At 63.8% G+C, this 57671-nt stretch carries 48 protein-coding genes, 1 tRNA gene and 1 pseudogene (1 of these 50 running past the window's edge); 17 read left to right on the top strand and 33 right to left on the bottom strand.

The features are described from left to right. From C1D09_RS28905 to C1D09_RS28865, 9 genes are all read left to right on the top strand, one after another. Window positions 1-92, top strand: partial view of an aldehyde dehydrogenase family protein gene (locus C1D09_RS28905; RefSeq protein WP_143977401.1) — the 3' end only. It extends 1297 nt beyond the left edge of the window; 92 of the gene's 1389 nt are visible here — the last part of the coding sequence; the start codon falls outside the window, past its left edge; it ends in the stop codon at window positions 90-92. Window positions 93-109: 17 nt separating this feature from the next. Beyond that, window positions 110-1282, top strand: coding sequence for an iron-containing alcohol dehydrogenase (locus C1D09_RS28900; protein ID WP_143977400.1), 1173 nt, complete (start codon window positions 110-112; stop codon window positions 1280-1282). A gap of 242 nt (window positions 1283-1524) precedes the next feature. Further along, window positions 1525-2631 (top strand): ABC transporter substrate-binding protein, encoded by a 1107-nt coding sequence (locus C1D09_RS28895; protein WP_143977399.1) that lies wholly within the window; start codon window positions 1525-1527, stop codon window positions 2629-2631. Window positions 2632-2695: 64 nt separating this feature from the next. Then, window positions 2696-3613, top strand: coding sequence for an ABC transporter permease (locus C1D09_RS28890; RefSeq protein ID WP_019861091.1), 918 nt, complete (start codon window positions 2696-2698; stop codon window positions 3611-3613). Next, the gene (locus tag C1D09_RS28885; RefSeq protein ID WP_027043159.1) at window positions 3610-4401 is read left to right on the top strand and encodes an ABC transporter permease; all 792 of its coding nucleotides are present in this window, start codon (window positions 3610-3612) and stop codon (window positions 4399-4401) included. Before C1D09_RS28890 ends, C1D09_RS28885 begins: the two co-directional genes overlap by 4 nt. Window positions 4402-4416: 15 nt before the next feature. Further along, window positions 4417-5481 (top strand): ABC transporter ATP-binding protein, encoded by a 1065-nt coding sequence (locus C1D09_RS28880; RefSeq protein WP_143977398.1) that lies wholly within the window; start codon window positions 4417-4419, stop codon window positions 5479-5481. A 218-nt stretch (window positions 5482-5699) separates the two neighbouring features. Then, a complete protein-coding gene (locus C1D09_RS28875; protein WP_143977397.1) occupies window positions 5700-7253 on the top strand; it encodes a cation:proton antiporter in 1554 nt (517 codons plus the stop codon). Between the two features lie 305 nt (window positions 7254-7558). Next, window positions 7559-8467, top strand: coding sequence for an endonuclease/exonuclease/phosphatase family protein (locus C1D09_RS28870; protein WP_143977396.1), 909 nt, complete (start codon window positions 7559-7561; stop codon window positions 8465-8467). Between the two features lie 7 nt (window positions 8468-8474). Beyond that, window positions 8475-9320, top strand: a complete 846-nt coding sequence (locus C1D09_RS28865; RefSeq protein WP_143977395.1) for an EamA family transporter — start codon at window positions 8475-8477, stop codon at window positions 9318-9320. 7 nt (window positions 9321-9327) lie between these two features. Here C1D09_RS28865 and C1D09_RS28860 read toward each other — a convergent pair whose 3' ends face one another. The 14 genes from C1D09_RS28860 to C1D09_RS28795 form a co-directional block, all read right to left on the bottom strand. After that, window positions 9328-10545, bottom strand: a complete 1218-nt coding sequence (locus C1D09_RS28860; protein WP_167514797.1) for an MFS transporter — start codon at window positions 10543-10545, stop codon at window positions 9328-9330. Between the two features lie 90 nt (window positions 10546-10635). Then, the gene (locus C1D09_RS28855) at window positions 10636-10953 is read right to left on the bottom strand and encodes a Dabb family protein (RefSeq protein WP_143977393.1); all 318 of its coding nucleotides are present in this window, start codon (window positions 10951-10953) and stop codon (window positions 10636-10638) included. A gap of 13 nt (window positions 10954-10966) precedes the next feature. Beyond that, window positions 10967-12595 carry a GMC family oxidoreductase gene (locus tag C1D09_RS28850; protein WP_143977392.1) on the bottom strand — a complete coding sequence of 543 codons (1629 nt, stop codon included), beginning with the start codon at window positions 12593-12595 and terminating at the stop codon, window positions 10967-10969. 11 nt (window positions 12596-12606) lie between these two features. Further along, window positions 12607-13368 (bottom strand): 3-ketoacyl-ACP reductase, encoded by a 762-nt coding sequence (locus C1D09_RS28845; RefSeq protein WP_143977391.1) that lies wholly within the window; start codon window positions 13366-13368, stop codon window positions 12607-12609. Beyond that, window positions 13365-14867, bottom strand: coding sequence for an FAD-dependent oxidoreductase (locus C1D09_RS28840; RefSeq protein WP_143977390.1), 1503 nt, complete (start codon window positions 14865-14867; stop codon window positions 13365-13367). The genes C1D09_RS28845 and C1D09_RS28840 overlap by 4 nt, the downstream gene beginning before the upstream one ends. A 5-nt stretch (window positions 14868-14872) precedes the next feature. Next, on the bottom strand, window positions 14873-15988 hold the full coding sequence (locus C1D09_RS28835) for an ABC transporter ATP-binding protein (RefSeq protein ID WP_143977389.1): 1116 nt from the start codon (window positions 15986-15988) through the stop codon (window positions 14873-14875). A 20-nt stretch (window positions 15989-16008) separates the two neighbouring features. Next, on the bottom strand, window positions 16009-16953 hold the full coding sequence (locus C1D09_RS28830) for a carbohydrate ABC transporter permease (protein WP_143977388.1): 945 nt from the start codon (window positions 16951-16953) through the stop codon (window positions 16009-16011). Further along, the gene (locus tag C1D09_RS28825) at window positions 16950-17900 is read right to left on the bottom strand and encodes a carbohydrate ABC transporter permease (RefSeq protein ID WP_143977387.1); all 951 of its coding nucleotides are present in this window, start codon (window positions 17898-17900) and stop codon (window positions 16950-16952) included. The genes C1D09_RS28830 and C1D09_RS28825 overlap by 4 nt, the downstream gene beginning before the upstream one ends. A 152-nt stretch (window positions 17901-18052) precedes the next feature. Beyond that, window positions 18053-19306, bottom strand: a complete 1254-nt coding sequence (locus C1D09_RS28820) for an ABC transporter substrate-binding protein (RefSeq protein ID WP_064992087.1) — start codon at window positions 19304-19306, stop codon at window positions 18053-18055. A gap of 58 nt (window positions 19307-19364) precedes the next feature. Further along, a complete protein-coding gene (locus C1D09_RS28815; RefSeq protein WP_143977386.1) occupies window positions 19365-20876 on the bottom strand; it encodes an aldehyde dehydrogenase family protein in 1512 nt (503 codons plus the stop codon). 14 nt (window positions 20877-20890) lie between these two features. Beyond that, window positions 20891-21667, bottom strand: a complete 777-nt coding sequence (locus C1D09_RS28810) for an enoyl-CoA hydratase/isomerase family protein (protein WP_143977385.1) — start codon at window positions 21665-21667, stop codon at window positions 20891-20893. Next, the gene (locus C1D09_RS28805) at window positions 21660-23261 is read right to left on the bottom strand and encodes an acyl CoA:acetate/3-ketoacid CoA transferase (RefSeq protein WP_143977384.1); all 1602 of its coding nucleotides are present in this window, start codon (window positions 23259-23261) and stop codon (window positions 21660-21662) included. Before C1D09_RS28805 ends, C1D09_RS28810 begins: the two co-directional genes overlap by 8 nt. Next, on the bottom strand, window positions 23258-24274 hold the full coding sequence (locus C1D09_RS28800; protein ID WP_143977383.1) for a Gfo/Idh/MocA family protein: 1017 nt from the start codon (window positions 24272-24274) through the stop codon (window positions 23258-23260). Before C1D09_RS28800 ends, C1D09_RS28805 begins: the two co-directional genes overlap by 4 nt. Then, a complete protein-coding gene (locus C1D09_RS28795) occupies window positions 24271-25329 on the bottom strand; it encodes a LacI family DNA-binding transcriptional regulator (protein ID WP_143977408.1) in 1059 nt (352 codons plus the stop codon). Before C1D09_RS28795 ends, C1D09_RS28800 begins: the two co-directional genes overlap by 4 nt. A gap of 242 nt (window positions 25330-25571) precedes the next feature. Here C1D09_RS28795 and C1D09_RS28790 point away from each other — a divergent pair, with 242 nt between their 5' ends. Next, window positions 25572-26726, top strand: a complete 1155-nt coding sequence (locus C1D09_RS28790) for a dihydrodipicolinate synthase family protein (protein ID WP_143977382.1) — start codon at window positions 25572-25574, stop codon at window positions 26724-26726. A 346-nt stretch (window positions 26727-27072) separates the two neighbouring features. Here the strand turns inward: C1D09_RS28790 and C1D09_RS28785 are convergent. Further along, window positions 27073-27147: transfer RNA gene (locus C1D09_RS28785), tRNA-Val, on the bottom strand. Between the two features lie 116 nt (window positions 27148-27263). After that, the gene (cpdR, locus tag C1D09_RS28780; RefSeq protein WP_006199474.1) at window positions 27264-27626 is read right to left on the bottom strand and encodes a cell cycle two-component system response regulator CpdR; all 363 of its coding nucleotides are present in this window, start codon (window positions 27624-27626) and stop codon (window positions 27264-27266) included. 163 nt (window positions 27627-27789) lie between these two features. Between cpdR and C1D09_RS28775 the strand changes: the two genes are divergently transcribed. Next, window positions 27790-28731, top strand: a complete 942-nt coding sequence (locus C1D09_RS28775; RefSeq protein ID WP_143977381.1) for an N-formylglutamate amidohydrolase — start codon at window positions 27790-27792, stop codon at window positions 28729-28731. Between the two features lie 314 nt (window positions 28732-29045). After that, complete coding sequence (gene hisN / locus C1D09_RS28770) at window positions 29046-29819, top strand: histidinol-phosphatase (RefSeq protein ID WP_143977380.1); 774 nt, start codon at window positions 29046-29048, stop codon at window positions 29817-29819. A 29-nt stretch (window positions 29820-29848) separates the two neighbouring features. On the opposite strand, the gene C1D09_RS28765 is transcribed toward hisN, so the two are convergent. The 4 genes from C1D09_RS28765 to C1D09_RS28755 all read right to left on the bottom strand — a co-directional run bounded on the left by C1D09_RS28765 (window position 29849) and on the right by C1D09_RS28755 (window position 32332). Then, window positions 29849-30679, bottom strand: coding sequence for a helix-turn-helix transcriptional regulator (locus C1D09_RS28765; protein WP_143977379.1), 831 nt, complete (start codon window positions 30677-30679; stop codon window positions 29849-29851). 106 nt (window positions 30680-30785) lie between these two features. Further along, window positions 30786-31031 (bottom strand): DUF1127 domain-containing protein, encoded by a 246-nt coding sequence (locus C1D09_RS28760; RefSeq protein WP_143977378.1) that lies wholly within the window; start codon window positions 31029-31031, stop codon window positions 30786-30788. A gap of 3 nt (window positions 31032-31034) precedes the next feature. Continuing rightward, complete coding sequence (locus C1D09_RS33340; protein WP_164987199.1) at window positions 31035-31190, bottom strand: hypothetical protein; 156 nt, start codon at window positions 31188-31190, stop codon at window positions 31035-31037. Window positions 31191-31354: 164 nt separating this feature from the next. Beyond that, window positions 31355-32332, bottom strand: a complete 978-nt coding sequence (locus tag C1D09_RS28755) for an alpha/beta fold hydrolase (protein ID WP_143977377.1) — start codon at window positions 32330-32332, stop codon at window positions 31355-31357. 480 nt (window positions 32333-32812) lie between these two features. Here C1D09_RS28755 and C1D09_RS28750 point away from each other — a divergent pair, with 480 nt between their 5' ends. After that, entirely contained in the window at window positions 32813-33280 is a 468-nt protein-coding gene (locus C1D09_RS28750) for an Hsp20 family protein (RefSeq protein ID WP_143977376.1), read from the top strand. 81 nt (window positions 33281-33361) lie between these two features. Here the strand turns inward: C1D09_RS28750 and C1D09_RS28745 are convergent, their stop codons facing one another. Both C1D09_RS28745 and C1D09_RS28740 read right to left on the bottom strand, forming a co-directional pair. After that, entirely contained in the window at window positions 33362-34414 is a 1053-nt protein-coding gene (locus C1D09_RS28745) for a threonine aldolase family protein (RefSeq protein ID WP_143977375.1), read from the bottom strand. 261 nt (window positions 34415-34675) lie between these two features. After that, window positions 34676-34918: a hypothetical protein gene (locus tag C1D09_RS28740; protein WP_143977374.1), complete on the bottom strand. Its 243-nt coding sequence runs from the start codon at window positions 34916-34918 to the stop codon at window positions 34676-34678. On the opposite strand from C1D09_RS28740, the gene gltB reads away from it, so the two are divergent. Together gltB and C1D09_RS28730 are read left to right on the top strand one after the other, a co-directional pair. After that, a complete protein-coding gene (gene gltB, locus C1D09_RS28735) occupies window positions 34908-39653 on the top strand; it encodes a glutamate synthase large subunit (RefSeq protein ID WP_143977373.1) in 4746 nt (1581 codons plus the stop codon). The two genes, C1D09_RS28740 and gltB, sit on opposite strands and share 11 nt — an antisense overlap. A 142-nt stretch (window positions 39654-39795) precedes the next feature. Continuing rightward, window positions 39796-41250 (top strand): glutamate synthase subunit beta, encoded by a 1455-nt coding sequence (locus C1D09_RS28730; RefSeq protein ID WP_143977372.1) that lies wholly within the window; start codon window positions 39796-39798, stop codon window positions 41248-41250. Between the two features lie 31 nt (window positions 41251-41281). Here the strand turns inward: C1D09_RS28730 and C1D09_RS28725 are convergent, their stop codons facing one another. Both C1D09_RS28725 and C1D09_RS28720 read right to left on the bottom strand, forming a co-directional pair. Further along, window positions 41282-42514, bottom strand: a complete 1233-nt coding sequence (locus C1D09_RS28725) for an SGNH/GDSL hydrolase family protein (RefSeq protein ID WP_143977371.1) — start codon at window positions 42512-42514, stop codon at window positions 41282-41284. A 124-nt stretch (window positions 42515-42638) separates the two neighbouring features. Next, window positions 42639-43862: a lytic murein transglycosylase gene (locus C1D09_RS28720; protein ID WP_143977370.1), complete on the bottom strand. Its 1224-nt coding sequence runs from the start codon at window positions 43860-43862 to the stop codon at window positions 42639-42641. Between the two features lie 211 nt (window positions 43863-44073). Here C1D09_RS28720 and galU point away from each other — a divergent pair, with 211 nt between their 5' ends. Beyond that, window positions 44074-44979, top strand: coding sequence for a UTP--glucose-1-phosphate uridylyltransferase GalU (gene galU / locus C1D09_RS28715; protein WP_143977369.1), 906 nt, complete (start codon window positions 44074-44076; stop codon window positions 44977-44979). A 52-nt stretch (window positions 44980-45031) separates the two neighbouring features. Here the strand turns inward: galU and C1D09_RS28710 are convergent, their stop codons facing one another. Continuing rightward, the gene (locus C1D09_RS28710) at window positions 45032-46819 is read right to left on the bottom strand and encodes an outer membrane beta-barrel protein (protein WP_167514796.1); all 1788 of its coding nucleotides are present in this window, start codon (window positions 46817-46819) and stop codon (window positions 45032-45034) included. Between the two features lie 208 nt (window positions 46820-47027). Here C1D09_RS28710 and C1D09_RS28705 point away from each other — a divergent pair, with 208 nt between their 5' ends. Next, complete coding sequence (locus C1D09_RS28705) at window positions 47028-48029, top strand: KpsF/GutQ family sugar-phosphate isomerase (RefSeq protein WP_143977367.1); 1002 nt, start codon at window positions 47028-47030, stop codon at window positions 48027-48029. 247 nt (window positions 48030-48276) lie between these two features. On the opposite strand, the gene C1D09_RS28700 is transcribed toward C1D09_RS28705, so the two are convergent. The 8 genes and pseudogenes from C1D09_RS28700 to C1D09_RS28665 form a co-directional block, all read right to left on the bottom strand. Continuing rightward, window positions 48277-48741 (bottom strand): NfeD family protein, encoded by a 465-nt coding sequence (locus C1D09_RS28700; protein ID WP_143977366.1) that lies wholly within the window; start codon window positions 48739-48741, stop codon window positions 48277-48279. A 20-nt stretch (window positions 48742-48761) separates the two neighbouring features. Further along, entirely contained in the window at window positions 48762-49712 is a 951-nt protein-coding gene (locus C1D09_RS28695; RefSeq protein ID WP_019861051.1) for an SPFH domain-containing protein, read from the bottom strand. Between the two features lie 121 nt (window positions 49713-49833). Then, window positions 49834-51045, bottom strand: a complete 1212-nt coding sequence (locus C1D09_RS28690; protein ID WP_143977365.1) for an NAD(P)/FAD-dependent oxidoreductase — start codon at window positions 51043-51045, stop codon at window positions 49834-49836. Between the two features lie 131 nt (window positions 51046-51176). Beyond that, the gene (gene hemH / locus C1D09_RS28685; protein ID WP_143977364.1) at window positions 51177-52241 is read right to left on the bottom strand and encodes a ferrochelatase; all 1065 of its coding nucleotides are present in this window, start codon (window positions 52239-52241) and stop codon (window positions 51177-51179) included. 143 nt (window positions 52242-52384) lie between these two features. After that, window positions 52385-54516: pseudogene (locus C1D09_RS28680) on the bottom strand (5'-nucleotidase C-terminal domain-containing protein). A gap of 190 nt (window positions 54517-54706) precedes the next feature. Continuing rightward, on the bottom strand, window positions 54707-55084 hold the full coding sequence (gene omp10 / locus C1D09_RS28675; protein WP_143977363.1) for an outer membrane lipoprotein Omp10: 378 nt from the start codon (window positions 55082-55084) through the stop codon (window positions 54707-54709). A 127-nt stretch (window positions 55085-55211) separates the two neighbouring features. Then, entirely contained in the window at window positions 55212-56657 is a 1446-nt protein-coding gene (locus C1D09_RS28670) for a homospermidine synthase (RefSeq protein ID WP_143977362.1), read from the bottom strand. 131 nt (window positions 56658-56788) lie between these two features. After that, a partial coding sequence (locus tag C1D09_RS28665) for a heme-dependent oxidative N-demethylase family protein (protein ID WP_143977361.1) occupies window positions 56789-57671 on the bottom strand: 883 nt, incomplete at its 5' end.

Raw genomic sequence — 57671 nt, 5'->3', positions numbered from 1 at the left:
TCAAGGACACGGGCAAGGGCGCGGGGCTGTCGGCCATCGGCTACGACAATCTGACCCGGCCGAAATCCTTCCACCTGCGCGAAGCCATCTGATTTATCGAAAGACCAAAATGTCCAAGCTCATATCCAAATGGAACTACCCCACCACCGTCCGCTTCGGCGTCGGGCGCATCAAGGAACTGCCCGAGGTGCTCGCGGCTACCGGTATCAAGCGGCCGCTTTTCGTCACCGATCCGGGCCTGGCGAAACTGCCGGTCGTCGCTTCGACGCTGAAGATCCTCGATGACGCGAAGGTGCCTTACGGTGTGTTTTCCGAGGTGAAGCCGAACCCGGTCGAATCCAATCTTACCGCCGGCATCGCCGTGTTCAAGAAGGGCAAGCACGACGGCGTCATCGCCTTCGGCGGCGGCTCGGCGCTCGATCTCGGCAAGCTGATCGCCTTCCAGGCCGGCCAGACGCGGCCGGTGTGGGATTTCGAGGACGTCGGCGACTGGTGGACGCGCGCCAATTCGGATGCAATCGCCCCGATCATCGCGGTGCCGACCACGGCCGGCACCGGCTCGGAGGTCGGCCGCGCCGGCGTCATCACCAATGAGGAGACCCACACCAAGAAGGTCATCTTCCATCCGAAGCTTCTGCCGGCGATCGTCATCGCCGATCCGGAACTGTCGGTCGGCATGCCCGCCTTCATCACCGCCGGCACCGGCATGGATGCGCTCGCCCACTGCCTTGAGGCCTATTGCGCGCCCGGTTACCATCCAATGGCCGACGGCATCGCGGTGGAAGGCATCCGGCTGGTGTTCGAGAACCTGCCGAAGGCATATGCCAACGGCAAGGACCTGGTGGCGCGTGCGCATATGATGAGCGCGGCCGCCATGGGTGCCGCCGCTTTCCAGAAGGGGCTGGGTGCCATCCACTCGCTGTCGCACCCGATCGGCGCGCTCTACGACACCCATCACGGCATGACCAATGCGGTGTTCATGCCCTATGTGCTGGCCTTCAACCGCGACTCCATCGAGGAGCGCATTGCACGGCTCGCGGCCTATTGCGGCATCAAAGGCGGCTTTGATGGCTTCGCCAAGGCGATCATCAAGCTGCGCAAGGAGTTGAAGGTGCCGCACGCGCTGCCGGGCCTGATCAAGGGGCTCGACATGGACAAGAAGCGCAAGGCGCTGATCGCCGACATGGCGGTGGTCGATCCGACGGCCGGCGGCAACCCGGTCAAGCTGACCAAGAAGGCGGCGCTGGCGCTGCTGGAAAACGCTATAGCCGGCACGATCTGACGGCCTCGCTGTCGCCGGAAATTGATCTGGAAAATTGGGCAAACCAAGGGGGAGAGGATGAAATGCAAGGCGGAAAGTGATTAGCCGGAAAAATAAGTGATGGCTAATTGCTACAGCCCGTTAAAAAGAGTTAACTTTTTCCGCTGCCGGCCAATGGTTTCATAAAGCTTTCATCTGGCTGTCACACGAAAACGATACCGCATCGCAGGCGTCCAACGGCGTCAGTTCAACGGAGAGAACACATGTTCAAATTCACGGGGAAAGTGCTTTCCCTTTCGGCCGCGACCCTGATGGTGTCGTCGGTGATTTCGTCCGCGGCTTCGCTGGATGATCTCGTCAAGGCCGCGAAGGCTGAAGGCCAGCTCACCACCATCGCGCTGCCGCACGACTGGTGCGGTTACGGCGACGTCATCGCCGGCTTCAAGGCGAAGTATCCGGAGATCACCATCAACGAGCTCAACCCCGATGCCGGCTCCGGCGACGAGGTCGAGGCGATCAAGGCCAACAAGGACAACAAGGGGCCGCAGGCTCCCGACGTCATTGACGTCGGCCTGTCCTTCGGCCCCACCGCCAAGGCCGACGGCCTGCTGATGCCCTACAAGGTGTCGAGCTGGGACTCGATCCCGGACAGCGCCAAGGATGCCGATGGCGCCTGGTACGGCGACTATTACGGCGTTCTGTCGTTCATGGTGAACAAGGACCTGATCAAGGAATCGCCGAAGGACTGGGCCGATCTCCTGAAGCCTGAATTCGCCAACGCCGTCGCCGTCGCCGGTGATCCGCGTGCTTCGAACCAGGCCATCCAGGCGGTGTACGCCTCCGGTCTGTCGACGGGCGCCGCTGCAGGTGAAGCCGCCGGCAAGGCTGGCCTCGACTTCTTCAAGAAGCTCAACGCCGCCGGTAACTTCGTCCCGGTCGTCGGCAAGCCGGCAACGCTCGCCCAGGGCCAGACGCCGATCCTGATCAACTGGGATTACAACGCGCTTGCTGGCCGCGACACGCTGAAGGGCAACCCGCCCGTCGACGTCATCGTGCCGAAGACCGGTGTCGTCGCCGGCGTCTACGTGCAGGCGATCAGCGCCTTCGCGCCGCACCCGAACGCAGCCAAGCTGTGGATGGAGTATCTCTATTCCGACGAAGGCCAGATCGGTTGGCTGAAGGGCTATTGCCACCCGATCCGCTTTAACGATCTCGCCAAGAACGGCAAGATCCCGGCTGACGTGCTGGCCAAGCTGCCACCGGCGGAGTCCTATGCCGCCGCCGCGTTCCCGACGCTCGACGAGCAGGGCAAGGCCAAGGAAGCCATCAGCAAGAACTGGGACGCCGTTGTCGGCGCCAACGTCAAGTAGCACTTGAAATCCACCGGGCGGCCGCGAGGCCGCCCGGCCTTTCCTCGAAGACGGTAGCCGGCGCATGACCGATCTGACGCTTTCAAATCGAACGATTGCCTCCAAGCCCGCGCCGCCCAACGAGGCGACCGCATTCCGCCTGCCGACGCAATGGATCGGCGTGGCGCCCTTCTTCATCTTCGCGCTGATGTTCCTGATCCTGCCCACGATCTATCTCGTGATCGGGGCTTTCCAGAACAGTGATGGTCAGCTTACGTTCGACAACATCCTGCAGCTGGTCAGCGATCCGTCGATCAGCAGTTCCTATTGGGTGTCGATCAAGATCAGTTTCTGGTCGGCCATCATCGGGGCCTTTGCCGGGCTGGCAATAGCCATCGCCATCGTGCGCGGGGGACTGCCAAGCTGGACGCGCTCCGCGACCCTGACCTTCTCCGGAGTGGCCTCGAATTTCGCCGGCCTGCCGCTGGCCTTCGCCTTCCTGGCCACGCTCGGCCGCGTCGGCATCGTCACGACGCTTCTGCGTGACGTCCTCAACATCAACATCTACGCGATGGGCTTCAATTTCCTCACCACATCGGGTCTGATCGCGGTCTATCTGTTCTTCCAGATCCCGCTGATGGTGGTCATCATCGTGCCGGCCATTGATGGTTTGAAGAAGGAATGGGGCGAGGCCGCCGCCACGCTCGGCGCCACGCAGGCGCAGTATTGGCGCATGGTGGTCATCCCGGTGATATGGCCGAGCTTCCTCGGTACCGTCATTCTTCTCTTCGCCAATGCCTTTGGCGCCATTGCCACGGCCTACGCGTTTGCCGGCCCGGCGCTCAACATCGTGCCCATCAAGCTCTACTCGCAGATCAATGGCGACGTGTTGCACAATCCGCAGCTCGGCTACGCCATCGCCTTCGGCATGATCGTCATCACGGGCCTGGCCAATGTCTTCTACATCTGGTTCCGGACTCGCTCCGAAAGGTGGCTGAAATGAAGTCGGGAAAATTCTGGGCCTGGGTCGTCTTCATCGTCGGTGCGGCGTATTTCTTCATTCCGCTGATGGCGACGGTCGAATTCTCGCTCCGCATGCGCCGCGGCGTCCATTCCTTCGATGCCTATCAGATCGTGCTGGGCGACGCGCGCTTCCAGTCGACCTTCCTGTATTCGGTGGTCGCCGCGATCTTCACCATCATCCTTGGTGTGCTGATCGTTGTGCCGGCGGCATACTGGATCCGGCTGCGTCTGCCGCAGCTCAGGCCGATCGTCGAATTCATCACGCTCTTGCCGCTGGTCATTCCGGCCATCGTCATCGTCTTCGGCTATATCAGGATGTACGGCTCGAATTCGCCGCTGCCGTTCCTTGGCAGCAACATGGGCGCCAATGCCTTGCTGGTCATCGGCTACGCAACGCTGGCGCTGCCCTACATGTATCGTGCCGTCGATACCGGGCTGCGTACCATCGACGTGCGGACCTTGACGGAAGCAGCGCAGATCCTGGGCGCCGGCTGGGGCACGATCATCGGCCGCGTCATCCTGCCCAATGTGCTGATCGCCGTGCTGTCGGGCGCCTTCCTGACCTTCGCCATCGTCATTGGCGAGTTCACCATGGCCAGCCTGCTCAACCGCCCGGCCTTTGGGCCGTACCTGCAGAACATCGGTGCGAACCGCGCCTATGAACCGGCAGCCCTTGCCATCATCGCCTTCGCCATTACCTGGGGCTGTATGTCGCTCATCCAGATCCTGTCCCGGTTCGCGCCGAAGTCGTCGAACCGCCCGAATTGACCTGAGAGAAAAGCCATGGCCGAGCCATTCCTGTCCATCCAGCACGTGCGAAAGTCCTACGGTTCCAACACCGTGGTCCAGGACTTCAGCCTCGATGTCGAGCCGGGCGAGTTCGTCTCGTTCCTCGGACCGTCCGGTTGCGGCAAGACCACCGTCCTGCGCATGGTTGCCGGCTTCGAGGATCCGTCGGCCGGCAAGATCGTCGTCGCCGGAAAGGACATTACGCGGCTGAAGCCCAACCAGCGCAATGTCGGCATGGTCTTCCAGGCCTACGCGCTGTTTCCCAACCTCACCGTGGCGCAGAACATAGCCTTCGGGCTGAAGGTTGCCGGCATGAACAAGGCCGATGCCGACAAGCGCGTCGCCGAGATGCTTGACATGATCAAGCTGCCGCAGATGGCCGACCGCTATCCCTATCAGCTCTCGGGCGGCCAGCAGCAGCGCATCGCGCTGGCGCGTGCCATCGCGCCGAAGCCGAAGCTGCTTTTGCTCGATGAGCCGCTGTCGGCGCTCGACGCCAAGGTACGCGTGTCGCTGCGTGAGGAAATCCGCTCGATTCAGAAGAAGCTCGGCATCACCACGATCTTTGTCACGCATGACCAGGAAGAGGCGCTGTCGATCTCCGACCGCATCGCCGTCATGTATGGCGGCAAGGCCGAGCAGGTCGCCACGCCGTTCGAGATCTACAACCGGCCGGCGACAAAGTTCGTCGCCAATTTCGTCGGCACGCTCAACGTGCTCGAGGGCAAGGTCACCGATGCCGCGGCCGGCACGGTTCAGGTCAACACGCAGGAAGTCTCGCTCAAGGGCAAGCTCAACGGCTCGAAATCCGGTGACACGCTGTCGCTGGCGCTGCGGCCCGAAGCGATCTCGCTCGACCGCCAACCCGGCCACGACACGAGCCTGTCGGGTGAAATCGCCGAAGTGCATTTCCTCGGCTCGGTCATCCGGGTGCGCGTCGGCATCGGCGGCAACACAGTGTCGCTCGACACATTCAACAATTCGGCCACGCCGCCGCCCGTCGTCGGGGAGAAGGCCGACATTTCCTTTTCGTCGGGTGACATGCTGGTCTTGCACTAGCGCAGCGAACATCATTCCGCGGGGGTCTCCGCGCCGAACAACGCATCTTGGTCGTCGATGCTCGCAACCCTGGATGCCATGGGTTCGATGTCTGTAGTGAGCGACCGCCGGCGCCTCAGTTGATCACGCCTAATCCCAGGGCAGGCAAGGCTTCGACAATCAACAGTATCCTGCATCGGGGTACTGCCAACCGTCGGTCTTCACCGCTACGATGAGCCATGGCTCTTTTTGAACTCACCCTTGTCCTGCTTTTGACGGCTGTCGCGCTGACGGCGCTCTCGCGGCGGCTGGAAGTCCCCTATCCGTCGCTGCTGGCGCTGGCCGGCGTCGCGATTGCTTTCGTGCCCGGCGCGCCGACGATCGAGATCGATCCGGAACTGGCGCTCGCCTTGTTCATCGCGCCGGTGCTGCTCGATGCCGCCTATGACACATCGCTTCGCGACCTGAAGCGCTACCGGGTGTCGCTGCTGCTGCTGGCGCTTGGCGCTGTCGTCTTCACCACTGTCGTGGTGGCCTTCGTCGGCTGGAAGATGGCCGGCCTGCCGATCGCGGCGGCGATCGCGCTTGGTGCCATCGTCGCGCCCCCCGACGCGGTCGCTGCATCGGCCGTGCTCAGCCAGTTCAAGGTGCCTCACCGCATCACCGCCATTCTGCAGGGCGAAAGCCTGCTCAACGATGCCACCGCGCTCTTGATCTACCGGCTCGCGGTTTCGGCGGCCCTCGGTTCGATCATGCTGAGCAACGCCATCCCGGTGATCCTGCTGTCAACGATCGGCAGCCTGATTGCCGGCTATCTGCTTGGCCGCCTCTCGCTGTTGACGCTGACCCGCATCGAGGATGCCGCGAGCAGCACCGTGGTGCAGTTCGCCGGGACATTCGGCGTGTGGATACTGGCCGACAGGCTCGGTCTTTCCGCCATCATCACCATCGTCGTCTACGCCATCACCATTGCACGCAGTGCACCGCGCCGCATGTCGGCGCGACGCCGTGTCAGCACCTATTCGGTCTGGGAGTCGGCGGTGTTCGTTCTCAACGTGCTGGCTTTCGTGCTGATGGGCCTGCAAGCACGGTCGATCGTTGGCCGGCTCTCTGGCGGAGGGCAGGGCGAGGCCTTTGTGTTTGCCGCGACGGTGCTGGTTGTCGTCATCGTGGCGCGCCTCGTCTGGGTGGCGAGTTATGTTGCGATCATCCGATGGCTTGCCCGTCTCGGTGTTAAAGACAGAAGGCGGGATTTGCCGACATATGGCGGCGCCGTGCTGGTCGGCTGGTGCGGTATGCGCGGGCTGGTGACGCTGGTGGTGGCCATTGCCCTGCCTGCCGGCTTTCCCGGCCGCGATCCGATCGTGCTTGCCGCCTTCGCGGTGGTTCTGGGTACGCTGGTGCTGCAGGGGATGACGCTGAAGCCGCTGCTGCGGATCCTCAACTTCGATCCCGACAGAACCGTCGACAATGAGGTTGCGCAGGCTCGCGTTGCCGTCATGCAGGCCGCACTTGACGTGTTGAGCCGCAAGACATCCGCGGCGGCGGCTGTCGTGCGCGAGCAGTACGAGGCTCAGCGCGTGATCGCGGAAAACCCGGAGGACGCACAGGCGGCAACCGAATACGACCGGCTGCGCCTCTATGCCATCAGCCGCCAGCGCGACACGCTGGAGGAATTGCGCAGCAACGGCACGATCGGCGACGAGGCCTATCACCGGCTGGAAGAAGAGATCGACTGGGCGGAACTGGCGGCGTCGCCAGCGGGCCGGTTCCAGCCGCTGACCACCGATTAGGCGGTTCGTCGGCGGAGCTGAGCCGTCGGCCATTCGAGCAGTTTCAGGAAAGCTGTAAGCGGTTTTCCGTCCGGAATTGCGTCAGAACAAAGAGATAGAACGGTTCGCCGTTTCCGCGAAACGGTGAACCGTTCTCGATGCCTCGCGGCGTTTTCGCGGAGGATACCGAGGCGGCGCGGAATCAGTGCATGATCGCGCGGCGGGGCAGGGAGACGCTTCTGGCACAAGCTGCTTGCATCCTCCTGCACATTGCAAGCAGTCCACCGAGCCGCTACTGCCATCACCGAAGGTGAGCCGGGTAAGCAATGAAGCTGGTCAGTTACAACATCCAGTACGGGTTCGGCAGCGACGGCCGCTATGACCTGTCGCGCACGGCGCGGATCGTCGACGGCGCCGACATCATTGCCCTGCAGGAGGTCGAGCGGCACTGGCAGCGCAGCCATTTCCACGACCAGCCGGAGCTGCTGTCGCGTCTGCTGCCGGACTATCACTGGGTCTACGGCCCGGCCTTCGACATGGACGCCAGCGAGCAGCAGCGAGGTCGCCTAGTCAATCGGCGCCGGCAGTTCGGCACCATGGTGCTGTCGAAGCTGCCGATCGTCTGGTCGCGCCTGCATGCGCTGCCGATGCGCCGGACGCTGAGGCCGCTCAACACGCGCAACGCGGCGCTCGAATGCATGATCCGCACACCGGCCGGCCCGGTGCGGGTGCTGTCCTTGCATCTCGCCCATATCGCTGCGGAAGAGCGGCTGGAGCAGATCGACTATCTGCTGGCCGAACACCGCCGCGCGCCGTCAGACGGCGGGCCGTGGAGCGGCATCGATGACGAGCCTTCGCGCAACTGGACCAGCAGTGAAGCCGAGCCGGAAAATCCGCTGGCGGCGATCTGGATGGGCGATTTCAACATGGAGCCGGGCAGCGCCGAATACCGCCGCATCGTCGGCAGCACGCCCTATCATCGGGGTGCCGCCTATCTCGACGGCTTCGTCGATGCCGCCGCCGTGGCGATCGAACCCGCTGGTGACTTCCACACGCATGAGAAGATCATCGACGGCAGGCTGGCAAAGCGCCGGCTCGACCACTGCTTCGTCGGCGGCATGTTTGCCGGGCGGGTGCGGTCGGTCGCATCCGCCATAGGCGAGGTGGCATCCGATCACTTCCCGGTCCTGATCGACATCGATCTCGAAACGCCGCTCGGCCCAGGAGGTCGATAGACCCGCAATGACGCCTTTCGTCTTCTTCGCTGTACTTGCCGCGGCCGCCATGCACGCGATCTGGAACGCGCTGGTCAAGGTGCATCTCGACCGTTTCCTGTCGATCACGCTGATGACATTGGGCATGGGGTTTGCCGCGCTGTTCGTGCTGCCTTTCGTCGAGTTCCCGAAGGCCGGGGTCTGGCCATTCATTCTCGCTTCGGTGGTCTTCCACATGGGCTACCGAACCTTCCTGATCGGCGCCTACAAGGCCGGCGATTTCGCCCAGACCTATCCGCTGGCGCGCGGCACGGCACCGCTGCTGGCAGCGCTGGGTGGCATCGTGGTGGTGCAGGAGGTGCCAGCGCCGTTTGCCATTCTCGGCATCCTGCTTTTGTCGGCCGGCACGCTGGTGATGTCGTTTCGCGGCGGCGCGCATCTGGAGAAGCTCAACCTGCGCGCCGTCGGCTTTGCGCTCGGCACGTCGATCTTCATTGCCAGCTACACGCTGTCGGACGGCAGCGGCGCGCGGCTGGCGGCAACGGCGCAAAGCTACGCCGCCTGGCTGTTCGTCTGCGACGCGGCATGGGCGCTGGTGCTGTGCCTCATCTTCCGCGGGCCGCGGTCACTGCCCGTACTGGCGCGCGACTGGAAGGCCGGGCTGTTCACCGGCGTGCTCAGCGGCGCGGCCTACTGGATCGTGATGTGGGCGATGACCAAGGCGCCGATCGCCTCGGTGGCATCGCTGCGCGAGACCTCGATCCTGTTCGCCATGCTGATCTCGGTGTACGCGCTCGGCGAGAAGATGACGGGCTGGCGCGGTGCCGCCGCGCTCAGCATCGTTGCCGGGGTTATCGCGCTCCGGATGGGTTAGGCCGCACTCAACCCATGACTGTCATCACCTGGCCGCGCCGCTCCGGGCTGAAGCGGATGACGACGATGATGCAGACGGCGACCACGCCGGCGAAAAGCGCCAGCGCGTAGCCGTAACTGCCTCCGGCCGCCTCCGCTATGCCCGCCTGATAAGGACCGCCATAGGATGCTGCAAGGTTCCCGGCCTGATAGATGAAACCGGGCAAGGTCGCGCGCACCGCGCCGGGCGACAGCTCGTTGAGATGAACCGGGATGACGCCCCAGGCGCCCTGCACGGCGACCTGCATGACGAAAGCGCCGATGGCCAACAGGAAAGGCGTGGTGCTGTAGGCCCATAGCGGGATCGACGGCAGGGCGATCAGGCAGGCGAGCGTGATGGCGTTGACGCGGCCGATCTTCTCCGACAGCGCGCCGAAGGCCAGGCCGCCGACGATGGCGCCGATATTGGCGACGATGGTGATCCAGCTCACCGTGTGCGGATCAAAGCCATGCTGCTTCTTCAGGAAGGTCGGGTAGAGGTCCTGCGTGCCATGGCTGAAGAAATTGAAGAACATCATCAGCACGACGGCATAGAGCGCGACGCCCCAGTGCTTCTGCAGCGTTTCCAGGAGCCCCGGCTTGACCGATTTCCGCGCCTCGACGAAGGCCGGCGATTCCGGCACGTGCGAGCGGATGAAGAGCACGATCAGCGCCGGCACGAAGGAGAGCAGGAACATCGCTCGCCAGCCGATCGTGTAGCCGCCGATCGTCTGCTGGTAGAGCAGGCCGTAGACCACCGCCGCCAGGAGGTAGCCGGCTGGATAGCCGCATTGCAGGATGCCCGATACGAAGCCGCGCGCGCTGGGCGGAATGGATTCCATGGCGAGCGAACTGCCAAGCCCCCATTCGCCGCCCATGGCGATGCCGAACAAAGCGCGCAGGGCAAGGAAGATGCCGAGATTTGGCGAGAAGGCGGCGAGCGCGCCGATCACCGAATAGCTGACGATGTTGAGCATGAGGATGGGCTTGCGCCCATATTTGTCGGCGAGCATGCCAAAGAAGAACGCTCCGATGAAGCGCGTCGCCAAGGTCAGGAACAGTGCCTTTGAGACTGCCGGGACATCGGTGTGGAATTCAGTCGCAATATCGGTGAGCAGGAATGTCAGAAGGAAGAAATCGAAAGCGTCGAGCGTCCAGCCCAGGAATGAGGCCAGAACGGTTTTCTTCTGCTCGGCAGTGAGACTCAAGGCGTCCTCCTTTGGTGCCCCCAAAGGAACGATATGTCGCCCCGCTCGCAAAAGAGAACAGCGATCAGCCGGCTTTCGAAGAGCCGGCGGTCACTTTTTCGTAAGGTCGAGGTCGAGGACCATCAATCCGTCCGTGCCGCCTTCGAGTGCGGCGACCAGACGTGCACCGGCGCGCTGATGGGCTTCATGGACGAGATAGGCGTCACGGGCGGCGGCATCGCGGAAATCGATGGTGAAGCCATGGCCAAAGCCGCGGGCGAAGGGCTCGGGGCTGACATTGGCACTGAAGTGGACCGTGTCCATGCCGTCGATAACCTTTCGAAGCGCCTCGAGGTCGGCATGGATCGCCGTGCGCTCGCTTTCGGGGACATCGCCGCGAAACCGGGCGAAGACACAGTGCCTGATCATTTCCTCACCCCCTTCAAGCAGCCCGGTTTCCTGAAAATACAGCCGGCGGCAGCGGTTCGCGGCCGAGGATCAGGTCGGCACCCTTTTCACCAACCATGATGGTCGGTGCATTGGTGTTGGAGGAGGGCACGCGCGGCATCACCGAGGCGTCGCAGACGCGCAGGCCTTCGATGCCGCGCAGCCGCAAATCCGGCGTCACGACAGCCATCTCGTCATGGCCCATGCGGCAGGTGCCGACAGGATGGTGATCGGTCTTTGCGCTGCGGCAGGCGTAATCGAACAGTTCGTCGTCGGTCGCCAGCGACGGGCCGGGCAGCACTTCGCGCAGCACGTAAGGGGCAAGCGCCTTCTGCCGCATGATTTCGCGCGCCAGCCGCAACCCCTTGATCGACATGGCGCGATCGTAGGGATCGGACCAGTAGTTGGGGTCGATCAGCGGGTGGTCGGCCGGGTCGGCGCTCTTCAGCCGCACCGTGCCGCGCGAGCGCGGCCGCAGGAAGGCCGAGTTCAAGGTGACGCCCGGATTGTTCAGCTTCTCGACACCGGCCTCGATGCCGGAGCCCAGGCCGAGATGAAACTGGATGTCCGGCGAGGCCGCGGTCGGGTCGGCGTACCAGAAGCCGCCGGTCTCGAACAGGCTGGAGGCCACCGGCCCCTTCTTCAAAAGCAGATATTGCAGGCCGGCCCAGGCCGTGCGGTGCAGCTTGGCATAATTGTCGTAGGTGTGGTCGCCGGTGCATTCGGCGATGACGAACAGGTCGAGATGGTCCTGCATGTTGGAACCGACGCCGGGCAGGTCGTGCACCGGCGTGACGCCGACCGATTTCAGGTGATCGGCCGGGCCGATGCCGGATTGCATCAGCAGTTTCGGCGAGCCGATGGCGCCGGACGAGACGATCACCTCGCGCTCGGCACGCAGGATCCTCTTCTCGCCACCCGGCCGGTCGACGACTTCAACGCCTGCGGCGCGGCCTTTCTCGACGACCACGCGGGTCACCAGCACGTCGGTCCGGACCGTCAGGTTCTTGCGCGCACGGATCGGCTTGAGATAGGCGACCGAGGCCGAGGAGCGCCGGGCGTCCCTCTGGGTGAGCTGGTAATAGCCGACGCCTTCCTGGTTGGCGCCGTTGAAGTCCGGGTTGAAGGGAATTCCCATCTCCTGGCCGGCGCGGAAATAGGCCTCGCAGATCGGCAGCGGCGAGATCGGGTTCGATACGCCGAGAGGCCCCTGGTCGCCGTGAAAATCGTTGGCGAAACGCTGGTTGTTCTCGGCGCGCTTGAAGTAGGGCAGCACGTCGCGATAGCCCCAGCCGGCGAGACCCTCCTCCTTCTCCCACGCGTCGTAGTCGCGGGCATTGCCGCGGGTGTAGATCTGGGCGTTGATGGAGGAGCCGCCGCCGACCACCTTGGCCTGCGTGTACCAGAAGACGCGGTCCTTCATGTTCTTCTGCGGCACGGTGGACCAGCCCCAGGACGCGATGCCCTTGGTCATCTTGGCGAAACCCGCCGGCATATGGATGTAGGGATGCCAGTCCTTGCCGCCGGCTTCCAGCAGCAGCACGGAATTCAAGGGATCCTCGCTCAGCCGGTTGGCCAGAACACAGCCGGCCGGACCGGCGCCCACGATGATGTAGTCGGTCATGTCGTTTCCGCCTATAGCCGCGGCACGGAGAGCGCGCCGTCGACATTGATGATCGAGCCGGTCGAAAATCCGAGCCTGCCGGCGGCAAGCGTCGCCACCGCCGCGCCGATGTCCGACGCTTCGCCCCAGCGTTTGGCCGGCACCAGTCCGCTGTCGATCAAGGCATCGTATTTGGCCGTCACGCCCGCCGTCATGTCGGTGCGGATGATGCCCGGACGCAACTCGAACACGCCGATGTTCTCGGGCGCGAGCCTGAGCGCCAGGTTCTTCACCCACATGGAAAGCCCGGCCTTCGATATGCAATATTCGGAGCGCTCCGGCGAAGCCATCTCGGCGCTGACCGAGGTCACGGTGATGATCGATCTTGTGTGGCCGTTCGATGTGGCCAGCATAGCCTTGGCGACGGCCTGGCTGAGGAAGACCGTGCCGCGCAGGTTGATGCCCAGCGTGCGGTCGAAATTTTCGGGCTTCAGTTCCATCAGGTCGCCCCGAACCACGGCGCCGACGCCGGCATTGTTGACGAGACAGTCGATGCGGCCGAAGGCGCGCATCGCTGCACCGACAAGCGCGGCGTGGCTGTCGAGATTGGCGATGTCGCAGCTGACATAGGTGAATTTCGCGCCGCGACCCGAGATGGCCGCGTCGAGCCCGTCAGGCGCCTGTTCGGCAAGATCGGCAACCAGAATGTCAAAGCCGGCATCGGCCAGCGCCTCCGCGCAAGCCAGCCCGATCCCGCGCGCGCCGCCGGTGACGATGGCTGCGGGGCGGGTCATGCGGCAAGCTCCACCTTGCGGATATGGTCAGCCACCCGCAACGCCTGGGCGGCGATCGACAGCGCGGGATTCACCGCGGCCGAGTTCGGCAAGAAACCGCCGTCGACGACGAACAGGTTCCGGTGGTCGAACGACCGGCAGAACGGGTCGAGCGGCGATGTCGCCGGATCGTCTCCCATCCTGACCGTTCCGCACTGGTGCGATGGCGTGCGCTTGTCGAAGGGGCGTGACAGCACGATGGGGTAGCCGCAGGCGCGGAAATTTTCGCGCATCACCTTGGTCAGGCCGTCGAGCGACTGCATGTTGGAGCGCCGCCACTGCATGACGATGTCCTTGCCGTCCACCATGATGCGGCTTTCGGGATCGGGCAGGTCCTCGCACATCAAATACCAGTCGACGGCATGGCCGGCCATGAAGTCGAGCACGAATTTCGGCACCGTCCTCACATTGGCCTTCAGCATGTTGCCGTCGATCTTGCCAAGCAGCTGGACGTTGCCGAGCGGCTTGCCGCCCTTGCCGCCCGACAAATAGTAATCGTTCAGCATCAGCGTCTTCTGGTAGACGGCATCGTTCCTGCGGCGCGGATCGATGGCCAGCATAGCGCTGGAATTGTGGTTCATGAAGTTGCGGCCGACCTGGTCGGAGCGGTTGGCGAGGCCCTTGCCGTCGGATGAGGGCGAGCGCAGCAGGATGACGGCGGAATTGACCGCGCCGGCGGACAGGATGACCAGTTTCGGCGACACCTTCTTCAGTTCGCCATTCTGGCGGAAGTGAACGGCGACGATGCTCTTGCCATCGGGTGCGGCCTCGAGATACTCGACATGGCAGCCGGTCTCGAGCCGGACGTTGCTGTCGCCGAGCGCCGCCGCCAGTGGCGCTGTCTGGGCGTCCATCTTACCCTGGCCTGTGTTGGGGAAGGCGTCCCAGCCGGTTTTGCCTTCCGTCAGCCAGGTGTCGATGTCGACGCCGAGCGGCAGCGAGGCCGGGTGCAGGCCGAGGCCTTTGAGTTCGGCGCGCGCGCGGGCGATCGGCGCTTCGTCGGGCACCGGCCTGAAGGCGTAGGGGATCGAGTGGAACGGTTCAGTCGGATCCTCACCCAGCGTGCCGCGCACGCGAAACAGCTGCTCAGCCCTGGAATACCAGGGCTCGAACTCGTCGTAGGAAAACGGCCAGGCCGGTGACACGCCGCCGAAATGCTCCATGGCCGCAAAGTCTTCCTTGCGATAGCGGATCAGCACCGCGCCATAGAATTTGGAATTGCCGCCGACATAGTAGTAATTGCCGGGATTGAAGGCGGCACCGCCGGCCTCACGCCACATCTCCTTCGGCCGGTAGTGGCCGTCGACGAAGATCGAGCGGGTGTCGCGGGCGTGCGGGGTTGCCGGCAAGGGCTCGCCACGCTCCAGCATCAGGATCGAAGCGCCGCCCCCGGCCAGGCCGGAGGCGATCGTGGCGCCGCCAATGCCGGAGCCGATGATGACGATGTCCGGATTTGTCATGGCCGTCAGCGGATACGGTTCTCGGTCGCCGGATCGAAGAACACCGCCTTGGTCAGGTTGAAGGCGAGCGGCGTGCTGGTGCCAGGCTGGATGTTGGCGTCGGCGCGCAGCCGCGCCACGACGCCCTTGCCGCCGAGATTGGTGACGGCGAACGTGTCGGAACCCGCCGGCTCGACGACCTCGATATGCAGGTCGGCGGTGGCGATGTTCGAGGCGTTGCGTTCGGCGCCCTCCGGGTCGGTCAGTGCCTCGGGGCGGACACCGAAGATGATCGGCTTGCCCTGGAATGCCGAGAGACCCGCCGGGGCATTGGCCATCGGCAGCGTGATCGGCTCCCGCGCCTCGCGCTGCAGCACGACCGATAGAGCATTGCCCGATGTGGCAATGGTCGCCGGGATCAGGTTCATGGCCGGCGAGCCCATGAAGTCGGCGACGAACAGGTTGGCGGGGTTGTTGTAGATCTCGGCCGGGGTGCCGAACTGCTGCACCTCGCCGTCGCGCATGACGGCGATCTTGGTCGCCAGCGTCATCGCCTCGATCTGGTCGTGGGTGACATAGACGATAGTGGTTCCCGTGGTGGCGTGCAGGCGCTTGATCTCGATGCGCATGTCGACGCGCAGCTTGGCGTCGAGGTTGGACAAAGGCTCATCGAACAGGAACAGTTTGGGGTCGCGCACCAGTGCCCGGCCCATGGCGACGCGCTGGCGCTGGCCGCCCGAAAGCTGGCTCGGCTTGCGCTGGAGCAGGTGGCCGATCTGCAGGACCTTGGCCACCTTGTCGATCGCCTTCTGGCGCTCGCCGGCGGGAACGCCACGCATCTCCATGCCGAAGGAGATGTTCCCGGCAACCGTCATGTTGGGGTACAGCGCATAGCTCTGGAACACCATGGCGATATCGCGCTTCGAAGGGTGCAGATCGTTGATGGCGCGGCCGTCGACGCGGATCTCGCCCTCGGTGATCTGCTCCAGGCCGGCGATTGTGTTGAGCAGGGTGGACTTGCCGCAACCTGACGGTCCGACCAGCACCAGGAAGCCGCCCTTTTCGAGCTCTACATCGATGCCCTTCAGGATCTCAACATTCCCGAAGCGCTTCTTCAGCCCATCAATTTCCAGAAAAGCCATGGTCGTTCCCTTTGAACTGGTCAGCCCTTGACCGCGCCCGCCATCAGCCCGCGCACGAAATAACGGCCGGCGACGACATAGACGATCAGGGTGGGCAGAGCCGCGATCATCGCGGCCGCCATGTTGACGTTGTATTCGACGACGCCGGTCGAGGTGTTGACGACATTGTTCAGCGCCACCGTCATCGGCATGGCATCGCCGGTACCGGCATAGGCCGAGGCGAACAGGAAGTCGTTCCAGATGTTGGTGAACTGGTAGATCACGGTGACGACGAAGATCGGCATCGAGTTCGGCAGCATGATGCGGCGGAAGATCTGGAAGAAGGAGGCGCCGTCAACCTGTGCGGCCTTGATCAATTCGGTCGGGAAGGCCTCGTAATAGTTGCGGAAGAACAGCGTGGTGAAGCCGATGCCGTAGACGACGTGGACGAAGACCAGATTGACCGTCGAATTGCCGAGGCCGAAGCTGGTGCCGACGGAGTTCTGCAAGGTCACGCCGAAGCGGCCGACGCTGCCAAGGATCGTCGCCATCGGCAGCAGCACCGACTGGAACGGAATGAAGCAGGCGAACAGCATCAGGCCGAAGACCAGCGTAGCGCCGCGAAAGCGCCATTTGGTCAGCACGTAGCCGTTGAGGGCGCCGAGCATGGTCGAGATCAGCACGGCCGGAACAACCATCTTGATGGAGTTCCAGAAATAGCCCTTGATGCCGGCGCAGGTGAGGCCGACGCAGGTCTCGCCCCAAGCCTTCAGCCACGGGTCGAAGGTCGGCGCCTTTGGCAATGCCAGCATGTTGCCATTCTGGATTTCGTCCATGGTCTTGAACGAGGTGACCAGCATGACGAAGAGCGGCATCAGGTAGAACAGTGCGAACAGCGCCAGTAGCCCGTAGATGACGATGCGGTTGACGAGCTTGGTGTTGATGCCGCCGGAGGCCTGGCGGGCAGGGGTGGCCACAGTGCTCATCGCGGCTTCTCCCTGAGTTCCGAATAGAGATAGGGCACGATTATGGCGACGATGGTCATCAGCATGATCACCGCACTGGCCGATCCGACAGCCATCTCGTTGCGCTTGAAGGTGTATTCGTACATGAAATTCGAAGGCAACCAGGCCGAGCCGCCGGGGCCGCCGGAGGTCAGGGCCACGACAAGGTCATAGGACTTGATGGCGAGGTGGGCGAGCACGATGAAGGCCGACAGGAAGATTGGGCGCAGCAGCGGGATGACGATGCGGCGGTAGAGCTGGAAGGTTGTGGCGCCGTCGATCTGCGCTGCCTTCATGATCTCGCCGTCAATGCCGCGCAGGCCGGCCAGGAACATCGCCATGATGAAGCCGGAGGCCTGCCAGACGCCGGCGATGACCACCGTGTAGATGACGAAGTCCTTGTTCTTGATCCAGTCGAAATGGAAGCTCGTCCAGCCCCATTGATGCAGCGTCTGTTCGAGGCCGAGGCCGGGATCGAGAAACCATTTCCAGGCGACGCCGGTGACGATGAAGGACAGCGCCATCGGATAGAGGTAGATCGGCCGCAGCACGCCTTCGCCGCGGATCTTCTGGTCGAGCAGGATGGCCAGGAACAGGCCAAGGGCCAGGCAGATCAGGATGTAGAGAAAGCCGAAAATGCCCATATTGGTGATCGACGTGTACCAGCTCGATGGCGGGTCGGTGTCGAAGGTCCAGCCCCACAGCCGCTGATAGGCGCGCGAACCTGTGATGACGTAGGACGGGAAGGTCTTGGAATTGGTGAAGGACAGATAGATCGTCCACAGGATGAAGCCGTAGACGAAGACGATGGTGATGGCGAAGCTCGGCGCCAGAACGATCTTCGGCAAGGCGTCCTGCAGGCGCGAGCGCACAGAGGTGCGTGACCGCTCCGGCGTCAGCTTGATCTGGGTTGTTGCTACTGTGCTCATGAGCTCCTCCCGTTTCGGGTCGTCCGTGCGAGGCCGTCAGGCGGCAAGGCGCCCCGTGTCTACGGGTGTTCGGTCGGCATGGTGTCGAGCCGGCCAATCCTGAGATAAAACCTTCCCCGCCGAAGCGGGGAAGGTGATTTCGAGCGTTACGCTTACTTGGCGTCGTCGATCGCCTTGACCAGTTCGGTCACGGCCTCGTCCGAGGTCTTGATCTGACCATGGACGAACTTCGAGACCACGTCCTTGTAGGCATTGGCGACAGCCGGCGGGGCGCCGTAACCCTGGGCCAGCGAGCCGAACAGCGTGCCGCCTTCATTGGCCGCCTTCAGGTCTGCGATGCCCTTCTTGCCGCAAGCGTCGAAGTCGGTGTCGGGAACGTCGGTACGGGCCGGAACCGAACCCTTGACGACGTTGAAGGCCGACTGGAAGCTCTTCGACAGGGTGGCGGTGGCCAGCGCGACCTGGGCGGCCTTGCGGTCGTCCGGAACGTTGAACATGCCGAACATGTCGGAGTTGTAGATCACGGAGCCGTCGGTGCCCGGGAAGCGATAGCACAGGAAGTCGGTGCCCGGGGTCTTCTTGGCGGCGTGGAATTCACCCTTGGCCCAGTCGCCCATGACCTGCACCAGGGCATCGCCCTTGATGACCATGGCGGTGGCAAGGTTCCAGTCGCGGCCCGAGAAGTTCGGGTCGACATAGGTGACGAGCTTGGCGAGGTTGTCGAACGACTTCTTCATCGTGTCGGACTTGAGCGAAGCGTCGTCGAGGTCGTTGAAGGCCTTCTTGTAGAATTCGGGTCCGCCGGTCGACAGCACGACCGAGTCGAACATGGTTGCTTCCTGCCAGTTCTGGCCGCCGAGGGCGAGCGGGATCACGCCCGCGGCCTTGGCCTTGTCGAGCAGGGCGACGAAGTCGTCGAAGGTCTTCGGCTCGGTGCCGCCGATCTTGTCCATGACGGCCTTGTTGATCCACAGCCAGTTGACCGAGTGGACGTTGACCGGAGCCGCGACCCACTTGCCGTCATAGACCGAGAATTTCTGCAGGGCGGCCGGAACCGACTTGTCCCAGCCTTCCTTCTTCGCCGTCTCGGTCAGGTCGCCCATGACGCCGGCCGCGGCATAATCGAGCACGGTGTAACCGAGCATCTGCGAGGCGGTCGGATAGTTGCCGGCCGCGACCATCGCCTTCAGGGCGGTCATGGCAGCATCACCGCCGCCGCCGGCGACAGGAACGTCCTTCCAGGCATAGCCTTCCTTGGCCAGGTCGCCCTTCAGCACGTTGAGGGCAGCCGCTTCACCGCCCGACGTCCACCAATGCAGCATCTGCACTTCCTTCACGTCCGCGGCATGCGCCGAGAAGGCAAAGCTCGTCGCAAGAGCCGTTCCGATAAGCAGTTTGCGCAACATGTACTTCCTCCCTTGTTGCATTACACGACCGGTGGAAGCCCACCGGGTTCTTCCCAACTCAGCCGACCCACCATCCGGTGCGCTGGCCGCGATGAAACTGGATTGTCTTTTCCTCGGTATAGTCCTCGACGGCGCGTTTGCCGAGTTCGCGCCCGAGACCGGACTGCTTGTAGCCGCCGAAAGGCAGCTCGGGGTAACCTTGCATGAATGTGTTCACCCAAACCGTCCCCGAACGCACTCCACGCGCCACCGACATGCACGTGTCGATGTCGGCGCTCCACACGCCTGCGGACAGACCATAGGGCGTGTTGTTGGCGATGTGCAACGCCTTTTCAATCGATTCAAAAGTGAGCACTGAGAGCACCGGTCCAAACACTTCCTCACGCGCAATGGCCATGTCCTCGGTGACGCCACGCATGATGGTCGGGTCGAGGTATTGGCCGGCATTGGAGACCAGCTGCTTGCCGCCGCTGAAGACATTGCTGCCTTCGCCTGCCGCTGCCGCGACGTAATCCGTTACCTTGGCCAGATGGTCGGACGAGATCATCGCGCCGACCTTGGTTTGCTCGTCGAGCGGGTCGCCGACCTTCACCCTGACGGTGAGCGCCTTGACAGCGCTGAGAAAATCGTCGGCGATCGCCTCGTGCACGATCAGCCGGCTGCCGGCATTGCAGCATTCGCCGGCATTGAAGAAGCCGCCGAACACGGCCGCGTCGGCGGCGGCCTCGAGATCGGCATCGGGAAAGACGATCTGGCCGTTCTTGCCGCCAAGTTCCATCGAGACTTTCTTCAGCGACTGCGCGGCGGACGCCATGGTCATCTTGCCGACGCGGGTCGAGCCGGTGAACGACACCATCTCGACCAGGGGGTGGCTGACCATCGGCGCGCCGACATCGGCGCCGAGACCCGCCAGGATGTTGACGACGCCGGCGGGCAGGCCGGCTTCGAGCAGGATGTCGCCCAGCACGAAGGTCGAGGCCGAGGTCATTTCGCTCGGCTTGACCACCGCCGTGCAGCCGGCGGCGAGCGCGAAAGGCAGCTTCTGACTGACGATGAGGAACGGGAAATTCCACGGCGTGATGATCGACACGACGCCGATCGGCTCGCGCACGACCACGCCCAGCATGGCATCGCCGAGATTGGCGTAGCTTTCGCCGTGCAATGTCCGGGCCAGCGAGGCGGCATAGCGCCAGATGTCGACGGCACCACCGATTTCACCGCGCGCCTGGGCGATGGGCTTGCCGGATTCCAGCGCGTCGAGCCGGGCGATGTCTTCCAGCCGTGTCTCGATCAGGTCGGCCGCCTTGAAAAGGATCGCGGCCCGCTCGCCGGCTTTCATGCGTGGCCATGGGCCGGTCTCGAACGCCTTGTGCGCGGCCTGCACCGCCGCTTCCACCTCGGCTTGGCCGGCCTGTGCATAGTGCGAAACAGTGAAGCCGTGGCCGGGGCTCTTGCGCTCCAGCGTGCGGCCGTCGCGGGCATCGACGTGCTTGCCGTCGATCAGCAGCCGGTAATTTTTCGGCGCGGCCGAGGCCTCGGCGGGCATGGCGATGTTGAGGGGTGCATTCATCAGGGTGTTTTTCTCTAGCTTCTTGAAAATGCCGGCTTCTGCCTGGTTTTGAAGGCGTCGACGCCAACCTCGAGGTCGCTGGTGAGTGCGATAAAGCCGCTGGCCAGCGCTTCGGTAGCGGCTGCACTTTCCTCGCCTTCGGCCACCGCGATCATCAGCTTTGCCGCTTCCGTCGCCAGCGGGCCGCGTTCGGCGATCTTTTCCCCCATGCTCCTGGCATCCTCGAACGCCTTGCCGGTTTCGGTGACCCGGTCCACCACGCCAAGGGCCAGCGCTTCGGGAGCGAGAAGTATGTCGCCACCCAAGGCCATGCGTCGCACCGTCTGCGCGCCGAAGCGGCGCACGGCGCGCTGCGTGCCGGACCAGCCGGGCACGACGCCGATCGAGGTTTCGGGGAAGCCCAATTTCACATGCGCCTCGGCGACCCGGAAATCGCAGGCGACCGCCAGTTCCAGCCCGCCGCCCAGCGCATGGCCGGACAGCACGGCGATGGTCGGCTGCCGCAGCCGCGCCAGCCGGTCGAAGACACGGTGGCCGTAGCGCACCCATTGCACCTGGAAATCGGCAGCACTCATCGCGCCCCAGGCCTCGACGTCGCCGCCGGCGCAAAAGCCCTTGCCTTCGCCGCGCAAGAGCACGACGCGCACGCCTTCGGCCAGCTCTGCCTCGTCCAGCGCGGCTTCGAGAGCGCGCAGCATCGGAATGTCCAGCGCGTTGAACTTTTCCGGGCGGCGCAGCGTGACGATGCCGATGGCGTCGTCCTTTTCGAAGGTAACGAGGCGCTCAGCCATGCGCGCCTCCGAGCGAGGCGCCGCCATTGAGCGACAGGCCGATCGGCCGGTCCTGGTAGAGTGCCGCCGGCGTCACCTTGAGGTCGTTGGCGACGCCGAGCGGCATCTCGGCCTGCGCCAGCACATCGCGCTCGAGGTCGATGCCTGGCGCCAGTTCCGTCACCATCAGTCCGTCCGGCGTCAGCTTCATCACGCAGCGCTCGGTGACATAGGTGATGTCCTGCCCCTGCGCGACCGCGCGCTTGCCGGAGAACGAGATGTGCTCGACCTCGTTGACCACCTTCTTGACCTTGCCCTCCTGGTCGATGCGGATGCCGCCTTCGGCCAGCGAAAGCTTGGCGCCGGCATTGAAGAAGCCGGAGAAGACGATCTTCTTTGCCCGCGCCGTAATGTCGACGAAACCGCCGGCGCCGGCGGTGACATGCGGGCGGGCCGACAGTTTCGACACGTTGACCGAGCCGTGGCGGTCGATCTGCAGGAAAGACAGAAGCGAGGCGTCGAACCCACCAGCCTGGAAATAGATGAACTGGTGCGGCGAGGGCATGATCGCCTCGGCGTTGGAGGCGCAGCCGAACTTGAAGTCGAGCAGCGGCACGCCGCCGACCGCGCCCTGCTCGATCACCCAGGTGACCTTGCCGTGCTGGCCTTCCTCGAGAAGGATGCGCGGCACATTGGCCGAGATGCCGAAGCCGATGTTGACGGCCATGCCGTCGCGCAGTTCCATGGCGACGCGGCGCGCGATCACCTTCTGCACGTTCATCTCCGCATTGCGGAAGGTCGACAGCGGCCGGAAGATCTCGCCCGAAATCGCCGGGTCGTAAGGCGTCAGCGTCGTCTGCAACTGTTCGGGCGCCACCACGATATGGTCGACCAGCACGCCTGGCACGCGCACATCATGCGGCTTCAGCGTGCCGTTCTCGACGACGCGCTTGACCTGCGCGATGACGATGCCGCCATTGTTGCGGGCGGCGAGCGCCTGTTCGAGGCCGCCGAGATAGGCGCCTTCATGTTCATAGGTGAGGTTGCCGCGCTCGTCGGCCGTGGTGGCGCGGATGATCGAGATGTTGGGCACGATCGAGCGGAAATAGAGCCATTCCTCACCATCGAACTGCTGCACCGACACGATCGGCTCGCTTGCCGCCGCGTTCATGGCGCAGCCTTGGTGTCGTGGGTCGGCGAAGGTGTCGAGACCGACCTTGGTCAGCACGCCCGGCCGCTTGGCGGCGGCCTCGCGGTGCATGTCGAACAGGATGCCGGACGGCACATTATAAGCGGCAACCGAATTGTCGCCGATCATCTTCCAGATCTGCGGCGGCTCGGCGGAAGAGGGGCCGGACGGGTAGGAACCGCACAGCGTGCGCTTCAACAGGCCCGGTTTGGCCAGATGATCGATGCCCTTGATGCCGTACATGTCGCCGGCGGCGATCGGGTGCAGCGTGGTGATGTTCTTGGGATGACCTTCGCTATCGAAGCGCTCGCCGATGGCGGCCAGCACCGCGTCCGGACAGCCAAGGCCGCTCGACGACGACACGGATACCGTCATGCCGTCCTTGATCAGGCTGGCTGCCCGCGCTGCGGAAACGACCTTGCTCACTTCATGCTCCCGAGTTTCGGGTCGATCTTGACGGCCTTGCCGGAACTGGCCGATTGCAATGCAGCCTCGGCTGCAGTGAGCGACCAGACGCCGTCCTCGCCGGTGGCGGCAGGCCGGCCCTTGCCGAGGATCGCGGCATGGAACTGACGCACCGATCTGACGTAGAGGTCCTCGCGGTCGAAGCTCAATTGCTCCTCGCCCTTGACCGTGCGCAACAGCACCGAGCCGTCCGGTTTCTGGGTCATCACATGGCCGGCGATCAGCGAGCCTTCCGAACCATGCACCTCGAAGCCGGTGCCGGCGAATTTGGTGGTGAAACCCTCATGCGACTGGGCGATGAGGCCCGACTTGAAGCGCCAGATGCACATGGCACCGTCTTCCAGTCCGCCGCCGGCCATGCCGGCCGATTGCGTGAAGGCCGAGACCTCGACCGGATCGTCGCCGAGGACGAAGCGCAGCGTGTCGGCATCGTGGACTGTGATGTCGAGCACCACGCCGCCGCCGGCTTCCGGTTTGGTGATGCGCCAGCCCTGCAGATTCTCCGGCAGATAGACGGAATGGAAGACGCGCGCGGCGATCGGCTTGCCGATGCGGCCCGATGCGATGGCGTCACGCATGGCGCGGTGCGCGCCGGCGTTGCGCAGATGATGATTTGTGCCGAGCACGATGCCGGCCGCCCTGGCCGCAGCGACCATTTTGCGCGCGTCGGCGCTGGTCAGCGCCAGTGGCTTCTCGCACAGCACATGCTTGCCCGCCGCGATAGCGGCAAGCGCCTGTTCGAGGTGCAGTTCGTTGGTGGTTGAGATGTAGACGGCGTCGATGTCGGATTTCAGCAAGGCATCCAGGGTCGAGACGGCGGCGGGAATGCCGTTTTCGCTGGCATAGGCCGTGGCGCGTTGCGGATTGGAACTCATCACCGCCGCGATCTCGCCACCCTCTTGCGCGCGAATGGCGTTGATCATGAATTGCCTGGCTATCGTGCTGGCGCCGATCAGCCCCCATTTGACACTCACGCGGCGCCTCCCGTTCCCGTAGGCCTGCTTCGCGTGCGGAGATCCGGACCGCAGCTTTCCCTGACCACCAGATTGACCGCGCCGATATGGTCTTCGGCCCGCGTGGTGCGCGACTGAATCAGCTTGAGCATGACGTGGGCGGCGCGCTCGCCGAGGCCGGCCGTGTCCACCGCGACGCTGGTCAGCGCCGGCATGTAATGTTCGGCCTCGACCACGTCGTCGAAGCCGACGACGGCGAAATCGGGTCCCGGCTCAAGCCGGCGCTTGCGCAACGCCAGCATCACGCCGAAGGCGACGGCATCGTTGAAGCAGAGCGCCGCGGTAGGCGGCTCAGCCATCGTAAGGGCGGTTTCCAGGCAAGCGAGGCCGCCTCTGCGGTTGGTTTCGCCGTCGACGACCAGCACGTCGCGGGCAGCGATGCCCAGGGTATCGCAGGCTTCGCGAAAGCCGCCCAGCCGTTCCTGATAAACCACCAGATCCGAGGTGCCGCCGAAGAAGGCGAGCCGGCGATGTCCTTTGGCGATCAGATGGGCCGCGGCAAGATAGGCGCCGCGATGGTTGTCGGGCGCGATCACAGGAATGCGGCTTTCAGGCAGGCGGCGCATGGCGAAGACCACCGGCACGCCCGCCAATTCCAGCCGCCGGAAAGCGCTTGGCGTGGTGCCGCGCGCCGGTGACACGATGAGACCGGCGACGCCTTGTTCCATCAGCGACTTCAGCACCTCCTCCTGGCGCACCGGATTCTCCGCCGTATTGGCGATGAAGGGCACGATGCCGGCCGACTGGAAGACGCGTTCCATGCCGACCGCCAGTTCGGCGAAGAACGGGTTGGTGAGGTCGTTGATGACCATGCCGATGACGTTGGAATGGGCCTTGCGCAGATTGGCGGCGCCTCGGTTGTAGACATAGCCGACATCCTCGATCGCCTTGCGCACCCTGACCGCGGTTTCAGGCCGGATCAGCCCGCTGCCCTGAAGCACGAGCGATACCGTCGATTTGGACACGCCCGCCTCGCGGGCAATGTCGAATATCGTGGCCTTGGCCCGGCTGGCCATCTCGGTGCGTCCTCCCAGCTTTCTCATTCAAATCTATTGGAACGTTCTAATCTCTGGTTCAATCTTGAGTCAACCGCGAATTTTTTCCGACTGAAAAAACCGACTGTGCGTACTCAAATGGCATAGCTGGTAAGGCCTTTCGTGTTGCAACGCAGCATTTGCCGCCAGATTCGCTCCGAATCTTAAAGGTTCTTGATTTATTGGAACGTTCCACTTAATAGCCGCTGTGAAGGGAGAGGTCGATGGATATTGTCTTGCCTGGTGAAGGTGGCCGCGGGGCCCGCTACGCGCTTGTCGGGCGGCCCGTGCAGCCGGCGGTCGGCGCGCCGTTTTCACGCATCGCCTATGCCGCCGCGCATGTCGTTGCCGATCCCCTCGAAATGACCGATCCATGGTCGCGGCCCGTGGTCGACTGGGACAGGACGATGGCGTTCCGCCATCATTTGTGGCGGCTTGGCTTCCGTATTGCCGAGGCGATGGACACGTCGCAGCGCGGCATGGGTTTCGACTGGACCAATGCGAAGGAATTGATCCGCCGCTCGATCGCCGAGGCCCGCACTGTCGAAGGCGCCGATCTTGCCTCGGGCGCCGGAACCGACCATCTGGCGCCGGCCGCTGCCAGGATGCTGGACGATGTGATCGACGCTTATGACGAGCAGTTCGCTTTCATCGAAGGACAGGGCGGCAAGGCGATCATGATGGCCAGCCGCGCCTTGGCGGCTGTCGCGAAAGGGCCGGACGACTATGCGCGCGTCTATGACCGCATCTTGAGCCAGGCTTCCGGCAAGGTCATCCTGCACTGGCTGGGGGACATGTTCGACCCGGCCTTGAAGGGCTATTGGGGCAGCGACGATTTCGAGACCGCGCTCGATACTGTGGTTGCCATCATCGAGCGCCACGTGGACAAGGTCGAAGGCATAAAGATATCGCTGCTCGATGCCGGCAAGGAGGTTGCGCTGCGCAACCGGCTGCCGCACGGCGTCGTGATGTTCACTGGCGACGACTTCAACTATCCCGAACTGATCGCCGGCGACGGCAACAGGCATTCGCACGCGCTGCTTGGTATTTTCGACGCCATCGCGCCGGCCGCCAATGCCGCACTGGCAAGGCTCGCCGAGGGCGACCGCGCCGGCTATGACGCGCTGATGGCGCCGACGGTGCCGCTGTCGCGAAAAATCTTCGAGGCGCCGACCGAATATTACAAGGCCGGCATCGTCTTCATGGCCTGGCTGAACGGCCACCAGGATCATTTCACCATGGTCGGCGGCATGCAGTCGGCGCGCGGCATCCGCCATTATGCCGAAATCTTTCGCCTGGCCGACCAGGCAGGCCTGCTGGCCGATCCTGATCTTGCCGTATCGCGGATGAAGAAGCTGTGTGCCGTCGCGGGCGTCTGAAGACGGTTCGCGCAGGATGCGAATCTTCTTTTGAACCAACTTCTCCCCCGGACGCGACCAGGCGCTGCGTAACCAGCGCGTCCACATTGAGGAGAATGTCACGGGTTTAGCGTTTCCAGAAACGTCGTTCTGGCTGCATTGCCGTTTCGGTGCTCGGCGATGCGCCTTGCCGCGAAGGCAGGGGCGGTGGCACGCCGGGCGGCGGCAACACGGCCTGATCCGACACCGCAATGATTCGATGAACGACCGGGACCGTAAGGGAGGAGGCGGTGGGGGAGTCAGGGTGCGCGGAGGCAAAGCCTTGGCAGCGTCCTGCCTTGTCGCCCTATTGCCCGCATTTGTTGGATGGTGGGCGTGACAGGGATTGAACCTGTGACCCCTGCAATGTCAATGCAGTGCTCTCCCGCTGAGCTACACGCCCATCCGAAGCCGCGCATACACCACTTTTGGTCCGGCGCGTCAATAGCGAGAAAAAGGAAAGAAGGCGTCGTCTCGCCGCATCGGCAAACAAGTGTCGATGCCGCAGCTGAAGGCCGCTCAGGCGGCCTGCAGCATCTTCTCGACCTCGTTGACGAGATCGCGCAGGTGGAAGGGCTTGGAGAGCACCTTGGCGTCTTTCGGCGCCTTGGAATCCGGGTTCAGCGCAACGGCGGCGAAACCGGTGATGAACATGACCTTGAGGTCGGGATCGATCTCGGTGGCGCGACGCGCCAGTTCGATGCCGTCCATCTCCGGCATGACGATGTCGGTCAACAGCAGCGAGAACGGCTCTTCGCGCAGCCGCTCATAGGCGCTGGCGCCATTGTCGAAATCGCTGACCTGGTAGCCGGCGCGTTCCAGCGCCTTGACGAGGAAACGACGCATATCGTCGTCGTCTTCCGCCAGAAGAATGCGTGCCATGATATCCCGTCCGAATCACCCGCCCGAGACTGCCGCCCAGGCAGCCCGTTAACCATCCTGTATATGAGTCGGTGACGGTAAACATCAAGTGAATACGGCGGAGCGTTATCCGCATTCGGCAGGGCGATGCGGCCGGCGAAATGCTGGACATGCGGCCAGCAAGGTGGCACTTTCATACGATGATGCATCGGTGTTTTTGGGTTCGTGCAAATTGAAGACGGCAGCCGAGGATTTTTCGGTCGTTCAACCCTTCGAAATCCGATCGGGCGTCGAACAGCGCGTCCCCTTCCTGTTCAACTCACCGCATAGCGGCCGCTACTATCCGGAACGCTTCCTCGCCATGGCGAGGCTCGACCGCAACGCCATCCGCCGCTCGGAAGATTGCTACGTCGATGAGCTGTTCGGCGGCGCCGTGGCGCTTGGCGCGCCGATGCTGGCCGCGAATTTTCCGCGCGCCTATCTCGACGTCAACCGCGAGCCGTGGGAGCTCGACCCGCGCATGTTCGCCGAGCCGGTGCCGTCCTTCTGCAACATCCGCTCGGCGCGGGTGGCCGGCGGACTTGGCACCGTGCCCAAGCTGGTGGGCGAGGGCCTCGACATCTATTCCGGTCGCCTGCCGCTCGCCGAAGCCGTCGCTCGCATCGAGGCCGTCTACAAGCCCTATCACGAGACGCTGAAGCGGCTTTTGACCAGAACCCATGCTCGTTTCGGCTTTGCCGTGCTGATCGACTGCCATTCGATGCCGGCAAGCATCCGCGTCGGCGACAGCGGCTTGCGGCCGGACTTCATCATCGGCGACCGTTTCGGTATCTCGGCGACCGCCGCCCTGACCGAGACGGCGATCGGGCTCTTGACCGCGATGGGCTATACCGTCGCCCACAACAAGCCGTATGCCGGCGGCTTCATCACGGAACATTATGGCCGCCCGGCGCGGCATCTGCATGCGCTGCAGATCGAGGTCAATCGCGGGCTCTATATGAATGAGCGGACGTTCGAGAAAGTCGCTGGCTTCGACGCGCTGGCCGACGATCTGACGCGATTTTCAGCGGATCTGATGGCGATGCCCGACCATCACTTCATCGACCTGCCGCTGGCCGCGGAGTGAAATAGCCGGCCCGAGGTGCAGGTGTAAAAAAAGACCGCATCGTTTGCACGATACGGTCGAAGTCTAGGGAGGAAACGCCCAAGGAGGGCATGGACAGGAAACCCTGTCCGACGTTGAGGGTATTGTGCGGTGCACAAATGTCAAGCGACGTTCAGGATTTTTTAATTCAGAGTGATGTGGAAATTGCGTTTCGATGACGAAGATGTGACATTTGAGCAACAAGTGTCGCCGCGAATAAATCGATAAACAGGCTTGTTTTGGCGGGAAAGTGTCGGCATGGCCCGGTGGGGCACTCGGCAATGCGGGAGAATCAGTTGGACATCAGCATCGATTTCATGCGCCGCATCGCGCAGGCGGCGGCGGCCGAGACCTTGCCGCGCTTTCGCGTCCAGGGCGCCGTGGCCAATAAGGAAAAGGGCAGTTTCGACCCGGTCACGGAAGCGGACCGCGAGACCGAACGCGCCATCCGGGCGCTGATATCGGCGCAGTATCCCGAGCATGGCATCCTCGGCGAGGAGCACGGCAGCGAGAACATCTCCAGCAGGCATGTCTGGGTGATCGACCCGATCGACGGCACGCGTGCCTTCATCTCCGGCCTGCCAGTGTGGGGGACACTGGTCGGACTGACGGTCGACGGCGACGCGGTCGCCGGCATGATGGCGCAGCCTTTCACCGGCGAACTGTTCTACGCCAACGCCTCGGGCTCGCACTATGAGGGGCCGGGCGGCCCGCGCGAGCTTTCGACCCGCAAGACGACAAGGCTCGATGAGGCGACGCTGTTCACCACCACGCCGGCGCTGTTCAAGGGCGAGGCGCGCACCCGCTATGACGCCTTCGAGAAACGGGTCCAACTCGCCCGCTACGGCGCCGATTGCTATGCCTTCGCCATGATCGCCTCGGGGAGCGTCGACATTGTCGCCGATCCCGGCCTGAAACCGTACGATATCGTGGCGCTGATCCCGATCATCGAGAAGGCGGGCGGCGTTGTCACCACCTTCGATGGCGGCCCAGCGGAAAAGGGCGGCGATGTGCTGGCGGCGGCGACGCCGGAGCTTCACGCCGCCGCCATGGCTGCCCTGCGCGGCTGATATCTCTGCGCTTCCTTGAAGCAGTTGCTTCAGCGCGATCTGATCGAGCGCTGGAACTCCGCCGGCGTGCGTCCGTAGACCTGTCTGAACGACGCGCTGAAATGGCTGTGGCTGGAGAACCCGAGGTCCATGCCGAGCGCGGTCAGATTGTCGTAGCGGCCAAGCAGGTCGAGCGCGCGCGCCAGCCGCAGGCGCAGATGATAGCGATAGAGCGGCATGGCCTCGACCTGCTGGAATATTTGCGTCAGATAGACCGGCGAGACGCCGACCTCGGCGGCGATCTCCGCGAGCGTCCAGCGCCGCGACAGATCCGACGCCAGTACCAGTTTGGCGCGGTCGACCAGCTTTTGCCGTCCGGGGCTGGCGCCTGCGACATGCGAAGTGCGCTCGCCGAGCGAGCGCCGCACCAGCGTTAGCGCCAGCGTCTCGGCCTCAAGCGTTTCGGCGATATTGCGGTTCAGGCTATGGCGCAGCAGCGCCACCAGCGCCTGCGCGCGCGGATCGATGCGCCGGCGCTGGCGACGAAACGCCAGGAGGCCGCCGGCGCGCAACTGGTCCTTCGGCGCCAGTTCTCGCAACTGGCCCTCCTCGATGACAAGGTCGAGGCAGGCGTCGCCGCCCTCGATGGGATGGCTGATCCGGTAGGCCTCAGCCTCATTGAAGAACAGCAGCTGGTTGGCTTCCGCGACCGCATCGTTGCGGCCGACATGGCGCACGAAAACGCCGCGATAGGCAAACACCAGATGCGTCGCCGACGTGCATTCATCATCGCTCCTGTGACGGCATTCGCCGCTGCAGACGACATCGCGCACCCTGACGGTGCCGGTGTCAAGAAGGAGCTGAACGGTGAATTGCGACATGGCCGCTGCGTTGTCCCCTGCGCCGGAAAGGTCTCCGGCATTGCGATGGGCATCTTACGCAACCGGCCTGCCCAATCCTGTCAGGAGACTTCTCGACGGACGCTTCTCAGTCCCACGGGCGACGCCTGAATTCCGAATAGGCTTGAGCGCGTGACAGACCGATGTCCTTGAGCTGTTCGTCGGTCATTTCCAGCAAGGCAAGCCGGCTGCGGCGCTTCTCCATCTGGCTGGCAATCCATCTCGCCGCCGCGATGCATTGGGCGTGCAAGGCCTGCAGGCTGGTTTCGGTGCGGGCTGGCGGCGCTGGCGGCTGGCCAGCCAGGCGTTGCGCCACCGCGTGATCGGTGCGCATGGCTCAATCCTCGCTCACGCCGGCCGCCGAGGCGCCGGCCTCGTTCAGCGCCGTCGCGCATTCCTCGCAGCAGACCTCGACGGTCTTGCCGCCGACCTTGACGCGGATCGGGTTGGCATCCAGCTGGCAATCGCAGGCGGCGCAGGTTTTCTCGGTCATTCTCATCTCCATGGCGTTCAATTCGACGCATTGAGATGAGCATTTCGGCGCGAGCGCTGGCTGTCAGAATCTTTAGCGGTTTGCGCGCCGCGAGGAGCGGCTGACCGATCATCCTGACAACGGTGTGTCAGCTATGCCGGCCTGTGAAAGGACCGCGGTGCTTGTCAGGCCGTCGGATCGTCCGAGCCGGGGATGAAGGCGTCGAAGGCGGCAAGGAATTGTTCGCGGTAGAGATCGACCTCCTGCAGGATTTCGTGCTTGGAGCCGTCGATCATCAGCAGCGAGCCGAGCCTCAGGCTTCTGGCGTAGGCTTCCACCGCCCTGGTCGAGACGACCTGGTCGGCGCCGGCGGCGATGATCAGCAGAGGCACCTGTATCCGGGCCATGAAGTCGGGGTCGCTGACCGCTTCCGACGCCTTCGCCGCCGCCTGCAGCCAGCGGATCGTCGGACCGCCAAGCGCCATTCGCGGATGTTCTTCGTAGATGCGCGTGTTGCGGCGGTAGCGCTGCGGATCCGACGTTACCTTGTTGGCAAGGAAAGGCAGCGTGTGTCTGGGCCGTGGACCCCAGGCGGCATAGAGCCGGCCGAGACCCAAGGCGCAAAAAACCGAACAGATACGGCGGACCGTCCTGATCGAGACCGGCAGGTCGGGCAGCGTCAGGAATGGTGCGATCAGCACCATGCGGCGCACGCGATTCACCATGGACGGCGCGGCGAGCAACGCGACCACGGCCCCGGCCGAATGGGCGAGGATGTAATAGGGCCCGCGGCAATCGGGCAGTACGATCTCTTCGAAAAACTGCTCCAGATCGGCCGTGTAGTCGCGGAAGGACCTGACATAGCCGCGCTGGCGATCGCGGATCAGCCGGTCGGAATCACCCTGGCCGCGCCAGTCGAGGGTAGCGACGCCAAAGCCGCGGGCGGCAAGGTCGCGGATGGTTTCGAAATATTTCTCGATGCACTCGTTGCGCCCGGACAGCAGCACGACGGTGCCCCGAATAGGGCGCGCCACCGCCGCGAACAGGCCATAGCGGATCTTCTTGCGGTCGCGCGTGATGAAAAAACCGCCGGTGGCGTTTTCCGGTCGCGGATTGCCTTCGGTTTCGTGGAAAAGCGGCGTGTCTTGGAAAAGGTCCGTCATTCGGCGCTTTGTGCTCGGCGTCTTCACGTTCCAGCCCGTCGTGGCTGGGCCCGTCAAGGTGATAGACGCCAATGCATTAAAAGCAAAGCAAATCCGGGTTTGCCGGGATGGCAATGGGAAGGCCGGAAGCCGCTCGAGGGCGTGCTTCCGGCCTCTGTCGATCCGGGAGGAAGGGACGTTAACACCCGGTTCGGCCTCGTTGCGGCACCTCTGCAAAACCCGGCGCCGCCAATCCTTGATCTTGAGGTCATTTTAGCGACGGTTGTCTGAACGGGCGCCGAAGCGCCGGTTCATCTGCCGTTCATCAAGGAGGCAAACCATTCAGTTTTTGCCGCCGCGCGAAATCTTGAAATGCATTCGAGCGCTCCCCAAATGTGGAATGCGGCCGCCAATGTCGGGGCCGCTGGTCTTGCCGAAACGCCGCTTACGGGTTTCGCACCGGCCATACGCAAACCATGTTGCTCAACAGGAGAACACATCATGCGTCACGTTGATTTTTCCCCGCTTTACCGTTCGACCGTCGGCTTCGACCGTCTGTTCACCATGCTGGATTCCCTCGCGCAGCCCGATGGCGCGCAGACCTATCCGCCCTACAATATCGAGCGCACCGGTGAGGATTCCTATCGGATCTCCATGGCGGTTGCCGGCTTCTCGGACGAGGAAATCTCGATCGAAGCTCACCGCAACGTGCTGACCGTGAAGGGTGAGCGCAAGGACGAGGGTGACGGTGAAGGCTCGGAGCTGCTCTATCGCGGCATTGCCTCCAGGGCCTTCGAGCGCCGCTTCCAGCTTGCCGACCATGTTGAAGTCGTCGGCGCCACGCTGAAGAACGGCCTGCTCTTCGTCGACCTCAAGCGCAACATTCCCGAGGAACTGAAGCCGCGCAAGATCGCGATCACCTCGGCTCCGGCCAAGGCCAAGCAGATCGAGGCCAAGACCGCTGCGTAATGTAGGCCAGGAATAGAAGTGTCTCCTCCCGAGACGAAAGCGGCGCCGAAAGGCGCCGCTTTTTTGTTGTTCGGGGACCGATTACCCGGCAATCAATTGGCCAAAGCGGTCGACTTCCTCGGCTGACGTCGCGAAGCTGGTGACGAAGCGATAGAGCAGTTCCGCCTCACCGATATGGCCGTCAAAGCCATGAGGCCTGTGCCAATCATAGAAGGCGGCGCCCGCCGCCTGCAGCCTCTCGGCCTCGGTCTTCTTGATCACGGCGAACACCTCGTTGGCTTGCGGCAGCCAGGCCAGCTTCGCGTGCGCCGAATCCTCGATCGCCGCCGCGAGGCGGGCGGCCATGGCGTTGGCGTGGCGCGCCGTGTCGAGCCACAGGCCGTCCTTGAAATAGGCTTCGAACTGGGCCGCGACGAAGCGCGACTTCGAAAACAGCTGGGCGGCGCGCTTGCGCAGAAAGGCCAATTCCCTGGCGCGGTCGAGGTCGAACAGCACGATCGCCTCGGCGCACCAGCAACCATTCTTGGTGCCGCCGAAGGAGAGGATGTCGACACCGCGCTTCCAGGTCATTTCGGCCGGCGTCGTGTCGAGCGCGACCAGCGCATTGGCAAAGCGGGCGCCATCCATGTGCAGCGGCACGGAGTGCCGTTTTGCGATGGCCGAAATCGTCTCGATCTCATTCAGACCGTAGATGGTGCCGACCTCGGTCGACTGGGTGATCGAAACCGCCATTGGCCGTCCCCAGTGCACGATTTCGGGCGCGAAGCGGCCGATGGCCCGCTCCAGATCGTGCGGGTCGATCTTGCCCAGTGCGCCGTCCACGGCATGCAAGCGCGCGCCGCCGGAAAAATGCTCCGGCGCGCCGCATTCGTCTTCGATCACATGCGATTCGCGATGTGCAAAGGAAATGCCGCCGGGCTTGTTGAAGGTGGTCAGTGACAGGGCGTTGGCGGCGGTGCCGGTCGCCACGAAGAACACCGCGACCTCGCGCTCGAAAATCTCATTGAAGCGCTGGTAGACCGTCTGGTCGAGCGCGCTGTCGCCATAGGCGGTGGCAAAGCCGCCGGCCGCGGCCGACAGGCCGGCAACGATATTGGGATGGGCGCCTGCCCAATTGTCGGAAGCGAAGAACATGCATCTGCCTATGTCTGGGGAAGATCGAGGGTTTGCGGAAATCAGCCCGGAGTTGAACGGTTCCACGCACCAACCGCAAGGGCCAGACGCCGGAAAACCGTTGAAGCCAACCAATCCGACAGGGCGGCGATCGGCGACCGAAGCTTACGTTTCCCCGCAACTGCACGAAATCTTATGTCGCGGAAGGCTCAAGTTTTTTGTGAATCGGTCTTGTGTGCGTTGGGGAATTCTGCCATAAAAATTTAGGACAGTAGTGCTGTCTTATTTTGTCGCACAAAACAGGCTGGATTGGCGTAACATATTGGCCTCTCCGGCTGTTGCTGCGAGCGACAGGTGGACGGCCAGACCCTGGCCTGTACGATACCAGATGCGGACCATGCGGAAAGCCGCCTGGTTCGGCAAGGATTTCGCAAGACGTGCCGCAAGGATCGGGGTGAGCCAAGCGCTTGCCGAGGCAAACCAGCGCCTGAAGGCTGGAACGGAGGACAGGACAATGACGGACATGACGCTCTCTGCGACGAACGGCCAGGCCGCGCAGACGAATGCGGCTGTCGTCAAAAAAACCTCTCGAACCGACATTGGCCGAACCGACATCGGCCGAAGCGGTTTTGCCCCTCGGGGCCTCTACGATCCGCGCAACGAGCACGACGCCTGCGGCGTCGGTTTCATCGTCAACATGAAGGGCGTGAAGTCGCATCAGATCGTCAAGGACGGGCTTGCCGTGCTCGAAAACCTGACGCATCGCGGCGCCGTCGGTGCCGACCCGCTGGTCGGCGACGGGGCCGGCGTGCTGGTACAGCTTCCCGACCAGTTTTTCCGGGAGGAGATGGCGGCCCGGGGCATCGAACTGCCGCCGGCCGGCCAATACGGCGTCGGACACTGGTTCATGCCGCAGGACGCGGCGCTGCGCGCCCATATCGAGGACATCATCGCCGAATCGGCGCAATCCGAAGGGCTGCCGCTCATCGGCTTCCGCGACGTGCCCGTCGACAATTCGTCGCTGTCCAAGGCGCCCGATATCGTCGCGTCCGAGCCGTTCCATCGCCAGGTCTTCATCGGCCGCACGGCCGATATTCCCGACGACGAGGAATATGAGGCCCGGCTCTATCTGCTGCGTAAGGTCATCTCGGGCCGTATCTACGCCGAGAACGACAACAAGGACATCGGCGCCTATTGCGTGTCGCTGTCGGCGCGCACCATCGTCTACAAGGGCATGTTCCTGGCCTATCAGGTCGGCGCCTACTACAAGGATCTCAAGGACCCGCGCTTCGAGACCGCGCTGATCCTCGTCCACCAGCGTTTCTCGACCAACACCTTCCCGTCATGGAAGCTGGCGCATCCCTACCGCATGGTCGCGCACAATGGCGAGATCAACACGGTGCGCGGCAACAACAACTGGATGGCGGCGCGCCAGGCCTCGGTCGATTCCGAGCTGTTCGGCAACAACATCTCGAAGCTCTGGCCGATCTCCTATGACGGCCAGTCCGATACGGCGTGCTTCGACAATGCGCTCGAATTCCTGTTCCAGGGCGGCTACAGCCTCAGCCACGCCATGATGATGCTGATCCCGGAAGCCTGGGCCGGCAACAAGCTCATGGATGCCGACCGCAAGGCTTTCTACGAATACCATGCGGCCCTCATGGAGCCGTGGGACGGTCCGGCGGCGGTCGCCTTCACCGACGGCCGCCAGATCGGCGCCACGCTTGATCGCAACGGCCTTCGCCCGGCACGCTACATCGTCACCGACGATGACCGCGTCATCATGGCTTCCGAGGCCGGCGTGTTGCCCGTGCCGGAGGAGAGGATCGTCAAGAAGTGGCGGCTGCAGCCTGGCCGCATGCTGTTGATCGACCTTGCCAAGGGCCGCATCGTGCCCGACGAGGAGATCAAGTCGGAGATCGCCACCAGGCACCCTTACAAGACCTGGCTCGCCAACACGCAGCTCATACTGGAAGACCTGAAGCCGGTCGAGCCGCGCGCGCTGCGCAAGGACGTCAGCCTGCTCGATCGCCAGCAGGCGTTCGGCTACACCCAGGAAGACACCAAGCTGTTGATGTCGCCAATGGCGACCACCGGCCAGGAGGCCGTTGGTTCGATGGGCACCGACACGCCGATCTCGGCGATGTCGGACAAGTCGAAGCTGCTCTACACCTATTTCAAGCAGAACTTCGCCCAGGTCACCAACCCGCCGATCGACCCGATCCGCGAGGAGCTGGTGATGAGCCTGGTATCCTTCATCGGGCCGCGGCCGAACATCTTCGACCTGGTCGGCAATTCGCGCCGCAAGCGGCTCGAAGTGCGCCAGCCCATCCTGACCAATGGCGATCTGGAGAAAATCCGTTCCATCGGTCACACCGAGGACCGTTTCGACACCAAGACGATCGACATCACCTATGGCTCGAATGAGGGCGCTGCCGGCATGCAGGGCGCCATCGACCGGCTGTGCGAACGCGCCGAGGCGGCTGTCGCCGGCGGCTACAACATCATCATCCTGTCCGACCGGCAGCTCGGCCCGGACCGCATCGCCATCCCGGCGCTGCTGGCGACGGCCGCGGTGCACCATCACCTGATCCGCAAGGGTCTGCGTACTTCCGTCGGCCTGGTCGTCGAATCCGGCGAGCCGCGCGAAGTGCACCATTTCTGCTGCCTTGCCGGCTACGGCGCCGAAGCGATCAACCCCTATCTCGCCTTCGATACCTTGCTCGACATGCACAAGCGCGGCGAGCTGCCGGAAGAGGTCGACGCCTACGAGGTCGTGTCGCGCTACATCAAGTCGATCGGCAAGGGCATCCTCAAGGTGATGTCCAAGATGGGCATCTCGACCTACCAGTCCTATTGCGGCGCGCAGATCTTCGATGCCATCGGGCTGAAGTCCGATTTCGTCGAGAAGTATTTCACCGGCACGGCAACGCTGATCGAAGGCGTCGGGCTGGACGAGGTCGCGGGGGAAACCGTCAGCCGCCACACGGACGGTTTCGGTAACGATCCGGTGCTGCGAAACAGCCTCGAGGTCGGCGGCGAATATCTCTTCCGCATGCGCGGCGAGGCGCATATGTGGTCGCCTGACGCCGTCGCCACCTTGCAGCACGCCGTGCGCCAGGGCTCGTGGGAAACCTTCAAGGAATATTCCGCGCAGATCGACAGCGAGACCGCCCGCGCGCAGACCATACGTGGCCTGTTCAAGATCAGGCTGGCGGAGGAGACCGGCCGCAAGAAGGTCGCGCTCGGCGACGTCATGCCGGCGGCCGAGATCGTCAAGCGCTTCTCGACCGGAGCGATGTCGTTCGGTTCGATCTCCAGGGAGGCGCACACCACGCTGGCGCGCGCCATGAACCAGATCGGCGGCAAGTCGAACACCGGCGAGGGCGGCGAAGAGGCCGACCGCTATTTGCCGCTGCCCGGCGGCGGCAAGAACCCGGAACGCTCGGCGATCAAGCAGGTCGCCTCGGGGCGGTTCGGCGTGACGGCCGAATATCTGGTCAATTCCGATGTCATGCAGATCAAGGTGGCGCAGGGCGCCAAGCCCGGCGAGGGCGGCCAGCTGCCCGGCCACAAGGTCGACGCGACCATCGCCAAGGTCCGGCATTCGACGCCGGGCGTCGGCCTGATCTCGCCGCCGCCGCATCACGACATCTATTCGATCGAGGATCTGGCGCAGCTCATCTACGACCTGAAGAACGTCAACCCGGCGGCCGACGTGTCGGTCAAGCTGGTGTCGGAAGTCGGCGTCGGCACGGTCGCGGCCGGCGTCGCCAAGGCGCGCGCCGACCACATCACCATCTCCGGCTATGATGGCGGCACCGGTGCCTCGCCGCTGACCTCGCTCAAGCATGCCGGCAGCCCGTGGGAAATGGGCCTTGCCGAAACCCACCAGACGCTGGTGCTGAACGGCTTGCGTTCGCGCGTCGCGCTGCAGGTCGACGGCGGCTTGCGCACCGGGCGCGACGTCATCATCGGCGCGCTGCTCGGCGCCGACGAGTTCGGCTTCTCGACCGCGCCGCTCATCGCGGCCGGCTGCATCATGATGCGCAAGTGCCACCTCAACACCTGTCCGGTTGGCGTCGCCACCCAAGACCCGGTGCTGCGCAAGCGCTTCAAGGGCACGCCCGAGCATGTCATCAACTTCTTCTTCTATGTGGCGGAAGAGGTGAGGGCGCTGCTCGCCGAGATGGGTTTCACCCATATCGACCAGATCATCGGCGACGCCGACCTTCTGGAAAAGCGCGACGTGATCCAGCACTGGAAGGCGCGGGGCCTCGATTTCTCGAAGATGTTCTACAGGCCCGATGCGCCGCACGAAGCCGTGCACTGGACCGAGCGGCAGAAGCACCCGATCGACCACGTCCTCGACCGCAAGCTGATCGAGCTGGCCAAGCCGGCGCTGGAGGCCAAGCAACCGGTCAAGATCGAGGTCGATATCCGCAATGTCGACCGCTCCACCGGCGCGATGCTGTCGGGCGAAGTCGCCAAGCGTTTCAAGCACAAGGGCCTGCGTGAAGACACGATCCAGGTGAAGCTGACCGGCACAGCCGGCCAGTCCTTCGGTGCCTTCCTGGCGCGCGGCGTCTCGTTCGAGCTCGTCGGCGCCGGCAACGACTATGTCGGCAAGGGCCTGTCGGGCGGGCGCATCGTCATCCGGCCGCCGGAAGAGGCCAGGATCGTCGCGGCGGACTCCATCATCGTCGGCAATACGGTGCTCTATGGCGCGACGGAGGGTGAAGCCTATTTCGCCGGTGTCGCCGGCGAGCGTTTCGCGGTGCGCAATTCGGGCGTCGCCGCCGTCGTCGAAGGCGTCGGCGACCATGGCTGCGAATACATGACCGGCGGTGTCGTCGTCGTCATCGGCAAGACCGGCCGCAACTTCGCCGCCGGCATGTCGGGCGGCGTCGCCTATGTGCTGGACGAGGCGGGCGACTTCGCCGAGCGCTGCAACATGGCCATGGTCGAACTGGAGCCGGTGCCGGAAGAAGACGACCTGATGGAGAAGCTGCTGCACCATGGCGGCGATCTCGATCACAAGGGCCGCGTCGACGTGTCCGGCGACATGACCAGCCATGACGAGGAGCGGCTCTACCAGCTGATCTCGAACCATGTGCACTATACGGGTTCGGTGCGCGGCCGCGAGATCCTCGACGACTGGGCGACGTTCCGGCCGAAATTCCGCAAGATCATGCCGGTCGAATACCGCCGCGCGCTGATCGAGATGGAACGCATGCGCATGGGCGTCGCGGCCGAATAGACTTACGAGAATTGCCGGGGAGCCCAGGCTTCGCGGCCCCCTTCATCGACAGTTTGACCTCGGGCGCAAGGTTGCCATGGCTGCCTCAAGAGGTTAACGGGTGCGGCGAAAACCGCACCATCTGGACAGCAGGAACTGGACTATGGGCAAGGTAACAGGCTTTCTCGAAATCGACCGGCAGGTGCACAAGTACCAGCCGGCCTCCGACCGCATCCGGCATTTCCGCGAGTTCACGCTGCCGATGTCGGACAAGGAGGTCGAGAAACAGGCCGCGCGCTGCATGGATTGCGGCATCCCGTTCTGTCACGGGCCGACGGGCTGCCCGATCCACAACCAGATCCCGGACTGGAACGACCTCGTCTACAACAGGGACTGGGACAACGCGATCCGCAACCTGCACTCGACCAACAATTTCCCGGAATTCACCGGCCGCATCTGTCCCGCCCCGTGCGAGGAAGCCTGCACGCTGAACCTCGAGGACATTCCGGTTGCCATCAAGACGGTGGAACAGGCGATCGCCGACAAGGCTTACGAGACCGGCCACATCAGGCCCTATCCGCCGGAGAAGAAGACCGGCAAGCGGGTCGCCATCATCGGCTCCGGCCCCGCCGGCATGGCCGCCGCACAGCAACTCGGCCGCGCCGGCCACGACGTCCATGTCTATGAGCGCGAGAGCCGGCCGGGCGGGCTGATGCGCTACGGCATTCCCGACTTCAAGATCGAGAAGCACTATATCGACCGGCGCATCGAACAGATGCAGGGCGAGGGCGTTACCTTCCATTGCGGTGTCAATGTCGGTGTCGACAAGCCTGTCGCCGAACTGCTCGCCGAGCATGACGCGGTGCTCTATTGCGGCGGCTCGGAAACGCCGCGACCGGCCAACATTCCGGGCGACGATCTCGGTGGTGTGCATGACGCCATGCCCTATCTCGTGCAGCAGAACCGCCGCGTCGGTGGCGAGCCGATCCAGTCGGTGGCGTGGCCGTCGCACCCGATCATCGCCGGCGGACAGCATGTCGTCGTCGTCGGCGGCGGCGATACCGCCTCCGACTGCGTCGGCACCGCCTTCCGCCAGGGCGCGGTGCGCGTCACCCAGCTCGACATCCGCCCGCAGCCGCCCGAGAAGGAAGACAAGCTCGCGGTCTGGCCCTACTGGGCGACCAAGATGCGCACCTCGTCCTCGCAAGCCGAGGGTGCGGAACGCGAGTTCCAGGTGGCGACGCTCGAATTCATTGGCGAGGACGGCCAGCTGACCGGCGTCAAATGCTGCGAGGTCGACGAGGAGCGCAAGCCGATCGCCGGCACCGAATTCGTCATCCGCGCCGATCTCGCCTTCATCGCCATCGGCTTTGCCGGACCGGCGATGGTGGGCGTGGCGAAGGAACTCGAGGGCGAGATGAAGATCGTCACCGACAGCCGCCGCTCACGGAATGTCGAGGCCAATGACCGCGACTACCGGACCAGCGTCGACCGGCTCTATGCGGCGGGCGACGTGCGCCGTGGCCAGTCGCTGGTCGTGTGGGCGATCCGCGAAGGCCGCCAGGCGGCGCGCTCGATCGATGAAGCGCTGATGGGGACGAGCGTATTACCCCGCTGAGTCGCGAGACGATCTCAAGAGGTCTGCGTGACTAAGGGGTGATCGCCGTCGTCGTGTCGGTCGCCGCGGCTGTCGCCGGCGGCTCTGCCTTCGGCGGCCAGGAAAAATCGTCGGCGCGGCCGGGCGCGGCCTCCGGCGCCTTGCCTTCGATCACCAGTCGCCCCCCGGGAAGAGCCGGATTGGCGTTTGCTGGCGGGGCCGCGCCGAGCAGCTCGGTGCCGCCGTCGAGCGCCGGGTCACTGAGCAGCATGGGTGCGGTGCGATCGATGACAATGGGTGCCGCGGCCGACGCCGGCGCCTCGACGGGCGCGCCCGCCGGTGCTGTCGCCGGGGCCACGCTGCCCGGCCCGGCGAGACCCAGGATCTTGGCCAGCGGCTTTTCGGTGTAGAAGGCGAGCTTGCGCTTGCCGGCCTTGGAGACGTTGATACCGTCATCGGCGCGCAATCGCACCGGCTGGCCGTTCATGTCGGGGCCGTTGGTGACGAAGGCGCCGTTCTCGTCGACGAAACCATCCCAGACATCGACGAATTCGCCGCCATGGTTTTCGGCGGCCTGATGGTAGATGTCGTTGAAGGCCAGCATGTCGGAGGTCATCTTCGGCACCCGGAAGGCCGGCATGCCGACCCACAGGAAAGGCACCTTGGCGGCGGCAATGGCCTTGCCGAGTTCGTCGGTGCGGCGCTCGTATTCCTTGGTCCAGTTCTCGGAGCGTGGCTGCTCGCGCACGTCCCCCACCTTCATCTGCTGGCGGTCGTTGGAGCCCAGCATGACGACCACCGCGGCCGGTTTCTCGGTCTCGATCAGCGATTTGATCTGTTCGGGCCAGTTGTAGAAATCATCGCGCACGAAGCCCGACGAGCCATTGCTGCGCTCGACGATCCTGACGCCTGGATTGTCGCCGAAGGCGGTGACCAGGCCCTCGGCAAGGCCTGCCGCCATGAAGTCGCCGACCACCAGCACGGTGCGGGCGTCCGGCGCCTTTTCGACCACGGGGGTTTCAGGCTCTGCCGGCGCACGCGGGGCGCGCTTTTTCACCTTGGCCCTCGGACTTGCCTTCTGGATATCGAGCGGCGGTTCGACCCGCTCGCTGCGGCGCGGAAACAGAAGGTCACGCAACGACCATCCACGATTTTGCTGCGGCTGCTCCTGCGCCATGGCCGGCACATGGAAGGCGCCGGCGGCGCCGACCGCCAACAGGACGATCGCCAGAAAAAGGATCGGCGTGCGACGAGCAAGGATCGCGATACGCGCGGCCGAAACCAATCACTCCTCCATCCCCTAGCGCCTGGTCCGGCAAACCGGAGCCGGTTTTGCGGCCGGACGCAAGTTCAAAGTGCCAGGGCGCCCGATCTGCGCACGCAAAATGCGCGCGGCGCCGTGGCCGGCTCTATTTTTGCCTGAGCCATTTGAGCACTTCCATGCTCGGGTAGCCGTCCTGGGTCATGCCGACCTTTGCCTGATAGGCCATGATGGCGGTCTTGGACCCGTCACCGATCTTGCCGTCGAACTTGCCGTCGTAAAGCCCGTGCTGCGACAGCCGCTTCTGCAGTTCCTGCCGTTCCTCGAAGGTGAGCTTGGTGAAGGGGCGCTTCCAGTCCTGGACAAGGCCGTTGCCACCGGCGATCTCGTCGGCGAGAAGGCCAACGGCCAAGGCATATTTGTCGGCATTGTTGTAGGCCTTGATGACCGAGAAATTCCGGATCATCAGGAAAGCCGGCCCGCCACGGCCGTCGGGCACTTTCAGCGTCGCCTTGTCGGTGAGGTTCTTGAACGGCTTGCCGCTCGCCCTGACGACGCCAAGCGCCTGCCATTGCGCGAGTGTCTTCGATCCGCCCGGCAGCTTGCCGGCCGGTATGGTGACTTCGTAGCCCCAGGTCTTGCCGGCCTGCCAGCCATTCTTCTTCAACAGATTGGCTGATGTCGCCAGTGCATCGGGGATGGAATTCCAGATGTCGCGCTTGCCATTGCCGTCCATGTCGACGGCATAGTGCTGGTAACTGGTGGGAATGAACTGGGTCTGGCCCATGGCGCCGGCCCAGGAGCCCATCAAATGGCTTTCGTCGATGTCGCCGGTCTGCAGGATCTTCAATGCCGCGACCAGCTGGGTGCGGGCATATTTCGACCGCTTCGGGTCGCCATAACCCAAGGTCGCCAGCGAGCGGATGACGTTGCGCATGATGTCGTCGCGCTTGAGGATCTCGCCATAGTTCGATTCCATCGACCAGATGGCCAGCAGAATGTAACGATCGACGCCGAACCGTGCCTCGATCCTGTCCAGCCACGGCTTCCATTTCTTGGCCATCTGCTGCCCGACGGCGACGGACTGGTCGTGGACGCGATTGTCGAAATAGTCCCAGGCGGGTGCCGTGAATTCGGGCTGTGTGCGTGCCTTCTCCAGCACCACCGGATCAGGCTCCTTGATGTCCCGGAAAGCCTGGTCGTAGACAGCGCCGGAAACGCCGCCGGCGACGGCGGTGGCGCGGAAGCCGGCGACCCATTGGCGGAAACCGGCGTCGGCGAAAGCGGGTCCGGCAGGCATCAGCAGAGCGAGCGAGAGGCTGGCGGCCGTCATGACGCTGGTGAAACGTTTTGCGGCATTGCGAACGGACATGTTTTCCTCCTTCTCTGTCTCAGGAAAGACCATTCATCGCCGAACCGGGTTAGGAATTAGTTTACCATAGGTGCCGCCTGGAACGAAAAGACACCTCGATGCTTAACCGGTGGAAGTTTCCCTCACCCGCTCCCACTAATCTTCAATTCCGGCGTGAAAATGTCGCGAGACGGGGATTGCGGAGCCGGGCAGCAAACGGATAATTGAAAGCATGAAGAGAGTTCGCAAGGCAGTTTTCCCGGTCGCCGGTCTCGGCACGCGGTTCCTCCCGGCCACCAAGGCCGTTCCCAAGGAGATGCTGACCGTCGTCGACCGCCCGGTCATCCAGTATGTGGTGGACGAGGCGCGCGAGGCGGGCATCGAGCATTTCATCTTCGTGACCGGCCGCAACAAGGCGGTCATCGAGGACCATTTCGATATTCAGTTCGAGCTCTATGACACGCTCGCCCAGCGCGGCAAGGATGAGCAGCTTGCCCGCCTGCAACGCCTGCAGCCCGCGCCGGGCCAGACCAGCTTCACCCGCCAGCAGGTGCCGATGGGGCTCGGCCATGCGGTCTGGTGCGCGCGCGAACTGGTCGGCGACGAGCCGTTCGCGCTTCTGTTGCCCGACATGATCATGCAGTCGGAAAAGAGCTGCATGAAGTCGATGGTCGAGCTCTACGAGGAAACCGGCAACAACATCATTGCCGTGCAGGAATGCGACCCGGCCGAGGCTCACAAATACGGCATTGTCGGCCGTGGCGAGGACACGCATCACGGCTTCCGCATCACCGAGATGGTGGAGAAGCCGAAGACCGGCACGGCGCCGTCCAATCTCTACATCAACGGCCGCTACATCCTGCAGCCCGAGATCTTCAAGATCCTCGAGGACCAGGAAAAGGGTGCCGGCAACGAAATCCAGCTCACCGATGCGATGCTGAAGCTGGAAAAGCAGCAGGCGTTCTACGGCTACCACTATCGGGGCCGCACCTTCGACTGCGGATCTCCAGAGGGTTTTGTCGAGGCCAATGTCGCCTTCGCGCTGTGGCGCGGCGACATGAAGGAGAACATGGCCGGCGTCATCCGCACGCTTCTCGACGAGATGACGCCATCGGAGCGGCGAGTCGCGGCATCTTAACTGAATGGGTAATGCCAGCCCGGGCGGCTGATCGCCCCTACGCAGGCGTATTTCAGCGCTGCACTTTCAGGCCGAGGTAGATGCTGTTGGCGGTGTAGTCGCGGCCGGGCAGGTTGCTGGTCAGCTTTTCGGTTCTGACCCGGCTGGTGAGGCCGGCATAGCGGTTCAGCCACCAGGTCAGCCCGGTCTCGGCGCTCAAGATCCGGTCGTGGCCGTCGATGCCGACATAGTCGCGCCAGTCGAGGCCCAGGGCCGCATTCGCGGTAAGGTTGGCACGGATTTGCCGTTCAGCGGTCAAGCGGCCGGAATAGAGGATATCGCCGCTTTCACCCGCCGTGGTGGTGGTCTCGACAGTGGTCTTGCCGGTCAGGCCGATCGTGGTCCCGCGCTCCGGCGACCATTTGAGGTCGGCATTGACGGTGGCGCCGGAAATCGGCTCCAGGCTGTTGTCGTCGATCGCCTCCCTCAGCCAGCCGGCGGAGAACTCACCGGAGAGCTTCTCACCCATATCGAGTTGCAGACCGGCGCGGGCGCCTAGGCGGGTCGAGGACCGCTCGAAGCCTTCATTGTCGATGCGCTGATCGTAGGCCCGGCGGCCGACCTCGATTTCGGTGAACGGGGTGAGGGCCGGGGAGATTTCGTAGCCGGCGCGCAAAGTCGCCGTGTAGAGCGTGTTGTCCTGATCCTTCTGCGACAGCGTGGTGCCGTCCGAAAGCTCGGCGTCGCCGTAAAAGTCGTGTGAGACCGCGCCGGTCAATGTGTATTGCATCTTGCCGACGGCCTTTTCGAGGCCAAGGCTGCCGTCGATCGTCTGGCGCAGCGGCTGGGTGCTGACGCCGGCAATGGCGTTGGGCGAGGACGCCGTTTCAGGCACTGCCTCATAGCCAAGCTTGGCAATGGCGCGCAACTCGTTGTCCAGGTCGACATTGAGTTGGCCTTCGATGCGGCCCTGCGCATCGTGAACCCGGTAGCCGGACACCGTCTCGCGGAACAGGCCGTAACCGTCGATGGTGGCGGAGTTTTCGCGCCAGTCGGAGACGGCGGTAAAGCGCAACGCTGTCTCCGACAGCAGCGCCGAGGTGCCGGCACTGCTCGAATCGCCGTTCGTGGTGGCGGTCATGCCCTGTTCGATCGACGGGCGGATGACGAAGGAGCCCCATTTGACGCCGGTGGGCTGGAACGGATCGTCCTCGGCCTTCTTGTTCTGGCCTTCGATGGCGGCGGTGCGTTCGGCGCCGGGGTCGAGCTTTTGCCTGTCGGCGCTGTCGACGGTGAGAGCACGGCGGTTGGCCGCTTCCTGGTCTGCCACGGCGCTGTCGCTATCGTCGGTCGCGGCCTGGGTGGTGGCCGTGGTCGCGGCGGTCGCCTTCTTCTTTTTCTTCGACTTGTCGGCCGTCTTGGCGTCCGCCTTGGCCTTGTCCTGCCCCGTCGCGTTCTGCCCGGCAGTCGATGGACGGCGGCGAGGCTTGGGCGGGGTCGGATTGTCGGTGGCCGTGTCGTCGGTCGCCTGCGGCGGATCGAAAATGCTGCCGGTGGCGGCATCCGTGCCCGTGTCGTCGGGGACAGCGCCGGCGCTGGCCGGCAAATAGGTGCGCGGCGGCGTATCGTCCTGCGCGGTGTTGGCCGACTGTTGCTGGCCCTGGGTGGCAAGGGCGAGTTGCCTTGCCTTGCGCTGCTGGTCGGACAGGATCGCTGATTCGGAAACCTCGCCGCGCAGCTCCGTTTCCTGGGCATGGAGAGATGCCGGGCGGAGCAAGGCAAACATGCTGGTCGCCAGCAACAAGGCGCATACCGCCTTGCCCCGTCGTCCTCTCGATTTTTCTGGCTGGGCCCCGGACATCGCCACCACTGCTTGCGCGGCGCTGTGCGCGCCATACTTACCGAACCGTAAATGGGGATGGTTAACGGAGGGTTGAGGTAGCGATCGTTCGCCCGGTTAAAGTGCCGGCGTTTGCGGAAGCATGTGACCTGCAAGAGGCCTCCACCATCCGGGCGCCAGCGCCATTTCTGTTGGACAGGCGGGCGGCAACGCGCTAATCGCATCATCCATGCATGCGAGATCCCTCGATAAGAAGCCCCTGGACAGGCAAGCGTCGATCGATTCGGCACTGAGAACGGTGGCGACCGAGCAGGCCGGCATCGCCGCACTTGCCGAGGCGCTCGATAACGGGCTGGCCGCGCCTTTCGCACAGGCCGTCGATATGATTTCGAAGATCGAAGGCCGGCTGATCGTCACCGGCGTCGGCAAAAGCGGCCATATCGGCTCGAAGATCGCGGCGACGCTGGCTTCGACCGGCACGCCGGCCTTCTTCGTCCATCCCGTCGAGGCCAACCATGGCGATCTCGGCATGATCGCCAAGGACGACGCCATCATCGCCATCTCATGGTCGGGCGAAAGCAAGGAGATGCTCGGCATCGTCGCCTATTCCAGGCGGTTCTCCATTCCGCTCATCGCCGTCACATCGGGCGAAACATCGGCGCTGGCGCGCGCCGCCGACATCGTGCTGCTCTTGCCGCGCGCGCCGGAGGCCTGCCCGCACGGCCTGGCGCCGACGACGTCGACGCTGCTGCAGCTGGTCATCGGCGACGCCCTGGCGATCGCGCTGCTCGAGGCGCGGGGCTTCACGCCGGACCATTTCCGCACCTTCCATCCAGGTGGCCAACTCGGCGCCAATCTGACCATGGTCTCCGAGATCATGCGGGTCGGCGACCAGATGCCGCTCGCCGTGCTCGGCACAAAGATGCCGGAAGCTGTGATGACGTTGTCGCAGAAGAAGGTCGGCTGCGTGCTGATCGTCGATGCCAATGGCGAACTGGCCGGGATCATCACCGACGGCGATGTCGCACGCAATCTGCATCGCAATCTGGCCGACGTCATCGTCGACGAGGTGATGACCCGCACGCCCAAGACGGTCGACCCGCAAACGCTCGCCGGCACGGCGATCGCGCTGCTCAACGAGCACAATATCGGCGCGCTGGTGGTGACCAGGAACAACATGCCGCTGGGCGTGGTGCACTTCCATGACCTGCTGCGCATCGGCGCTGCCTGAGATGTATTGATATCCAGGCGAGGCCGGCCTGCAAATGGCTGATACCTGCGATTGCGGCCTTGGCCGGCCGAAGCATGCATGAGGCATCGTCGCAGCTAAGGCTGCGGCCGGCGTAGGCCGGTGCTCCCCGTACTCATGTACGCTTCGCTCCGGTTCCCGTAATCCGCCTTGTTTGGTCGCTTCGCGCCCGTCTTCGACTCGCCCTGACCTGAATGTCATCTTGCGCGGCGGTGCCGGGTCTGAAAGTTCAGACGCGCTCCACCGTCAATTCCAGGTCCGTGTCGGCGGCACTTGTCACGCGCACCTGCGTGCCGGCGGGCAGGTCGGGGCCGGCGACGCGCCATAACGTGTCGCCGAGCTTGATGCGGCCGCGGCCGTCCTTGATCGGCTCGGCAAGCGTCGCCATGCGGCCGACCATCTGGGCGCCGCGCCGGTTGAGCAGCGGCTGGTCGGTCGGCTGGTCGCGTCCGCCCATGAGCTTCTTGCCGACGAAGGCTGAAACCAGCGACAGCGCCAGGAAGGCAAGGACCTGGACCTGCCAGCTCCAGATCGCCGCATCCCAGATCAGCAGCGACACCGCGCCGATGATGAGCGCGGCGATGCCGATCCACAGCATGAAGAAGCCCGGCGCGATGACCTCCACCACCAGCAACACGAAGCCCAGAACCATCCAGTTCCACGGGCCGAGTTCGGAAATGATGCGATCGAACATGGGAGTGACCTCCTGCGGACTCAGTTGTCGCTCGGGCGCACAACTGGCGGGCGCGCGGCCTGCCTTTGTGCACCGGTCGTGCCTTCGCTGCGGAAGACTTCCTTGGCGATCTCGCCGATGCCGCCGAGCGAGCCGATCAGCGACGACGCCTCGAAAGGCATCAGCACGATCTTGCTGTTGGTGGCCGTGCCGATCTTGCCCAGCGCCTCGGTGTATTTCTGCGCGACGAAATAATTCAGCGCCTGCACGTCGCCCTTGGAAATCGCTTCCGACACCACCTGCGTGGCGCGGGCCTCAGCCTCGGCCGAGCGCTCGCGCGCCTCGGCGTCGCGGAAGGCGGCCTCCTTGCGACCCTCGGCCTCGAGGATCTGCGACTGCTTGAGGCCTTCGGCGGCCAGGATCTGGGCGCGTTTGTTACGTTCGGCGGTCATCTGACGGCCCATCGATTCGATGAGGTTGGCCGGCGGATTGATGTCCTTGATTTCGACGCGGGTGATCTTGATGCCCCACGGATGTGCTGCTTCGTCGACGACGCGCAGCAGGCGCTCGTTGATGGCGTCGCGGTTGGACAACAGCTCGTCGAGGTCCATCGAGCCCATGACGGTACGGATGTTGGTCATCGTCAGGTTGAGGATGGCGTTCTGCAGGCCGGCAACCTGGTAGGCGGCCTGTGCGGCGTTGAGGATCTGGTAGAAGGCGATGCCGTCGACACCGACGATGGCGTTATCGCGGGTGATGATTTCCTGGCTCGGAACGTCGAGCACCTGCTCCATCATGTTCATCTTGGCGCCGATGCGGTCGACGAACGGCGTGATGATGTTGAGGCCGGGGCTCAGTGTCCTGGTGTAACGACCAAAACGTTCGACCGTATAGTTGTAGCCTTGGGGAACAGTCTTGATGCCTTTGAACAGCACCAGCACGACAAGCGCGACAAGAACAACGACCGCAATATCGAAACCACTGAAATCCATTTGGCTCTCCCTCAGAAGCGGGCCGCGCGAGCCATTCCCGCGCAGCCGACTTCGCCAAAGACTTAAGTGTGTTTCAGGAACGTTACAATCAGGTGATGAAGGATTGTTTGTTGGTCCGCACTCAGCGGTTGAATGCAAACAGCTCTGCATCCGTGTCGGCGAGTCCCTTGATCGAAGCCGAAATAATTTCGGAAGCGATACGCGAGAAGGTGATGCCGTTGCCGCCGTAACCCATGACTGCGTGGATGCGCGGATGCGTGGGGATGGCGCCGATATAGGGCAGGCCGGTGCTGGTTGTGCCGAAGGAACCGGTCCAGGCAAATTCAGGCGTCACGTCGAGATGCGGGAACAACTGGCCCAGCTTGTCGGCGATGCGGGCACTTTTATCGGCGATCAGTTCATCGCGCCGCGTCTCGTCGACAAAATCCTTGTCCTCGCCACCGCAGATGACCCTGCCGTCGGCCGTCGCGCGCATGTAAAGGTAGGGATCCGACGCTTCCCAGATAAAGGCCGGACCCGGCCAGAGTTTTCGCGGCTGCGGGCGCGTTGCGATCGCCCAGGTCGAGATGATCCGGTGGGCAGCCGCGGGCACGATGTCGACAAGCTCATAGCCGGTAGCCAGCACCACGTGCCGTGCCGTGATGGTCGGGCCATCCTTGGTGGCCACGACCACCTCGCCGGCGCTGTCCTCGATCGCCGTCGCCTCGACGGGAGCGTGCAAGCGGGCCTTGCGCTCCAGCGCCTTGAGCAGCAGCCCGGCCGTCAGCTTGCGCGGGTCGAGCGCGATGTTGCCATGGCTGAGGATGGCGCCGCCGCGGTCGATACCGAATGTCTGCGCAAGCGGCTGCGGCGTCAGATAGGTCGCGGCAATGCCCGCCTGTCGGCGCGCTTCGGCTTCCTCACGCAGTTCCGACGGCCCGAGCAGCGTGCCAGCCAGATAGAGCGATGGGGTGCGGCGCAGGCGGCAGTCGATTGCGACATCCTCGATGCGGCCGGCCAGATTAGAAACGGCGAGCCGCGAGCGGCGCCAGGCCTGCTGCGCCTTGGTCTTGCCGATCATCTTCGAGAGGGTTGAAAGCGGTTGATCGATTTCGAACTGGACCAGCGCCGTGGTCGCCGCGGTCGAGCCTTTCAGCGGTCCGCGCCGGTCGATGCAGGTCACCTGATGGCCGTCCGCCGTCAGCGCCTCGCCCATCATGGCGCCGCTGATGCCCATGCCAATGATCAGCACGTCGGTCTTGAGGTCCCGGGTTAGAACCGACGTCGGCACGGCAGGCGCCCGATAGGCGGACCAGACGGGCCGGCCGGTTCTGAGGTCGAGTTTGCGGGACATCGAATTCTCCGGAGGAACTGCTTAACGCTCCGGAGTGGCCCTTGTTCCGGTGTTGGAGTGGCGAGCCGTCGAACCTCTGGTTGACGAAATTCCGGACGGAAAACCGTTTCACGATCGTCCTGGAATTTCTCCTAGACCCAGCCGGACAGTTCGCGCCGCACCATCGTCTCGATCACCGCCATTCCCTCGGCGCTATCGTTGAGGCAAGGGATATGCACGAAATTCTTGCCGCCGGCATGATGGAAGGTCTCGGCCGCCTCCCGGCCTATTTCGTCCAGCGTCTCGATGCAGTCGACGGAAAAGCCGGGATTGACGATGGCGATGGATTTGACGCCGTCCTTGCCCAGTTTCTCCACCGTCTTGTCGGTGTAGGGCTGCAGCCATTCCTGGGCACCGAAGCGCGACTGGAAGGTGGTGATCAGCTTCTTCTCGTCCCAGCCGAGCCTGTCGCGCAACAGCCGGGTCGTCTTGAGGCAGTGGCAATGATAGGGATCGCCCTTTTCGAAATAGGGCCTGGGGATGCCGTGGTACGAGGCGATCACCACTTCAGGCTCGAAATCCAGCGTCGCGATATTCTGCTCGATCGAACGCGCCAGCGCCTCGATATAGACGGGCTCGTCATAGTAAGGCGGCACGCTGCGGATGGCGGGAGCCGCGCGCATCTTCATCAACGCGCGAAACAGCTGATCATTGGCGGTGGCCGTCGTCGTCGCGGAGTATTGCGGGTAGAGCGGGAACGAAACAATGCGCTCGCAGCCTTGCGCGACCAGTCTTTCGGCGACGCTCGCCGTCGAAGGGTTGCCGTAGCGCATGGCCCAGTCGACGACGACATTGGGCAGGTCGCGCAACGCGTCGGCCAGCTTTTCAGACTGCGCGCGCGTGTAAGTGCGCAGCGGCGACTCGTTCTTTTCCTGGTTCCATATCCGGGCATAATTGGCGCCGGACTTCTTCGGCCGCGATGTAAGCACCAGGCCGTAGAGGATCGGATACCAGATCGCCCTGTTGAGCTCGATGACGCGCGGATCGGACAGGAATTCCCTGAGATACCGCCACATCGGCTTGAAGTCCGTGCCGTCAGGCGTGCCGAGATTGATCAGCATGACACCGACTTTGCCGGTCTTGACCGGCGGATGCCCGGCCGGCAGCGGGCCGAGGGCCTTCGCGACTTTGGGATCGACAACGGTTGTGGGCGTCATAGGGGTTCTCCAGGAGACGCGAACCTAATCATCCTGCACGGGCTTTCAATGCCGCGTCTGGCCGCACCTTAAGCGTATCCGGCCGAAAACAGCACACCCGCCCGGTTTCCCAGGCGGGTGTTGGATGGGAAGGCGACGTGACGTTACTTCGCCGGGATGGTCAGCGTCGCGCCGGGCATCAGCCGGTGCGGCCTTTGACCTTTGTTGGCCTCGTAGATCAGTTTCCACTTGGTGGCGTCGCCATAGGCCTTTTTGGCCAGATCCCAATAGGTGTCGCCGGTAGCGATGACATGGCTGCCCGTGGCCGGTGCGGCTTCAGCGGGCTTTGCCGGTTCTGTTGGCTTGGCGGGTTCGGCCGGCGCCTGTGCGGCCGGTGCAGGGGCGGCCTCGGCCGGCTTTGCCGGCTCGGCCGGTGCAGGTGCTGGAGCTGCGGGAGCCGGCGGGGCTGGTGGCGGGGTGCATTCTCCGTCGATATGGCCGGCGGCGTGTTGGCGATATCGCCCGAGTTGGCGGGCAGTTCAGGCATTGCCGGTGCCGCTTCCGCGGGCTTTACCGGTTCGGCCGTTTTGGCAGGTTCCGCCGGAGCGGGGGCCGGGGTTGCCTCGGCTGGCTTTGCCGGCTCTGAAGGCTTGGCCGGCTCCGCTGCCGGGGCCGCCGCGACGGTCGCGGCGACCTCTGTGATGCGGCCGTCAAGCTTGGGCGTGTAGGGCCGGTGGACGCCGAGATAGTCGGCCACGACCTGTTCGAGACCGGGGCCGTAATCGTAGGCGTTCTTGGCCTTTTCGGCGAAGACCTTGTAGCCGTCACCGCCTTGGCGCACGTAATTGTTGGTGGCGACGAGATAGTCCTTGTCGGGCTTGATCGGCGTCCAGGCGCCGTTCTCCATGACCTCGACGGACTTGACGCGGCCGGCATTCGGCGCGACCGATTTGTCAAAGGCGTATTTGAGGCCCGCCACCTGCGGGAAGCGACCGGCGCCGTCCTCGATCTGGCTGAGGCCGCTTTCCAGCCCGGCGACCAGGTCCTTGCCCGAAATCTGGAAGGTCGCCAGCGTGTTCTGGAACGGCAGCACGGTCAGCACCTCACCCATGGTGACGGTGCCCTTGTCGATGGAGGCGCGCAGGCCGCCGCCATTGGAGATGACGATCTCGACGCCCTGTCCCTTGACGCGGTCGAGTATGGCATCGGAGACGAGGTTGCCCATCGCGCATTCCTTGGCGCGGCAACTCTCGCGGCTGCCGTCGATGACGTCGGTCGTCTCGGCCACTTCCTTGTTCTTCAAAGCCTCGATCGGCGCGCCGAGTTCCTTGATGCGGGCGAGCACGGCTGGATCGGGCGTGACCGACTTGTCGAGAAAGATCGGGTCGCCGCTGGCCGATTTGACGACGCCATTGTCGTCGAACACCACCTTGAACTCGCCGAGATATTTCGAATAGGAGGCCGCCTGCACCACCGGCACCTTGTAGCCGTCCGGATTGTCGACCATCGTCGGGTAGGGGCCTGCCGCCTTCGGATCGGTGTTCGACAGGAGCGTATGGCTGTGGCCGCCGACAACCACGTCGATGCCCGGGATCTTGGCAATGATGTCGCGTTCCCTGTTGTAGCCGATATGGGTCACGGCGATGATCTTGTTGACGCCTTGCGCCTTGAGTTTCTCGACCTCGGCGGTGATCGATTTGACGTCGTCCGCGATCGCGATGTTGGGACCGGGCGAGGCGAGTTCGGGCGTATCGTTGGTGACGGCGCCGACAATGCCGATCTTCTGCCCGCCGACCTCCACGACGATCGACGGCTTGATCTTGCCGGCCGCGCCGGACTTGTCGTTGGGCACGACATTGGCACTGACGATAGGGAATTTCGCCTTGTCGACGTAAGGCACCAGGGCGCTCTCGCCATCGTCGAATTCATGGTTGCCGAGCGTCACCGCGTCGGGTTTCATCTGATTGAGGAATTCCTCCTCCACGGTGCCCTTGTAGGTGGTGTAGAACAGCGACCCCTGGAAGCTGTCACCCGCATTGAGCAGCAGCACGTTCTGGCCTTCGAGCTTCTTGCGCTCCTGGGCGATCGCCGTGATCAACCGGCCGGCGCCGCCGATGCATTCGCCCTTGGTCTCCTCATCGGCCGAACAGGTAGACTCATATTTGTTGTTGCCTTCGATGCGGCTGTGCCAGTCATTGAAATGCAGGATATTCAATGTGTAGTCGGCAAAGGATGCGCCGGCCGACAGGCCAAGCGTCGATGCGGACAGGGCGGCAATGGCGGCGAGCTTCTTCATCTTCGTCTCCCGGTAGGCTGATCAGAGGCGTTTAGCGCCCTTGCTTGACTGGGGTATAACAGCCAGCGTTTTGACCATGTTCCCATCGCGTTCCGGCTGACGCAAGCGGAAATGCCGCTACTCTTTGCTGACGCAAAAAAGGACGGCGGCCAATCGGCCGCCATCCTCGATCAGTCCAGCATCCGCTAGTTCAGACGCGTCGCGTCAGCACGAAGTTCTGGCCGGACGAGCTGGTGCAGTTCAGCTGGCTGGTGGAGATCAGCAGGCAGTTGAAGCTGACCGGCGTCTGGCGGATCAGCGACGTCCCGTTGATCTCGACCGATGTGGCGCCGGTGATCGTGTAGCTGCCATCGGCCAGCTTCTGGCCGGTGTCGGTTGCGACGGTCGTGAACTTGCCGCCGGTGAAGGTCGACAGGCCGGTGCCCTTGGCATCGATCCACGAGCCCTCGACGCCTTTCGGCGCGGCCGCCATCGGCGGTGCGTCGGGACTGCCTGTGGTGCAGGCGGCGAGCATCATGGCCAAGGAACCCGCCACGCCCATCGAAAGAACTTTGCGCGCAATAGTCATCTGAAATCCTCTCCAAAGTGCTGGAGCGGGCACGCGCCCTGCAAGACGCGCGCTGCCCCAGGCCGCATCTCTTCAATCGCCCGATTTCCGGGCGATTGCAAGGCAATCGCGCATGGTGAGCAGGGTGCTATCGGACGAGGATGTTGCGGAATTGCCACGGATCGCTGCGGTCGAGGTCCTCCGGGAAGAGGCCCGGGCGTCGGTCGAGCGGGGTCCAGTCGGTGTAATGGCCCTCCACCGGTCCGAGATAGGGTGACTGCACTTCCAGGCAGCGCTTGTAGTCCATCTCGTCGGCCTCGACGATGCCGGCATCGGGATTTTCCAGCGCCCAGACCATGCCGGCCAGAACCGCCGAGGTGACCTGAAGGCCGGTGGCATTCTGATAAGGTGCCAGCTTGCGCGCCTCGGCCAGCGACAGGTGCGAGCCATACCAGTAGGCGTTCTTGTCGTGGCCATAGAGCAGGACACCGAGTTCGTCGACGCCGTCGACCAGTTCGTTCTCGTCGAGCACGTGGTGTACCGGCTGAGGCTTGCCGGCGGCACCGAACATCTCGTCCAGCGACAGGATCGCGTCGTTGCAGGGATGGTAGGCGTAATGGCAGGTCGGCCGGTACTGGACCTTGCCCTTCTTTGAGCGAACGGTGAAGAAATCGGCGATCGAGATTGACTCGTTGTGCGTCACCAGCAGGCCGTATTGCGCGCCCGGCGTCGGGCACCACGAGCGCACGCGCGTGTTGGCGCCGGGCTGTTCCAGGTAGATCGCGGCCTTTGAGCCGTGCTTGTGCTTCTTGGCGTTCTTCGGCATCCACTTCTCGTGCGTGCCCCAGCCGAGTTCCGCCGGCTGCAAGCCCTCGGAGATGAAGCCCTCGACCGACCATGTGTTCCAGAAAACATCCATCGGCTTCGGCTTCTTGGTGCGCTGGGTGTCGCGCTCGGCGATATGGATGCCCTTGACGCCGGCCTTCTTCATCAGCTTGGCCCAACCTTCGCGGTCTTCCTGCGCGGGCTCCGAGAACTCAAGGCCAAGATCGGTGGCGAGGTTGACCAGCGCCTGCTTGACGAACCACGAGACCATGCCGGGATTGGCACCGCAGGTGGAGACGGCGGTGGCGCCGCCGGGCTTGTCGTGCTTTTCCTTGATCATCGCTTCGCGCAGCGCATAGTTGGTGCGGCTGGCATTGTCGGCCTTGGCGTCGAAATAGAAGCCGAGCCACGGCTCGACGACGGTGTCGATGTAGAGCACGCCGAGCTTGCGGCAGAGCCGCATCAGGTCGACCGAGCCGGTGTCGACCGACAAATTGACGCAAAAGCCCTGGCCACCGCCATTAGTCAAAAGCGGGGTCAGAAGCTTCTTGTAGTTCTTCTCGGTCACAGCTTCCTGGACGAAGGCGATGCCGCGCTCGTCGAGCAGCTTGCGATCGGTATCGCGTGGGTCGAGGACCGTCATGCGCGACTTGTCGAACTTGAAATGGCGTTCGATGAGCGGCAGCGTCCCCCGTCCGATCGAGCCGAAGCCGATCATCACGACAGGGCCGGTGATCTCACCGTAAACGGGCCAGTTTTCATTCGCCATTTTATCGAGCACTCCTTCAGACACATGCAAAAGCCGGGCAAACACCCGCAAAACCCGGGCATTTTCACCCGACGGTCATGCGCTACATCACAGATCATTGTCATAAACCAGCGAAAAGCGCCAACCCGCGGCTAGCCGTCCCTGGCCATGTGGTTAAGGACCACAATCAGCCGGTCGCGGTCGGATGTGAGGCCCTTGTAGTCGAGCTGGTCGAGATCGAGCGCCTCGAGTTGGGCGGCAAAGGACAGTGCGAGCGTCGCCCGGTCCGGGTGCCGCGCCAGCACGGCGAGCGGATCGAGATGGATGCGGATGGTGAACAGGATGTCGCGTGAGGACGGCAGCTTGCGTAGCGTCTGCCGCTCGACCCGGATGAAGGCGTGCGACTTGACGTCACCGTCGGGGAAGCGCGTCGGCCGGTTGGTGGCGCGGTCGATGCGCTCGACGTTGGACAGCGGATGGTAGAGCGCATTGTCGGCCTGGATCGACCAGTTGAAGCGCTCGACCGCCTGTCCCTGCAGGCCGTCGAACATGCGGTTGATCAGTTCGGCGGGACGCGTTCCCGGACCGAAGCCCGGCACGGGCTCGTGAATCTGCTGCAGCGGCTTGCCGAATTTTTCGAGCAGCGACCAGGACGAGGGAAAGCACAATGAGCCGGCGGCGAGCCGCCAGCCGCTGTCGTCGCGGCGCATCAGGATCAGGTCTTCCTGGACCAGCAGCGAGGCCGCGACCAGCGGTGCGTTGGCGAGACTCGAAGGCAAGGCAGGGTGGTTCACAGCACCCATCACCTCGATGCCCGCATCGGCGCGGCGATGGGTGCGCGGAAATCGCTCCGGCAGATACGCGCCCAGCAAGTCGAGCACTTCCTGCTGGGCGTCCCGCGTGCCGTCCTCCTCGACGAAAACCCGCTCTGGGATTTCTGCATAAAGCCGGCGCTTCTCGGCGAGATAGGGCAGAAGATAGCGGTCGACCTCGATCCAGTTTGCCGGGTCGAGCGGCTTCAGCCCGATGTTGAAC

Origin of the sequence: Mesorhizobium intechi, from assembly GCF_002879535.1 — a bacterium.
Taxonomy (GTDB): Bacteria; Pseudomonadota; Alphaproteobacteria; order Rhizobiales; family Rhizobiaceae; genus Mesorhizobium; species Mesorhizobium intechi.
This window is presented reverse-complemented; position numbering and strand designations above follow the sequence as displayed.

Excerpts from the sequence above, each read along its gene's own strand:
- hemH (WP_143977364.1), bottom strand. The coding sequence starts at position 52,241 with ATGACGCCCACAACCGTTGTCGATCCCAAAGTCGCGAAGGCCCTCGGC.
- C1D09_RS28825 (WP_143977387.1), bottom strand. The coding sequence starts at position 17,900 with ATGAGCACAGTAGCAACAACCCAGATCAAGCTGACGCCGGAGCGGTCA.
- C1D09_RS28885 (WP_027043159.1), top strand. The coding sequence starts at position 3,610 with ATGAAGTCGGGAAAATTCTGGGCCTGGGTCGTCTTCATCGTCGGTGCG.
- C1D09_RS28890 (WP_019861091.1), top strand. The coding sequence starts at position 2,696 with ATGACCGATCTGACGCTTTCAAATCGAACGATTGCCTCCAAGCCCGCG.
- galU (WP_143977369.1), top strand. The coding sequence starts at position 44,074 with ATGAAGAGAGTTCGCAAGGCAGTTTTCCCGGTCGCCGGTCTCGGCACG.
- C1D09_RS28755 (WP_143977377.1), bottom strand. The coding sequence starts at position 32,332 with ATGACGGACCTTTTCCAAGACACGCCGCTTTTCCACGAAACCGAAGGC.
- C1D09_RS28745 (WP_143977375.1), bottom strand. The coding sequence starts at position 34,414 with ATGTTCTTCGCTTCCGACAATTGGGCAGGCGCCCATCCCAATATCGTT.
- C1D09_RS28690 (WP_143977365.1), bottom strand. The coding sequence starts at position 51,045 with ATGTCCCGCAAACTCGACCTCAGAACCGGCCGGCCCGTCTGGTCCGCC.
- C1D09_RS28790 (WP_143977382.1), top strand. The coding sequence starts at position 25,572 with ATGGATATTGTCTTGCCTGGTGAAGGTGGCCGCGGGGCCCGCTACGCG.
- C1D09_RS28740 (WP_143977374.1), bottom strand. The coding sequence starts at position 34,918 with ATGTCCGTCATTGTCCTGTCCTCCGTTCCAGCCTTCAGGCGCTGGTTT.
- C1D09_RS28900 (WP_143977400.1), top strand. The coding sequence starts at position 110 with ATGTCCAAGCTCATATCCAAATGGAACTACCCCACCACCGTCCGCTTC.
- C1D09_RS28710 (WP_167514796.1), bottom strand. The coding sequence starts at position 46,819 with ATGTCCGGGGCCCAGCCAGAAAAATCGAGAGGACGACGGGGCAAGGCG.
- C1D09_RS28730 (WP_143977372.1), top strand. The coding sequence starts at position 39,796 with ATGGGCAAGGTAACAGGCTTTCTCGAAATCGACCGGCAGGTGCACAAG.
- C1D09_RS28850 (WP_143977392.1), bottom strand. The coding sequence starts at position 12,595 with ATGACCGACTACATCATCGTGGGCGCCGGTCCGGCCGGCTGTGTTCTG.
- C1D09_RS28720 (WP_143977370.1), bottom strand. The coding sequence starts at position 43,862 with ATGTCCGTTCGCAATGCCGCAAAACGTTTCACCAGCGTCATGACGGCC.
- C1D09_RS28820 (WP_064992087.1), bottom strand. The coding sequence starts at position 19,306 with ATGTTGCGCAAACTGCTTATCGGAACGGCTCTTGCGACGAGCTTTGCC.
- C1D09_RS33340 (WP_164987199.1), bottom strand. The coding sequence starts at position 31,190 with ATGACCGAGAAAACCTGCGCCGCCTGCGATTGCCAGCTGGATGCCAAC.
- omp10 (WP_143977363.1), bottom strand. The coding sequence starts at position 55,084 with ATGACTATTGCGCGCAAAGTTCTTTCGATGGGCGTGGCGGGTTCCTTG.
- C1D09_RS28845 (WP_143977391.1), bottom strand. The coding sequence starts at position 13,368 with ATGACCCGCCCCGCAGCCATCGTCACCGGCGGCGCGCGCGGGATCGGG.
- C1D09_RS28750 (WP_143977376.1), top strand. The coding sequence starts at position 32,813 with ATGCGTCACGTTGATTTTTCCCCGCTTTACCGTTCGACCGTCGGCTTC.
- C1D09_RS28815 (WP_143977386.1), bottom strand. The coding sequence starts at position 20,876 with ATGAATGCACCCCTCAACATCGCCATGCCCGCCGAGGCCTCGGCCGCG.
- C1D09_RS28875 (WP_143977397.1), top strand. The coding sequence starts at position 5,700 with ATGGCTCTTTTTGAACTCACCCTTGTCCTGCTTTTGACGGCTGTCGCG.
- C1D09_RS28865 (WP_143977395.1), top strand. The coding sequence starts at position 8,475 with ATGACGCCTTTCGTCTTCTTCGCTGTACTTGCCGCGGCCGCCATGCAC.
- C1D09_RS28870 (WP_143977396.1), top strand. The coding sequence starts at position 7,559 with ATGAAGCTGGTCAGTTACAACATCCAGTACGGGTTCGGCAGCGACGGC.
- cpdR (WP_006199474.1), bottom strand. The coding sequence starts at position 27,626 with ATGGCACGCATTCTTCTGGCGGAAGACGACGACGATATGCGTCGTTTC.
- C1D09_RS28700 (WP_143977366.1), bottom strand. The coding sequence starts at position 48,741 with ATGTTCGATCGCATCATTTCCGAACTCGGCCCGTGGAACTGGATGGTT.
- gltB (WP_143977373.1), top strand. The coding sequence starts at position 34,908 with ATGACGGACATGACGCTCTCTGCGACGAACGGCCAGGCCGCGCAGACG.
- C1D09_RS28695 (WP_019861051.1), bottom strand. The coding sequence starts at position 49,712 with ATGGATTTCAGTGGTTTCGATATTGCGGTCGTTGTTCTTGTCGCGCTT.
- C1D09_RS28670 (WP_143977362.1), bottom strand. The coding sequence starts at position 56,657 with ATGGCGAATGAAAACTGGCCCGTTTACGGTGAGATCACCGGCCCTGTC.
- C1D09_RS28840 (WP_143977390.1), bottom strand. The coding sequence starts at position 14,867 with ATGACAAATCCGGACATCGTCATCATCGGCTCCGGCATTGGCGGCGCC.
- C1D09_RS28795 (WP_143977408.1), bottom strand. The coding sequence starts at position 25,329 with ATGGCCAGCCGGGCCAAGGCCACGATATTCGACATTGCCCGCGAGGCG.
- C1D09_RS28810 (WP_143977385.1), bottom strand. The coding sequence starts at position 21,667 with ATGGCTGAGCGCCTCGTTACCTTCGAAAAGGACGACGCCATCGGCATC.
- C1D09_RS28895 (WP_143977399.1), top strand. The coding sequence starts at position 1,525 with ATGTTCAAATTCACGGGGAAAGTGCTTTCCCTTTCGGCCGCGACCCTG.
- C1D09_RS28855 (WP_143977393.1), bottom strand. The coding sequence starts at position 10,953 with ATGATCAGGCACTGTGTCTTCGCCCGGTTTCGCGGCGATGTCCCCGAA.
- C1D09_RS28760 (WP_143977378.1), bottom strand. The coding sequence starts at position 31,031 with ATGCGCACCGATCACGCGGTGGCGCAACGCCTGGCTGGCCAGCCGCCA.
- C1D09_RS28705 (WP_143977367.1), top strand. The coding sequence starts at position 47,028 with ATGCATGCGAGATCCCTCGATAAGAAGCCCCTGGACAGGCAAGCGTCG.
- C1D09_RS28880 (WP_143977398.1), top strand. The coding sequence starts at position 4,417 with ATGGCCGAGCCATTCCTGTCCATCCAGCACGTGCGAAAGTCCTACGGT.
- C1D09_RS28830 (WP_143977388.1), bottom strand. The coding sequence starts at position 16,953 with ATGAGCACTGTGGCCACCCCTGCCCGCCAGGCCTCCGGCGGCATCAAC.
- C1D09_RS28765 (WP_143977379.1), bottom strand. The coding sequence starts at position 30,679 with ATGTCGCAATTCACCGTTCAGCTCCTTCTTGACACCGGCACCGTCAGG.
- C1D09_RS28835 (WP_143977389.1), bottom strand. The coding sequence starts at position 15,988 with ATGGCTTTTCTGGAAATTGATGGGCTGAAGAAGCGCTTCGGGAATGTT.